The sequence below is a fragment of the Dactylosporangium darangshiense genome, from assembly GCF_039537565.1.
In the GTDB taxonomy this organism is placed as follows: Bacteria; Actinomycetota; Actinomycetes; order Mycobacteriales; family Micromonosporaceae; genus Dactylosporangium; species Dactylosporangium darangshiense.
The window spans coordinates 114,691-172,361 of the sequence record NZ_BAABAT010000014.1 but is presented as its reverse complement, the minus strand read 5'-3'; the positions used below and the strand labels follow the sequence as shown (position 1 = coordinate 172,361).

The 57,671-nt window shown below is 73.7% G+C and carries 50 protein-coding genes (2 of these 50 only partly in view); 19 read left to right on the top strand and 31 right to left on the bottom strand.

Annotated features, from left to right (window positions below):
* Positions 1-74, bottom strand: partial view of a PKD domain-containing protein gene (locus ABD901_RS25840; protein ID WP_345129930.1) — the 5' portion only. The gene continues 1,717 nt to the left of window position 1, outside the view; 74 of the gene's 1,791 nt are visible here — the first part of the coding sequence; it begins with the start codon at positions 72-74; the stop codon falls past the left edge of the window.
* A gap of 257 nt (positions 75-331) precedes the next feature.
* On the opposite strand from ABD901_RS25840, the gene ABD901_RS25835 reads away from it, so the two are divergent.
* From ABD901_RS25835 to ABD901_RS25800, 8 genes are all read left to right on the top strand, one after another.
* Positions 332-1,030, top strand: a complete 699-nt coding sequence (locus ABD901_RS25835; RefSeq protein ID WP_345129928.1) for a hypothetical protein — start codon at positions 332-334, stop codon at positions 1,028-1,030.
* A 92-nt stretch (positions 1,031-1,122) separates the two neighbouring features.
* Positions 1,123-1,938: a DUF1775 domain-containing protein gene (locus tag ABD901_RS25830; RefSeq protein WP_345129926.1), complete on the top strand. Its 816-nt coding sequence runs from the start codon at positions 1,123-1,125 to the stop codon at positions 1,936-1,938.
* Positions 1,939-2,164: 226 nt separating this feature from the next.
* Positions 2,165-3,253, top strand: a complete 1,089-nt coding sequence (locus ABD901_RS25825) for a Pecanex-like protein 1 (RefSeq protein WP_345129924.1) — start codon at positions 2,165-2,167, stop codon at positions 3,251-3,253.
* A gap of 125 nt (positions 3,254-3,378) precedes the next feature.
* Complete coding sequence (locus ABD901_RS25820) at positions 3,379-3,816, top strand: MarR family winged helix-turn-helix transcriptional regulator (protein WP_345129922.1); 438 nt, start codon at positions 3,379-3,381, stop codon at positions 3,814-3,816.
* Positions 3,817-3,939: 123 nt separating this feature from the next.
* Entirely contained in the window at positions 3,940-5,385 is a 1,446-nt protein-coding gene (locus ABD901_RS25815) for an MATE family efflux transporter (protein WP_345129920.1), read from the top strand.
* Between the two features lie 86 nt (positions 5,386-5,471).
* Positions 5,472-6,140 (top strand): hypothetical protein, encoded by a 669-nt coding sequence (locus ABD901_RS25810; RefSeq protein ID WP_345129918.1) that lies wholly within the window; start codon positions 5,472-5,474, stop codon positions 6,138-6,140.
* Between the two features lie 10 nt (positions 6,141-6,150).
* Complete coding sequence (locus ABD901_RS25805) at positions 6,151-8,094, top strand: sensor histidine kinase (protein WP_345129916.1); 1,944 nt, start codon at positions 6,151-6,153, stop codon at positions 8,092-8,094.
* On the top strand, positions 8,091-8,741 hold the full coding sequence (locus tag ABD901_RS25800) for a response regulator (protein WP_345129914.1): 651 nt from the start codon (positions 8,091-8,093) through the stop codon (positions 8,739-8,741). Before ABD901_RS25805 ends, ABD901_RS25800 begins: the two co-directional genes overlap by 4 nt.
* Here ABD901_RS25800 and ABD901_RS25795 read toward each other — a convergent pair.
* The 6 genes from ABD901_RS25795 to sigJ all read right to left on the bottom strand — a co-directional run bounded on the left by ABD901_RS25795 (position 8,707) and on the right by sigJ (position 15,437).
* Positions 8,707-9,762 carry an RNA-guided endonuclease TnpB family protein gene (locus tag ABD901_RS25795; protein ID WP_345129911.1) on the bottom strand — a complete coding sequence of 352 codons (1,056 nt, stop codon included), beginning with the start codon at positions 9,760-9,762 and terminating at the stop codon, positions 8,707-8,709. The two genes, ABD901_RS25800 and ABD901_RS25795, sit on opposite strands and share 35 nt — an antisense overlap.
* 11 nt (positions 9,763-9,773) lie before the next feature.
* Positions 9,774-10,061: a hypothetical protein gene (locus ABD901_RS25790; protein ID WP_345129909.1), complete on the bottom strand. Its 288-nt coding sequence runs from the start codon at positions 10,059-10,061 to the stop codon at positions 9,774-9,776.
* A gap of 209 nt (positions 10,062-10,270) precedes the next feature.
* Entirely contained in the window at positions 10,271-10,891 is a 621-nt protein-coding gene (locus ABD901_RS25785) for a hypothetical protein (RefSeq protein ID WP_345129907.1), read from the bottom strand.
* Between the two features lie 33 nt (positions 10,892-10,924).
* On the bottom strand, positions 10,925-12,274 hold the full coding sequence (locus tag ABD901_RS25780; protein WP_345129905.1) for a peroxidase family protein: 1,350 nt from the start codon (positions 12,272-12,274) through the stop codon (positions 10,925-10,927).
* Between the two features lie 113 nt (positions 12,275-12,387).
* Entirely contained in the window at positions 12,388-14,535 is a 2,148-nt protein-coding gene (locus tag ABD901_RS25775; RefSeq protein WP_345129903.1) for an MMPL family transporter, read from the bottom strand.
* Between the two features lie 17 nt (positions 14,536-14,552).
* Positions 14,553-15,437 (bottom strand): RNA polymerase sigma factor SigJ, encoded by an 885-nt coding sequence (sigJ, locus tag ABD901_RS25770; protein ID WP_345129901.1) that lies wholly within the window; start codon positions 15,435-15,437, stop codon positions 14,553-14,555.
* Positions 15,438-15,610: 173 nt separating this feature from the next.
* On the opposite strand from sigJ, the gene ABD901_RS25765 reads away from it, so the two are divergent.
* Genes ABD901_RS25765 through ABD901_RS25755 form a run of 3 tightly spaced genes read left to right on the top strand, consistent with a single transcriptional unit; the run spans position 15,611 to position 19,442 of the window.
* The gene (locus ABD901_RS25765; protein WP_345129900.1) at positions 15,611-16,885 is read left to right on the top strand and encodes a sensor histidine kinase; all 1,275 of its coding nucleotides are present in this window, start codon (positions 15,611-15,613) and stop codon (positions 16,883-16,885) included.
* Positions 16,870-17,532, top strand: a complete 663-nt coding sequence (locus ABD901_RS25760; protein WP_345129898.1) for a response regulator transcription factor — start codon at positions 16,870-16,872, stop codon at positions 17,530-17,532. Before ABD901_RS25765 ends, ABD901_RS25760 begins: the two co-directional genes overlap by 16 nt.
* Before the next feature lie 47 nt (positions 17,533-17,579).
* Entirely contained in the window at positions 17,580-19,442 is a 1,863-nt protein-coding gene (locus ABD901_RS25755) for a M48 family metallopeptidase (RefSeq protein ID WP_345129896.1), read from the top strand.
* A gap of 69 nt (positions 19,443-19,511) precedes the next feature.
* On the opposite strand, the gene ABD901_RS25750 is transcribed toward ABD901_RS25755, so the two are convergent.
* Genes ABD901_RS25750 through ABD901_RS25730 form a run of 5 tightly spaced genes read right to left on the bottom strand, consistent with a single transcriptional unit; the run spans position 19,512 to position 25,626 of the window.
* The gene (locus ABD901_RS25750; RefSeq protein ID WP_345129893.1) at positions 19,512-20,909 is read right to left on the bottom strand and encodes a cation:proton antiporter; all 1,398 of its coding nucleotides are present in this window, start codon (positions 20,907-20,909) and stop codon (positions 19,512-19,514) included.
* Entirely contained in the window at positions 20,902-21,717 is an 816-nt protein-coding gene (ddaH, locus tag ABD901_RS25745) for a dimethylargininase (protein WP_345129891.1), read from the bottom strand. Before ddaH ends, ABD901_RS25750 begins: the two co-directional genes overlap by 8 nt.
* Positions 21,718-21,737: 20 nt before the next feature.
* Positions 21,738-22,979 (bottom strand): ATP-grasp domain-containing protein, encoded by a 1,242-nt coding sequence (locus ABD901_RS25740; RefSeq protein WP_345129890.1) that lies wholly within the window; start codon positions 22,977-22,979, stop codon positions 21,738-21,740.
* Entirely contained in the window at positions 22,976-24,064 is a 1,089-nt protein-coding gene (locus tag ABD901_RS25735) for an NAD(P)/FAD-dependent oxidoreductase (RefSeq protein WP_345129889.1), read from the bottom strand. The genes ABD901_RS25740 and ABD901_RS25735 overlap by 4 nt, the downstream gene beginning before the upstream one ends.
* 41 nt (positions 24,065-24,105) lie before the next feature.
* Positions 24,106-25,626, bottom strand: a complete 1,521-nt coding sequence (locus tag ABD901_RS25730; protein WP_345129888.1) for an NB-ARC domain-containing protein — start codon at positions 25,624-25,626, stop codon at positions 24,106-24,108.
* Between the two features lie 213 nt (positions 25,627-25,839).
* On the opposite strand from ABD901_RS25730, the gene ABD901_RS25725 reads away from it, so the two are divergent.
* From ABD901_RS25725 to ABD901_RS25715, 3 genes are all read left to right on the top strand, one after another.
* Positions 25,840-25,992: a hypothetical protein gene (locus ABD901_RS25725; RefSeq protein ID WP_345129887.1), complete on the top strand. Its 153-nt coding sequence runs from the start codon at positions 25,840-25,842 to the stop codon at positions 25,990-25,992.
* 467 nt (positions 25,993-26,459) lie between these two features.
* Positions 26,460-27,119, top strand: coding sequence for a hypothetical protein (locus ABD901_RS25720; protein WP_345129886.1), 660 nt, complete (start codon positions 26,460-26,462; stop codon positions 27,117-27,119).
* 3 nt (positions 27,120-27,122) lie between these two features.
* On the top strand, positions 27,123-27,476 hold the full coding sequence (locus ABD901_RS25715) for an MmcQ/YjbR family DNA-binding protein (RefSeq protein ID WP_345129885.1): 354 nt from the start codon (positions 27,123-27,125) through the stop codon (positions 27,474-27,476).
* On the opposite strand, the gene ABD901_RS25710 is transcribed toward ABD901_RS25715, so the two are convergent.
* Genes ABD901_RS25710 through ABD901_RS25655 form a run of 12 tightly spaced genes read right to left on the bottom strand, consistent with a single transcriptional unit; the run spans position 27,473 to position 40,710 of the window.
* Positions 27,473-27,796, bottom strand: coding sequence for an avidin-fold protein (locus ABD901_RS25710; RefSeq protein WP_345129884.1), 324 nt, complete (start codon positions 27,794-27,796; stop codon positions 27,473-27,475). The two genes, ABD901_RS25715 and ABD901_RS25710, sit on opposite strands and share 4 nt — an antisense overlap.
* Positions 27,783-29,027, bottom strand: a complete 1,245-nt coding sequence (locus ABD901_RS25705) for a glutamate synthase-related protein (protein ID WP_345129883.1) — start codon at positions 29,025-29,027, stop codon at positions 27,783-27,785. The genes ABD901_RS25710 and ABD901_RS25705 overlap by 14 nt, the downstream gene beginning before the upstream one ends.
* On the bottom strand, positions 29,024-30,028 hold the full coding sequence (locus tag ABD901_RS25700; RefSeq protein ID WP_345129882.1) for an asparagine synthetase A: 1,005 nt from the start codon (positions 30,026-30,028) through the stop codon (positions 29,024-29,026). The genes ABD901_RS25705 and ABD901_RS25700 overlap by 4 nt, the downstream gene beginning before the upstream one ends.
* Positions 30,025-31,326, bottom strand: coding sequence for a methylaspartate mutase (locus ABD901_RS25695; protein WP_345129881.1), 1,302 nt, complete (start codon positions 31,324-31,326; stop codon positions 30,025-30,027). Before ABD901_RS25695 ends, ABD901_RS25700 begins: the two co-directional genes overlap by 4 nt.
* Complete coding sequence (locus tag ABD901_RS25690) at positions 31,323-31,787, bottom strand: cobalamin B12-binding domain-containing protein (RefSeq protein ID WP_345129880.1); 465 nt, start codon at positions 31,785-31,787, stop codon at positions 31,323-31,325. The genes ABD901_RS25695 and ABD901_RS25690 overlap by 4 nt, the downstream gene beginning before the upstream one ends.
* The gene (locus ABD901_RS25685) at positions 31,784-33,055 is read right to left on the bottom strand and encodes an ATP-grasp domain-containing protein (protein WP_345129879.1); all 1,272 of its coding nucleotides are present in this window, start codon (positions 33,053-33,055) and stop codon (positions 31,784-31,786) included. Before ABD901_RS25685 ends, ABD901_RS25690 begins: the two co-directional genes overlap by 4 nt.
* Positions 33,052-34,839 (bottom strand): ABC transporter substrate-binding protein, encoded by a 1,788-nt coding sequence (locus ABD901_RS25680; RefSeq protein WP_345129878.1) that lies wholly within the window; start codon positions 34,837-34,839, stop codon positions 33,052-33,054. Before ABD901_RS25680 ends, ABD901_RS25685 begins: the two co-directional genes overlap by 4 nt.
* Positions 34,840-34,853: 14 nt before the next feature.
* Positions 34,854-36,131, bottom strand: coding sequence for an MFS transporter (locus ABD901_RS25675; protein WP_345129877.1), 1,278 nt, complete (start codon positions 36,129-36,131; stop codon positions 34,854-34,856).
* Positions 36,128-37,735: a class I tRNA ligase family protein gene (locus ABD901_RS25670; protein WP_345129876.1), complete on the bottom strand. Its 1,608-nt coding sequence runs from the start codon at positions 37,733-37,735 to the stop codon at positions 36,128-36,130. The genes ABD901_RS25675 and ABD901_RS25670 overlap by 4 nt, the downstream gene beginning before the upstream one ends.
* The gene (locus tag ABD901_RS25665) at positions 37,732-38,097 is read right to left on the bottom strand and encodes a cupin domain-containing protein (RefSeq protein ID WP_345129875.1); all 366 of its coding nucleotides are present in this window, start codon (positions 38,095-38,097) and stop codon (positions 37,732-37,734) included. Before ABD901_RS25665 ends, ABD901_RS25670 begins: the two co-directional genes overlap by 4 nt.
* A gap of 30 nt (positions 38,098-38,127) precedes the next feature.
* Positions 38,128-39,420: a lysine N(6)-hydroxylase/L-ornithine N(5)-oxygenase family protein gene (locus ABD901_RS25660; RefSeq protein ID WP_345129874.1), complete on the bottom strand. Its 1,293-nt coding sequence runs from the start codon at positions 39,418-39,420 to the stop codon at positions 38,128-38,130.
* Positions 39,421-39,456: 36 nt separating this feature from the next.
* Positions 39,457-40,710, bottom strand: coding sequence for an ATP-grasp domain-containing protein (locus ABD901_RS25655; RefSeq protein ID WP_345129873.1), 1,254 nt, complete (start codon positions 40,708-40,710; stop codon positions 39,457-39,459).
* A 201-nt stretch (positions 40,711-40,911) separates the two neighbouring features.
* On the opposite strand from ABD901_RS25655, the gene ABD901_RS25650 reads away from it, so the two are divergent.
* Positions 40,912-41,937, top strand: coding sequence for a TauD/TfdA family dioxygenase (locus ABD901_RS25650; RefSeq protein WP_345129872.1), 1,026 nt, complete (start codon positions 40,912-40,914; stop codon positions 41,935-41,937).
* The gene (locus ABD901_RS25645; protein WP_345129871.1) at positions 41,938-42,918 is read left to right on the top strand and encodes an asparaginase; all 981 of its coding nucleotides are present in this window, start codon (positions 41,938-41,940) and stop codon (positions 42,916-42,918) included.
* Here ABD901_RS25645 and ABD901_RS25640 read toward each other — a convergent pair.
* The gene (locus tag ABD901_RS25640; protein WP_345129870.1) at positions 42,915-43,634 is read right to left on the bottom strand and encodes an N-acyl homoserine lactonase family protein; all 720 of its coding nucleotides are present in this window, start codon (positions 43,632-43,634) and stop codon (positions 42,915-42,917) included. The two genes, ABD901_RS25645 and ABD901_RS25640, sit on opposite strands and share 4 nt — an antisense overlap.
* 116 nt (positions 43,635-43,750) lie before the next feature.
* Between ABD901_RS25640 and ABD901_RS25635 the strand changes: the two genes are divergently transcribed.
* The 3 genes from ABD901_RS25635 to ABD901_RS25625 are packed head-to-tail and all read left to right on the top strand — an operon-like array spanning position 43,751 to position 50,129.
* On the top strand, positions 43,751-45,163 hold the full coding sequence (locus ABD901_RS25635; RefSeq protein WP_345129869.1) for an esterase/lipase family protein: 1,413 nt from the start codon (positions 43,751-43,753) through the stop codon (positions 45,161-45,163).
* Positions 45,160-47,070 carry a dynamin family protein gene (locus ABD901_RS25630; protein ID WP_345129868.1) on the top strand — a complete coding sequence of 637 codons (1,911 nt, stop codon included), beginning with the start codon at positions 45,160-45,162 and terminating at the stop codon, positions 47,068-47,070. Before ABD901_RS25635 ends, ABD901_RS25630 begins: the two co-directional genes overlap by 4 nt.
* Positions 47,067-50,129, top strand: a complete 3,063-nt coding sequence (locus ABD901_RS25625) for a caspase family protein (protein ID WP_345129867.1) — start codon at positions 47,067-47,069, stop codon at positions 50,127-50,129. Before ABD901_RS25630 ends, ABD901_RS25625 begins: the two co-directional genes overlap by 4 nt.
* Here ABD901_RS25625 and ABD901_RS25620 read toward each other — a convergent pair.
* The 6 genes in view from ABD901_RS25620 to ABD901_RS25595 are tightly spaced (each overlapping or abutting the next) and all read right to left on the bottom strand, a layout consistent with a single transcriptional unit that may run on beyond the window.
* Positions 50,119-51,204, bottom strand: coding sequence for a Gfo/Idh/MocA family protein (locus ABD901_RS25620; RefSeq protein ID WP_345129866.1), 1,086 nt, complete (start codon positions 51,202-51,204; stop codon positions 50,119-50,121). The two genes, ABD901_RS25625 and ABD901_RS25620, sit on opposite strands and share 11 nt — an antisense overlap.
* Positions 51,189-51,806, bottom strand: a complete 618-nt coding sequence (locus ABD901_RS25615) for a ThuA domain-containing protein (RefSeq protein WP_345129864.1) — start codon at positions 51,804-51,806, stop codon at positions 51,189-51,191. The genes ABD901_RS25620 and ABD901_RS25615 overlap by 16 nt, the downstream gene beginning before the upstream one ends.
* Positions 51,803-52,633, bottom strand: coding sequence for an NAD-dependent epimerase/dehydratase family protein (locus ABD901_RS25610; protein WP_345129862.1), 831 nt, complete (start codon positions 52,631-52,633; stop codon positions 51,803-51,805). Before ABD901_RS25610 ends, ABD901_RS25615 begins: the two co-directional genes overlap by 4 nt.
* On the bottom strand, positions 52,630-56,517 hold the full coding sequence (locus ABD901_RS25605; protein ID WP_345129860.1) for a discoidin domain-containing protein: 3,888 nt from the start codon (positions 56,515-56,517) through the stop codon (positions 52,630-52,632). The genes ABD901_RS25610 and ABD901_RS25605 overlap by 4 nt, the downstream gene beginning before the upstream one ends.
* On the bottom strand, positions 56,514-57,353 hold the full coding sequence (locus tag ABD901_RS25600) for a carbohydrate ABC transporter permease (RefSeq protein ID WP_345129857.1): 840 nt from the start codon (positions 57,351-57,353) through the stop codon (positions 56,514-56,516). The genes ABD901_RS25605 and ABD901_RS25600 overlap by 4 nt, the downstream gene beginning before the upstream one ends.
* On the bottom strand, positions 57,350-57,671 hold the end of the coding sequence (locus tag ABD901_RS25595) for a carbohydrate ABC transporter permease (RefSeq protein ID WP_345129855.1). It continues 611 nt past the right edge of the window; only the last 322 of its 933 coding nucleotides appear in the window; the start codon falls outside the window, past its right edge; the stop codon is at positions 57,350-57,352. The genes ABD901_RS25600 and ABD901_RS25595 overlap by 4 nt, the downstream gene beginning before the upstream one ends.

The following is a 57,671-nucleotide window of genomic DNA, read 5'->3' as shown; positions in this document are numbered from 1 at the left end:
CCCGGCACGAGGCCGAGCGCGGTCACGGTCGCGGCGATCGTCGCCGCGGCCAGTAGCGGTTTCCTGCGTGGCACTGGCTGTTCCTTTCGGCTGAATCAACCGAGCAGGGACTGTGACGGGATCATCGCTGACCGTCACATCGGTGATCCTATTAATCGCGCCGAGTGCAGAACAGATCACGAAAGGCGAATATCCGATTGCGGACTCAGCGACCGGCGGGGCACGTCCGGTCGTGGTACTGGGCCGAGATCCCGGCCGGATCGATCCCTCGAGCCCTTTTCCACGTAGTGGTTGCTGGCGAGTCAGTCGGCCGGTTGGGGAGGATGGGCTGGTGTCGATAGCCACGGTACTGCTGCGGATCGTGACGGCCGGAAGCGTCGCGGCGGCGCTGGCGGGGTGCTCGGGCGGCTCGGCGCCGGACGGCGGCAGGTACACGACCGCGATGCTGCAGGCCGGCGTGCTCCAGCCGGCCGATGTCGGGTCGACGTGGAAGCGGCCCGAGCAGTCGCCGCCGGCGACGAGCCTGATGCCGCTCTGCCCGGGGGTCGCGGGCCGGCCGCCGGTGCCGGGCTCCCCGACCGTGGTCGCCGCGTCGATCGCGGACGAGGGCGACAAGGGCGCTCAGGCGTTCGACCAGCTCGGGCTCGTGTACAAGGACGCGGCCGCGATGGACGCGGCGTTCACGTCGCTGGAGGACGCGATGGACGCGTGCCCGCCGAGCGCGTCCAAGAGCGCCGGGCCGCGCGACGACACGGCCGAGGCCGGGTACACCGAGACGAGCACGATCGAGCCGCTGACCTCGGGCGGGTGGACGGGCTTCGTGGCGGTGCGGCACAAGGTGTACGAGCCGGGGAACCCCGGCACCGCCGACGTCGCCGTCGCCGTGGTCGGCCAGGGCAACGCGATCGTCGTGGCCAGCTACGCGGCGTACTGGGTGGGTCAGCACAACACCGGGCCGGAGTTCACCGCGGACTGGCGCCGCCTCGTCGGCACCGTCCTGAGCCGGGTCGACGCGAAACGCGCCGGCTGACGCCTCGCGCCGGTCCGGGCACTGTAGGTCACGGCGAAAAATTCTTGGTCGAGGGCTTGAACTCTTCGACCTTCGCGCCCGAACAACCTGGCGTGGAGTCCATTCAGGCGGAGTGTCGCAATCGTCGGCGGTGGCGCGTCCGAGCGGCCATCGCCGGGGCCGGTTTCGCGGCCGTCCTCGGCCTGGCGGCGCCGGCCTCGGCCGACGTGTCCGTCACGCCGAGTGAGGCGGACCAGGGCGGCGCCGCCGACCTGACCTTCCGGATCACGAACGAGAGCCGGACCGCCTCGGTCACCGCGGTCGAGGTGCAGCTGCCGGCCGACACGCCCATCGCCGAGGTGTACCCCGTGTCGGTCGCCGACTGGGCACCGGCGATGACGAACGTGAAGATCGACAAGCCGGTCGAGTCGCTGCACGGGTACCAGATCACGGACGTCACGACGGCCGTGAAGTGGGTCGCGATGCCGGACAAGGCGCTGGCGCCGGGCGGCACGACGGAGCTGTACCTGGCGATCGGGCCGCTGCCGGCCGTGGCGCAGCTGTCCTTCGGCGTCGTGCTCACCAATTCGGACGGCACGCAGGTGCGCTGGACGGGTGCGCACGGCGAGCGCACCGCGCCGGTGCTGGTGCTGAAGGCCGCGCCGGCGGGCCAGGGCGGGCACGCGGCCGGGCACGGCGGCGCGACCCCCGAGGCGACGGCGGCTGCGGCCGCGGCGGCCGGCGACGGCGACGGCGCGGACAAGGGCGGTGGCTCATATCTCGGCTGGAGCCTGCTCGCATTGCTCCTCATCGCCGCGATTTGCATTTTCGGCCTGGTGCTCGACCGCCGCAGAGCGGCCGCTCCCGCCCCGCAATCCGCTCCGGAAACACCGGCGGAAGACAAGAGCATGGCCGAATCCGTTTCTTGACGATCGGCATCATCAATCAATTTCCAATGGGCCTTGGGCTGCCCAAATGCGTAAACTCCGGCATTCTTTCGACAGGCTTTAGAGTTCTTTAGTTTATCCTCCGGCACTTGACGATGGTCAATCAAGAATCCTACTTTGAAATCCGGAAACCAGGTCGAGCCGCTTTCCGGCCAGTGCCGGCGGCGCCGAGCATTCGGCGCCTGATAGGAATGAGAGAGGTTCCGTCATGCGAAGGTTCGCCGCACCGCGGCAGTGGGACGAAGAGCCGGACGATTCGCACGAGGACAGGCCCGGAGTCTTCCGCCGCCTGCGACTGGTATCAGTCGGCGCGGCGGTGCTCGCCTTCTTCGCCGGCCTCCTGGTGACCCAGATCTCGGATGCGGCCACCTCCCGATGGCCGCAGCGCGGTGGCGGGAGCCAGGCCTGCCCGACGATCACCGGGCGAGCGCCCGCGACCGGCGCCGCGACGGGCCGCTCCTCGTCCGCGAAGGCCTCCGCCAAGCCCTCCGCGAGCGCCTCGGCCGACAACGAGGCCGCCGACCCGGCCGCCGGCGACGTCGCCAAGCCCGGCCAGACCGCCGGCGACGTGAACGGCGGGACGCAGAACGGCCGCCAGGTCACCAACCACGTCGGCGACGGCCAGGTGGCGGGCCGGCCCAGCTGGCGGCGCGTCAACCCGCACTGCCCGACCCCGCCCGCGGTCCCGCCGACCACCGGCGGCAACGGCAGCACCGGCGCACCGAGCGCCGGCAGCAGCACCGGCGTCACGCTGGACACGCTCGGCAACGACTGCAGCCAGAGCAAGCTGCTGGCGCACGACGGCTTCCAGAACGCGCCGCGGTGCGTGAGCACGGCGTTCGGCGAGGTCAGCAGCCAGGACAAGAACCCGACGCTGCTGATCACCAGGGCGCCGCAGCGGGTCCGGGTGGGCCAGACGTTCACCATCGAGGTCAGCACCCGCAACCTGGTCCGCGACCGGTTCCTCGGCGCCGCGGCGGGCGGCTACTACCTCGAGAGCGCCTTCCTGACGGCCGAGGGCCTGACCCGTGGGCACTTCCACACCGCGTGCCGCATGCTGGCCAGCACCCGCGTCGCACCGGACCCGAGCGTGGCGCCGGCGTTCTTCGTCGCCACCGAGGACAAGGGCGGCGGCGCCCAGCCGGACGTCGTCACCATCAACATCACGGGCATGCCCACCGCCGGCACCGCCCAGTGCGCGGCCTGGGCCGGCGACGGCTCGCACCGCATCCCGATGATGCAGAAGGCCAACGAGACCCCGGCCTTCGACGCGGTCCGGATTACCGTCACCAACTGACGCACGCCGCCTTGGTCCAGACGTAGGGACGGATCCCCCCCGTTCCACGTCTGGACCAAGGCGCTTCCGCGGGCCGGATAGTTCGAGCCTTGACAGTTAGAACTCTAACGGTTAGCTTTCTAAGTATGGAAGCACCGAAGCTCACGACCACGCTCGAGCTGGTCCGCTGGATCGGATGGGCGCAGCGCAAGGCCGCCGAGGACTGGGTCCGGGCCCGCGAGCTCACCTTCGAGCAGGGCTTCGTCCTGGGGTATCTCGTGCAGAACCCCGGTGCGATCCAGCGCGACATCGCGCAGATGAGCCGCACCAGCGCGGCCAGCGTCACGAGCCTGCTGCAAGGGCTCGAGCGCCGCGGCCTCGTCGAGCGCCGCACCGAGCGCGGCGACGAGCGCAGCAAACGGGTCTACGCGACACCGGCCGGCGCCGAGCTCATCTCCGGGCTCGAGACCGCGATGGCCGACGCCGACGAGAGCATCCTCGGGCCGTTGAGCCCGGACGAGCGGGCCGCCCTGCACGCCCTGCTCGTGAAGATCGCCGCGGAGCTGCCGCAACCGACCCGGTAGTAACCGGGGAATCCCCGACGTCTTTCCCCCGCGCCGGCGTCCGCCGTCGCGCGATCCAACCTGCCCGCAAACGCGCCGGCCGACGCCGTCGCGCGCTGGAGCCTGCCCGGAAAAGGAGCCACCATGAGCACCTCGACCCTCGACGCCACCGTGAAGGCCGACGCCGTCGGCACCAACCGCTGGTACCTCTCGGCCGCACCCATCGCCCGGGCGCTGGTGCACCTGTGCGTGCCGATGGCCGCCGCGATGATCGTCGGCGCCGTCTACAACGTCATCAACGCCGGCTTCATCGGCTCGCTGCACGACACCGCGCTCCTCGCCGCGATCACGTTCGGCACGCCGCTACTCGGCCTCGTCATGGCGGTCGGCGGCGTGTTCGGCGTCGGCGGCAGCGCGCTCATCTCACGGCTGCTCGGCGCGGCGGAACGCGATCCCACCAGGGCCGGCGAGATCAGGCGCGTCTCGTCGTCCGCCCTCTGGGGCGCGGTGATCGCCGGTGCGGCGCTCGGCGGCGCCGGGCTGCTCCTGCTGCACCCGCTCGTGTCGCTGCTCGGCGCGGATGCCACCGCCGCGCCCGCGACGAGCGCCTACGTCGCCGTCATGCTCGCCTTCGTACCCGTGCTCGCCGCCGCGTTCTGCCTCGAGCAGCTCGTGCGGGCGGAGGGCGCCGCGCGCCAGGCGATGATCGGGCTCATCGCGTCCACGGTCGCCAACCTCGTGTTCGACGTCCTGTTCATCCTCGTGCTGCACTGGGGCGTCGCCGGCGCGGCGCTGTCGACCGGCCTCGGCAACCTCGTCAGCGTCGCCTACTTCGCCTTCTGGCTGCAGCGGCACAGCGAGCACGTGAGCCTCGCGCCGCGCTGGTTCACGCTCTCGCCCGCCGTGCTGAAGCCCGTCTTCGGCGTGGGCGTCGGCGAACTGCTCCAGTCCGCCCTCCTGATCGTCACCGCACTGGTGCTCAACCGCCTCGCGGTCGCCTACGGCGACGGCCCGCTCGCCGCCATGGGCGTCGCGGTGCGCATCGCGCAGGTGCCGGAGTTCCTGGTGATGGGCGTCACGATCGGCGTACTGCCGCTGCTGGCCTACTCCTACGGCAAGGGCGACCGCGGCCGGCTCATGTCGGCGCTGCGCGGATCCGCGATCACGGTGGGCGCCATCGCGCTGGTCTTCTCGACCACGGTGTTCGCCTTCCGCGAGCAGGTGCTCTCCGCGTTCTCCGCCGACCGGTCGGTCCTCGGCATCGGCGTCACGATCCTCATGGCGCAGCTCGTGGCGATGATCGTGAACGGGTTCCGGGGCCTCATCACGTCGCTGTTCCAGGCGACCGGGCGCTCGGCGCCGGCGATCGTGATGTCGATGGCGCAGGGCGTCCTGTTCATCCCGATCGTGCTCCTCGGCAACCTCTGGTTCGGGCTGCCCGGCATCATCTGGGCGCTGACCGTCACCGAGGGCATCGTGTTCCTCGTCGGCGTCGCGCTGTGGCTCGCCTCGCGCCGCGCGATCGACCGCGGCCTCGCCGAGGGCAGCCCGGAGCGCGCCGAGGACGCGCTCGAGCCGGCCGAGGCCTGATCCCCCGCCCGCCCGGGACAAAGTTCCCGGGCGGGCGGGACGCTCGGGCGGTGCCGGCCGGGTCGGGGACCCGGGACGGTACCGCCATGACTACTTCAATGATCGTGCAGCGCACCGGCCGCGGCTGGGCGCTCGCCGGTGCCGCCGGCGGGCTCGTCGGCCTCGTCGGGCTCTTTGCCGGGACCAGCCTGACGGCCGACGTCGGCGACGGAATCAAGGACAACGCGCTCGTGGTCGCGGCGGTCGCCGGGCAGCGCGGCTATGTGTGGAGCACCCAGGTGGTGTGCTTCGTCGTCGCGGCGCTGCTGCTGGTGTTCGCGGCCGGGCTGCGGCGGCACCTGGCCGCGCAGGAGCCGGCCGGGAGCCTCGTGCCCGCCGTCGCGGCCGGCGGCGTCGGGCTCGTCGCGGTGCTGCTCGTCGTCGGCGGCGGCATCTGCACCGAGCTGTACTGGGCCCTCGGCGAGCCGCAGCGGTGGGACCCGGACACGATCGCCGGGCTCGTCGAGGTGTACAACACGCTGCCGTGGCTGTGGGCCGGTGCCGGGATCGCGGCCGGCGCGGTCGCCGTCGGCGGGCTGCGGCACGGGTCGGTGGCGCGGTGGCTGGCGGTCGTCAGCGGGCTCTGCGCGGTGCTGGTGGCGGCGACGCAGGCGTTCCCGGCGCAGTACGGCGCCCTGTTCCCGGGCAGCGTGTGGGTGCTCGTCGCCGGGATCGGCTTCGCCGCCGCCGGGCCCCGAAAGACGCACGTCGACTAACGTGCGAGCGATGAGGGCGGGGGCGTTGGGTGTCGCGGGCCTGGCCCTGGTCGTCGTGGCCGGCGCGCTCGCGGCGCGCAACGGCGCGCCCGCCGCCGAGCTCGCCTACCTGCCTGCGGTCGCGGCGTGCGCGGTCGCCGGCGGGCTCGTCGCACAGCGGCGGGCCCGCAACCCGGTCGGATGGCTGCTGCTGGGCAGCGCGCTGTCGTTCGCGGTGCTCGAGACCTGCGGGCAGGCCGCCGTCGCCGGCGTCACCGCGCTGGCCTGGCCGCAGACGTGGCTGTGGGTGCCGGCGAACCTCGGGCTGGCGCTCGCACCGGCGTACTTCCCCGACGGGCGGCTCCTGCGCGGCTGGCGCTGGCCGGTGCGGGCGCTGTGCGCCCTCGCCGTCCTCGCGGCCGTCACCGGCGCCGTCCGTCCGGGCCCGAACGACCAGGTGCGGCCGCAGGCGCCGGCGAACCCGCTCGGCGTCGAGGCGATGGCCGGTGCCGCGGCGCTGGCCGAGACGGCGTTCACGATCGCGGCCGGGCTGGTGTTCGTGGCCGGCGCCGCCGTGGTGGCCCGGCGCGCGTTCGGCCCCGACAGCGTGCGGCGGCAGCAGGCGCGCTGGCTCGGGTACACCTGCGGCATCGTGGCCCTCGTGGTGCTGGCGCGGCTGGCGGCCGGCCTGCTCGACGCGCGGCCGGCAAACGTGTGGCCCTCCGCGGACGCGCCGTGGGACGTCGCCGGCGGGCTGTCGATCGCACTCATCCCGGCCGGGATCGGCGTGGCCGTCCTGCGCCACCGGCTGTTCGACATCGATCTGCTCATCAGCCGTACCGCGGCGTTCGCCACCCTGACCGCCCTCGTCACCGGCGCCTACCTGCTGGCCGTCGGGGTGCTCGGCGCGTCGTCGGTGCTGGCCGCCGTCGCCGCCGCGCTGGTGCTCGGCGGGCTGCGGCAGTGGCTGCAGCGCAGGGTCAACCTGCTGGTGTACGGCGAACGCGACGACCCGTACACCGTCCTCGCCCGGCTCGGCGAGCGCCTGGCGGCGGTCCCCGACCCCGGCGCGATCCTGGCCGCGAGCACCGCCACGGTCCGCGAGGCGCTGCGGCTGTCGTACGTCGGCATCGAGGTCGCTGCCGGCCCGCTCTACGAGCTCGGGACCCGCCCCGCCGACCCGGTCACCGTCCCGCTCGTCGCCGCCGGCGAGCCGGTCGGCGCGCTGCGGCTCGGCCCCCGCCCCGGCGAGACGGCCCTCGGCCCGCGGGACCTGCGGCTGCTGACCGACCTGGCCGGGCACATCGGGGTGGCGGTGCAGGCCGTGCGGTACTCCGCGGCGCTGCAGCGCTCCCGCGAGCAGCTGGTCATGGCGCGCGAGGAGGAGCGACGGCGGCTGCGCCGGGACCTGCACGACGGGCTCGGCCCGACCCTGGCCGGGCTGACCATGCGCGCGGAGGCGGCCCAGGAGGTCGACCCCGACGACGCCCGGCGGCTGCTGGAGGAGATCGTCGCCGACGCGCAGACCGCGGTCGCCGACGTGCGGCGGCTCGTCGAAGGGCTGCGCCCGCCCGCCCTGGACACCCTCGGGCTGGTCGGGGCGCTGCGGGCGCACCTGGCCGGGTGGCCCGCCGCGGACGGCCCGCGGGTCAGCCTCGACGCCCCGGCGGCGCTGCCCGGGCTGCCGGCGGCGACGGAGGTGGCGGCGTACCGGATCGCGGTGGAGGCCCTCGCGAACGCCCGGCGGCACGCGGGCGCGACCACGGTGCGCCTGCGGCTGGGCGTGCACGACGATTGGCTGCGGGTGAGCGTGACCGACGACGGGCGCGGCACGACAACGGGACGGGACGAGGGCGGGGTCGGCATGCACTCGATGCGGGAGCGGGCGGCGGAGCTCGGCGGCGAGCTGACCGTCGGCTCGTCCCCGGGCGGCACCAGCGTGTCGGCGCGGCTGCCGCTGGGGGCGGGGCGATGAGCGAGCCGGTGCGGGTGCTCGTCGTCGACGACCACGACCAGTTCCGGGCCGGGCTGCGGGCACTGCTGTCGACCAGCCCGGAGGTCGACGTGTGCGGTGAGGCGGCCAGCGGCGAGGAGGCCCTCGCCGCGCTGCCGCGGCTGCAGCCGGACGTGGTGCTGCTGGACCTGGTGATGCCGGGCATGGGCGGCATCGCCGCGACCGAGCGGATCGCCGCGACGATGCCGCACGTGCGCGTGCTGGTGCTGAGCATGGCCGACGACGACGATTCGGTCTTCGCCGCCGTGCGGGCCGGCGCGCGCGGCTACGTGCTCAAGGGCGCCCGCCGGGTCGAGATCATCCGGTCGATCCGGGTGGTCGCGGACGGCGAGGCCATCTTCGGCCCGGCGATCGCGACGCGGCTGATGGGGTACTTCGCCTCGCTGGACCGCACCGCACCGGACCCGTTCCCGGAGCTGACCCAGCGGGAGCGGCAGATCCTCGCGCACATCGCGCGGCACCTGACGAACCCGCAGATCGCCGAGCGGCTGGGCGTGTCGCAGAAGACGGTCCGCAACCACGTGTCGAACATCTTCACCAAGCTGCAGGTCGCGGACCGCGCCCAGGCCATCGTCATCGCCCGCGACGCGGGCCTGACCGGCGACTAGTGCTGTGACCACAAACGTTCACCGGGTTGGGTGGGTGTTTGTGGTTCCTCGCCGCGGGGTTGCGGTCGAGCGACTCCCCACCGGTGGTGGGGCGGGCCTCAGCCGGCCAACCGACCCTCCGGCCGACCACGCCCACCGCCGCTGCTGTTGCTGGTGGTGGGTGTGGTCGGCGGGGGTCACGCCGGGACGGTCCGGCACCGGGAAGGTGCCGTCCCGCTCGACGGTGCGTGAGCACACGCGGCAGGACCGCCGCGGTGGTGGTGTTCCCGCTGCCCGGGGTGCGGGTGGCGATGGTGGCCGCCGCGAACAGGTCGCGGTGGCCGGAGATGTTGCAGTGGGTGCAGGTCATGGTCCGCCCGGCCGGTTTGCGGATGCGGCGGCGGCAGGCGGGGCAGGTGGAGGAGGTGCCGCGCTCGTCGACCAGCCGCAGGCTGATCCCGGCGAGTTCGGCCTTGTCGCGCAGGATGGCCATGCTCCGGCCGATCTGCCACTGCCGCAGCCGCAGATTGTGCCGCCGTCCCGCGTCGTGTTCGAGCACGCCGCGGGGGTCGCCGACGGTCAACGTCCCGATCCGCTGCTGGACTGCCCAGGCGATCACGGTCTTGGCCGCCTCGTGCTGCGCTTGCCGCACCCGGCGGCGGTGCCGGCCCTCGACGAGCCGGGCCCGACGCCGGGCCTTGCGCCAGCGGCGTGACCCGCGCTGCCCAGGTTTCGGTGCGTGTGCGGCGGTGGCGTGGCGGCGGGCCTTGGTGTCGGCTAGGTGCATCCGGTGCTCGGCGCGGATCGCCCGCCCGGACACCAGCAGTCCCTGCCCGTCGGGGCCGGCGACGGCGTAGGGGTGGATGATGCCCAGGTCGACGCCGGCGACCCGGCCCGGGTCCGGTCCGGCACCGGCCGGGTAGGTGGCGATCGGGACTTCAGCAGTGACCTCCACCCACAACCGGCCGCCGTCATGCAGCAGGGTCACGGATCGGACCTGCTCGGTGGGGTAGGGCACCGTCCGGTCCAGCCGCAGCCGCACCGCCGGCCGGCCTACGGCAGCCGCAGTCGGCGTCCGTCGAGGGTGAAGGTGCCGTGATACCAGCGCACCGGCACCAAGCCCCGACGCCGCCGCGGAAACCGCGCCGAACTGTCACCGGCCCGGCGGCGTTTCGCCGCGGCGAACCAGGCATCGGAGTAACGGCGCAGCACCGAGCGGGCCCCAGTACTGTCCAGGTCCCCGAACGTCCCCGGCCCTGACGCGGCCAGCTCCCGGCACAGCCCCTGATACGACACCAGCGGCGCATCCCGGCGCTGGCGTCGCCACGCATTGACCTCCATTACGCACGCCCACACATCACCGGCCGACCGCAGCAGCCCGAAACACCGCCGCCGCTGCGCCGCGGTCAACCGCAACCCGACCCGAGCGGTGCGATACACCACCCGCGGCGCATCCAGGTCACGGCGGCGAGGCATGCCCACGGTTTAGCACACAGGTACGACAGAATTCGGTCGCCACGCCGACCCGGCCAACGTTTGTGGCCACCGCACTAGCGGGTCAGGGCCTGCAGCACCCGTGGGAGCAGGGCGACGTTCCAGGCGCCGTTGGGGACCTGGATGCGCGAGCGCTCCTTCTCGCCGTGGTGCGCCAGCAGGTGCAGGTAGGAGTTCTCGCGGCGGACCCCGGCGTACTCGGGCCACGCGATCGTCCTGCGCAACAGGCCGCCCTTGTGGATGCCCTGCGGATCGAGGCGCAGGCCCGACATCTCGACCGCGGCGCCGCCGCGCACGGCCAGGACGGCCTCGGTCACCACGCGCTCGCCGGCGTGCTGCACGACGAGGTCGACGGCCCGGCCCCACTGCTCCTGGTAGGCGTTGCGCGTGGCGTGGTCGACCCGCGTCTTCAGCGGGCCTGTGGTTCCCGAGAACATCATGAACGTGGCGGTACGCCGAGCGTCGCCGACGCCGATCGAGAAGCTCGTGTGCAGGTACGCACCGTTCACGTGCTGGTCGACCGCCTGATAGAGCACGCGGGTGATGTCGGGCCAGCGAAACGCGCTGCCGCTGACGGAGACGCCCTCGTCGGTGATGGTGAGGCGGGCGGTGCGGGCGCGTCCCGGCCTCGCCTCGAGCTCGAGCCACAACTGGGTCACACCACAGTGGCGTTCCATCCCGTTCCACCGTTACCCAGCGCGATGCGCGGGTCACCCCGCGAGGGTGATCAGATCGCTGATGCCGAAGGTCGCGCCGGCGGCAGGGAGGCTCGGGGACCAGCCCGGGTCGAGGGACAGGTAGCTCGCCGGGTCGGCGCGCAGCAGGCCGATCAGCACCTCGGCCACGATCCGCCCGCCGACCGGGCCGAGGCGGTCGCCGGCGCCGCGGCACTCGGCCTCCTTCAGGATGTACAACCACAGCGGAGTGCCGCCCGGCCACGCCTGGCCCAGCTCGTCGGGCGTCAGCGGTGCCACGCCGATCAGTTCGGCCACCGCCTCGCCGCTCGGCAGGCCGGTGCTGCCGCCGCGCAGCAGGTCGCGCGAGGCTAGGGAACGGTGCGCGGCGGCCGACACCGCGCCGGTCACCCGCTCGGGCAGGCCGATGAGGCTCGCGGGGAGGCGGCCGTCGAGGCGCTTGGCCCGCTGCGCCGGCGGGCGGCCGGGCACGTCGAAGATCTGGGAGAGGTCGAGGCGGCGGTCCGGCGCCGGCGGGCCGAAGCCGGCGAGGTCGGGGAAGAGCGGGAACTGCGGGCCGCCGGCGACCAGGCGGTACGCGTGGCGGATCTGGCCGTGCCCGTAGCGGTAGGCGGCGTCGGCGAACTCCAGGGGGATGTACGCCCCGGCCGGATGCGGGGTGAAGAACCGGCCGCCCTCGGCCAGCATCTCGTCGACCAGCGCCCCGCCCACCAGGCGGGGCAGGAACTCGTGCACGACGATCCACTGGTAGTGCCAGATGAGGGTGATCCGCGCGCGGTCGAAGACGTCGGGCTCGGGGACGTCGTTGGAGCGCAGGAGGTCCACGAGGCCGTTGTGCGCGTGCAGCAGGGCGACGTGCAGGGCGAGGGAGAACAGGTGCACGTCGTTGCGCGGGTCGCCGATCAGGGCCACGCCCTGGCGGTTGCGGGGCACGTCGCCGCCGTCACGCGACAGCAGGAACTTGGCCGGGTCGTCGAGGTCGAAGAGGTACGGCGCGCCGATCGGGCCGTCGGCGTAGATCATCTCCAGGTTCAGCCGCGGCGCGCGGGCGTTGCGCAGTGCCTCGGGGTCCACGCCGCCCGCTACGGGTGAGCGGTCGGCGGTGATGTCGTGCGCGACCAGCTGGCCGAAGAACGGCCACCCGGCGGCCTCGGTGGCGTCGTCGGCCGGGCACTCGCACGCCGACGGGTCGGCGGCACACACGCCGCCGTTGTCGCCGGCGCGCATCAGCAGGCCGGGGTCCGTGACCAGCGGTTCGAGGCCGGGGAACATGTGGCCGTACCGCGCGGCGCCGATGGGCCGGTCAGCTGCGCGGACCCGGCTCAGGCACTGGTCACGCGCGACGGCGGCGAGCAGCTCGGGCACGTCATCAACGCTACGCGGAGCGCCGGGGGTCGCATTCGTGTTCGCCGCTACTGGCGTCTGCGACCTGGCGATCGAGGAGCTGGCCCGCCGCCGGGGTCGCGCCGGACATTGGCTCACGCATCCTCCGCACTACCGACCACCGCGGGCAGCCGATCCGGGCGTGAGGCGAGGGCGACCGCGGGCCGGTCCTCGTCCCGGCGCCGGAAGAGCGCGGACGGCCACCACATCCAGCGCCCCACGTCGAGGGTCAGCGCGGTGACCAGCACCGAGCGCACCACGATCGTGTCCAGCAGCACGCCGAACGCCACCGCGAAGCCGAGCTCGGCGGCGAACACCAGCGGGAGCGAGCCCATCGCCGCGAACGTGCCGGCCAGCACCAGGCCCGCCGACGTGATCACGCCGCCGGTCGCGGACAGGCCGGTCAGCGCGCCGCGGCGGGTGCCGTGCCGCTGCGCCTCCTCGCGCACCCGGGTGACGAGGAAGATGTTGTAGTCGATGCCAAGGGCGACCAGGAACACGAACGCGAGCAGCGGGAACGAGGCCTCGGCGCCGGCGAAGCCGAAGACGTGCTCGAAGACCAGGGCGCTCACGCCGAGGGCCGCGCCGAAGGACAGCACCACGGTCGCCATCAGCAGCAGCGGCGCGACCAGCGCACGCAGCAGCAGGGCGAGGATGAGCAGCACCGCGACGAGCACGATCGGGATGATGACCCGGGAGTCGCGCTCGGCCGCCTGCTGCGTGTCGAGCAGCACCGCGGTGTTGCCGCCGACCTGCGCCTCGGCGCCCTCGATCCCGTGCAGCGCCGCCCTGGCCCGCTCGACGGTGCGCATCGCGGCGGTGCTGCTGGGGTCGTCGGCGAGCTCGCCGAGCAGCAGCGCCTGGCCGTCCCGCACCAGCGGGTCGGAGACGCCGGCGATGCCCGGCACGGCGGCGAGCGCGGCGCGCACCCGCTGCGCGGCGCCGGCGGAGCTCACGACGTACACGGGATCGCCCGAACCGGCCGGGAAGTGCCGCGCCTGGATCTCCTCGCCGACGACCGTCGGCGGCCGGTCGGTGAACTGCTCGCTGCTGGCCAGGCCGTCGGCGCGCAGGCCGAGCGCGCCGAGCGACAGGGCGGCCAGGGCGAGCGCGGTGCCGGCCCACACGGCCCGGGGCCGCGCGGCGACGGCGGCGCCGACCCGCGTCCACAGCCCGTCCCGCTTCGCCGTGCCCTCGTGCGCCTCCGCGGAGCCGTAGGCGGGGCGAACCGGCCAGAAGATCCAGCGGCCGCAGATGACGAGCAGGGCCGGCATGAGCGTGAGCATGGCGAGCAGGCCGACGATGATGCCGATCGCGCAGGCCGGCCCGAGGCCCTGGGTGGAGTTGAGGGAGGCCAGGCTCAGCAGCATCAGGGCCACGGCGACGGTCGCCGCGCTCGCGACGACCGCCGGACCGCAGCGGCGCAGGGCCTCGGCCATCGCCTCGTGACGGTCCTCGTGGCGGCGGAGCTCTTCGCGGTACCGCGACGTCAGCAGCAATGCATAGTCTGTCGCGGCGCCGAAGACGAGCACGGTCAGGATGAAGCTGGTCTGCTTGTTGACCACCAGGCCCGCGTGCCGCGCGAGCAGGTAGATCACCGCCTCGGCGGCCACCAGCGCCCCGCCCGCGCTCAGCAGCGGCAGCAGCGGCAGCGCCGGGCTGCGGTACGTCAGCAGCAGGATCGCGACCACCACCAGCGCGGTGATCGTGGTCAGCCCCCCGCCCGCACCGAACGCCTTGATCGAGTCGGACGCGAGCCCGGCTGGCCCGGTGACGTGGAACCCGACGCCGCCGGCGTCCGCGGTGCCGATGGCGGTGAGCGCGTCGACGGCCTTGCCGAGCCCTTCCCAGCCGTCCTGGCCCTTCCGCAGCTGTACCACGGTCTGGATCGCCTGCCCGTCCGCGGACGCCTGCGGCCCCTGCGGCTCGCCCACGACCTCCGGGATGCCCTTGAAGGCCTCGGCGTCGGCGCTGGCCTTGTCCAGGTCGGCCGGCGTGACGCCCGCGGGCCGGTCGTAGATGACGATCGCCGGCACGGTGTCGGCCGGCTGCAGGCGCTCGGCCCGCGCGACGACCTCGGTCGACTCCGCGTCGCCGGGCAGCCAGGCCGAGTTGTCGTTCTGCTCGACGCCGCCGAGCCGGCCCGCCAGCATCAGGGCCGGCACGAGCACCGCGACCCAGACGGCCACGACGATCCACTTGGTCACGCGGCCGCCGGGCAGCCTTGCGATGTTGCGCAGCATGGTCGGTTGTCCTGCCTTCAGTCGACGTTCGTGAGCTTGTCGGGGTTGGCGACGACGTAGATGCCGGTCACGTGGCGCCCGTCGGGCGCGAGGTCCAGCACCACCACGGCGTAGGCGGTGTCACCGGTGCGCAGCAGCGCCGACGGGTCGCCGTTCACGCTGCGGTACACGATGTCGAGACCCGGCCCGGGACGCGCCGCGATGCCGGCGATGAGGCGGGCGACCCGGTCGCGGCCCTGCATCGGCCGGGATCCCCCGGCGCCCTGCGAGCCGCCGTCGCCCCACAGGGTCACTTCCGGCGCCAGGAGCTCCATCAGTGCGTCGAGGTCCCCTCCGGTCGCGGCGGCCAGGAACCGCTCGGTCACCTCCTGGCGCACGCGCGGGTCGGGCTCGTACCGCGGCCGCCGCGCCTGCACGTGCTCGCGGGCGCGGTGGGCGACCTGCCGGATCGCCGGTGCGCTGCGCCCGAGGATCTCGCCGACCTCGGTGTGCGCGTAGCCGAACACCTCGTGGAGTACGAACACGGCCCGCTCCAGCGGCGTCAGCGTCTCCAGCACCACCAGCAGCGCCATCGACACCGACTCGGAGCGCTCCGCCGGGTCCTCGGCATCGCTGTGCAGGGGCCGCACGAGCGGCTCGGGCAGCCACGGCCCGACGTACGTCTCGCGGCGCCGGCTGACGGTGGCCTGCTGTGCGAGGGCCCGGTTCACCGCGATGCGCACCAGGTAGGCGCGCGGATGCTCGACCGGGCCCGCCTCCGGGTCGCGGCTGCGGTCCGCCCACGAAAGCCACGTCTCCTGCAGCACGTCCTCGGTGTCGGCGACGGTGCCGAGCATGTTGTACACGATGGAGAACAGCAGCTCGCGGTGCTCGCTGAACGCCTGCGTGGTCGGGTCGGACATCTTGGTGCCTCCTGTCGCGGTTCGCATCCTGAGAGCGATGGCATCGCCCGGAACGTGATGCGCTTGGCCGAAATGTGACTCGGGTCTCAGGGTGGGGCTGGACCCACCGCAGGCGGGGCGTAACGGGATACCTGGGCCGGTCCGGCGGGCAATAGCTTGGCAAAATGAACGCAATGAACATCCCGACGGGGCTGTACCGGTCCGCGGTGCTGGCGGCGCTCACCGCCCCACTGCCGGTCACCGGCATCGCCGTCGCGGTCTTCGGGGCCGGGTTCGTGCGCACCTGGTCGGAGCACCTGAGCGCGCCGCTGGTCGTGCGGGCGCTCGTCGGCGTCGGTGAGGCCCTCGTTGTCGTCATGTGGGTCGCCGCGGCGATGTGGATGGTGCACGTGCTCACCAGCCGGCCGCTCAGCCAGGCCGCGCGCCGGTTCGCCCGGCGGTGGCTCGGGCTGCACCTCGACGTCGAGTACGGCGCCGTGGCGCCCGTGGCGCGGATGGCGACCGGGTTCTGGTGGGACGGGCAGGAGTACCACCGCTCGGAGCGGGAGGCGCGCCGCCGGGCCAGGATGAACGCGCGCTTCCACGACCCGCAGGTGCACTGGGACGGGGTGTGGGCGCTCGCGGCCGGCTTCGGCGTGTGGCCGGTGGCGCTGCTGCCGTGGCTCGCGCTCGCCGGCGGGGCCTACCTCGCGGTGACGCCGGGCCTCGCCGCCTACGGCGCGGTCGCGATCGCGGCCGGGCTCGCCGCCGCGCCGTTCGCCTGGCGGGTGTTCGGGCCGCTCGCCCGCCGGCTGCTCGGGCCCAACCAGCGCCGGCGGGTGGCGGAGCTGGAGGCGCTGCGGGCCGACATGACCCAGACGCAGGCGGCCGAGCTGGAGCGCATCGAGCGCGGGCTGCACGACGGCGCGCAGGCGCGGCTCGTCGCGATGGGGCTGTCGATGCAGGCCGCCGAGCGGCTCCTCGAGGCCGACCCGGCCACCGCCAAGGAGATCCTCGTCGAGGCTCGGGCCTCCTCCGTGGCGGCGCTGGCTGAGCTGCGCTCGCTGGTGCGCGGGATCAACCCGCCGGTGCTCGCCGAGCGCGGCCTCGTCGACGCCGTGCGGGCCCTGGCGCTGGACGCGCCGGTCGAGGTCGACGTGCGCAGCGCCGTGGCGGGGCGGGCCGAGCGGCCGGTCGAGGCGGCGGTGTACTTCGCCGTCTCCGAGCTGCTGGCCAACGTGGCCAAGCACGCGCACGCCCGCCGGGCCACGGTCGAGCTCGAGCACACCGGCGGCACGCTCACCGCGGTCGTCGCCGACGACGGCAGCGGCGGGGCGAGCGCCGGCGGCGGCACCGGGCTGCGCGGCATCGAGCGGCGCCTGGCGGCCCTCGGCGGCCGGCTCGACATCGACAGCCCGTCCGGCGGGCCGACCCGGATCACGGTGGCGGTGCCGTGCGCGTTGTCATAGCCGAGGACCTGTTCCTGCTGCGCGACGGGCTGGTGCGCCTCGTACAGGCCTACGGGCACACCGTCGTCGCGGCGGTCGGCACCGGGCCGGAGACGCTCGAGGCGCTCCTGGGCCACGCACCCGACGTGGCGATCGTCGACGTGCGGCTGCCGCCGACCTTCTCCGACGAGGGCCTGCAGGCCGCGCTCGCCGCACGGCAGCAGCGGCCGGGACTGCCCGTGCTCATCCTGTCGCAGCACGTGGAGCAGCTGTACGCCCGAGACCTGCTCGCCGACGGCCACGGCGGCGTCGGCTACCAGCTCAAGGACCGCGTCCTGGACGCCGATCAGTTCATGGACGCCCTCGACCGCGTCGCCGGCGGCGGCACCGCCCTCGACCCGGCCGTGATCGCGAAGCTGCTCGGCCGGCCCGCGCACGCCGACCCGCTCGCCACGCTGACCGAGCGCGAGCGCTCGGTGCTCGCGCTCATGGCCGAGGGCCTGTCCAACGCCGCGATCGCCGGCCGCCTGTACCTCAGCGAGGGAGCGATCAGCAAGTACACCACGACGATCTTCGCCAAGCTCGGCCTCGCCGCCGACGACGGGGACACCAACCGCCGCGTCCGGGCCGTGCTGACCTACCTGCACGGGACAGACAGGGCGACCTGAGCTGCGCATAATGTGGTCCACTCACACTCACGAGGGACCTGACATCTATGAAGACGACGATCCGCGCGGCGATCTCCGTCGCGCTGCTCGCCGGGTTCTACCTGCTGGCGATCGTGCTGATCGCCCTCCTCGGCTGGCTGACCATCTGGCTGTGGCAGGAGTTTCCCGGCGTGGCCGCCGGCAAGTTCAGCTACGTGACCCTCGCCATCGCGGGCGGCCTGCTTGTCGCGTTCTGGAAGATCATCCGAGCCAAGCCCGGCGAGCCGGAGGGCCTGCCGCTGCCGCCGCACGAGGCGCGCGGCCTGTGGGACACCGCGCACGACCTCGCGCACCGGGTCGGCACCCGCGCCCCCGACGAGATCCGGCTCATCCCCGACGTCAACGCCGCCGTTGCCGAGCACACCTCGCTGCTGGGCCTCGCCGGCGGCCGTCGCATCATGTACGTCGGCCTGCCGCTGCTGCAGGCCTTCACCGTCGACCAGCTGCGCTCCGTCCTGGCGCACGAGCTGGGCCACTACTCCGGCAGCCACACCAAGCTCGGCGCCCTCGCCCACCGCGGCCGGATGGCGATCGTGCAGACCATCGTGCAGATCGGCCCCACCACGATCGTCGGCGGCATCTTCCAGCTCTATGCGCGCCTCTACGTCCTGGTCGAGCAGGCCGTGAGCCGCCGCATGGAGTACGAGGCCGACGAGTTCTCGGTGCGCATCGCCGGCCGCTCCGCCGCGGTGAGCGCCATGCGCGACCTCCCCGTCGTCGACGCCGCGTGGAACTTCTTCGTCGGCCGGTACGTCACGATCGGCTGGGAGGCCAAGCTCGCCCCGCGCGACGTCTTCGGCGGCTTCACGATGCTGCTGAACGGCCGCCAGGGCGAGCTCGCCGAGCTGCGCGACAGCGCACCGCCGGCCGAGAAGTCCAAGTGGGACTCCCACCCGCCGATCGCCGACCGCATCCGCGCGATGGAGGCCATGCCGGACTCCGGCGCCGCCTCCGACGACCGTCCGGCCCTGACCCTGCTGGCCGACCCGGCCGCGCTCTCGATGCGCCTGCAGCAGCACGCCCTCGCCATCGAGGGCAAGACCCTGCTGCCCTGGGAGGAGCTGACCGACGCCGGCATCGCCGTGGGCGCCCAGCGCGGCGCCGACTCCCTGTTCCGCGCGGCCGCCCGCCTGGCCGGCGCTCCCGCCGGCGACCTGGCCCTCGTCCTGCACCTGGTCGAGCAGGGCCGCGCCGACGAGCTCGCCCGCGCCGTCGAGCCGCACGGCGACCGCGAGGAGCGCCAGTCGGGCCTCACGGAGCGCATCGGCGCCGCGATCGCCCTGGCCGCCCGCGCCGGCGGCGTCGGCCGCTGGCGGCACTCCTGGAGCTCCGGCGCCCGCTTCTCCCGCCCCGACGGCACCGAGATCCCGATCCGCGAGGTCGCCCGCCTGGCGGCCGCGCCCGACTCGGTCCCCGCGGCCCGCGAGCGCCTGACCGAGCTCGGCATCAACCTGTCCGCGGTGCGCCAGCAGTCCACGCGGGCCAGCGCCGACGGCTCCGAGGTCCTGGGCGGCCTGGCCAACCTGCACGCACCGGGCAAGCTGTACTTCGACCTGTTCATCCTGAACAACGGCCTGATGCTGATGCCCGGCCCGAAGGACACCAGCGGCGGCCGCGACCGCCTGGTGCGCGTGATGCGCTCGGCCCCGGTCCACGAGCTCGCGAAGCGCTACCGCTTCGTGCCGTTCGAGGACATCCGCACGGCCGCGATCCACAAGCAGACCCCGATCAAGCTGACCATCACCCTGCACAGCGGCGAGACCCTGGACCTGTCCGAGCCCTGGAGCGGCGAGTCCATCTCGTCGAAGGACCGCGACCTGCTCCGCGACGCGTTGCGCCCGTTCATCACCGAGCACCAGCCTTCGGCCTGACCCCGACGCCGACCGGAAGAAGGCGGCGGCCACATCCACCCGGGGCGTGGCCGCCGCCTTTTGCCGCGCTCAGGCGGGTGCGCGGCGCAGGCGCGCCACGAGGGACAGGCCGGGGCCGGTGGCGATCGTCGAGACCAGCGTCATGATGACGAGCATCGAGAAGACCGTCGGGCTGATCACGCCCAGCTGCAGGCCGATGTTCAGCACGACCAGCTCGGTCAGGCCGCGGCAGTTCATCAGCGCGCCCAGCGACAGGGACTCCCGCCAGTCGGTGCCCGTCAAACGGGCCGCGACCGCGGTGCCGCCCCACTTGCTCAGCACCGCCACCGCGACGATCAGGGCGCACCACGCCCACCGGCGGGCGTCGGTGCCGATGAGGCCGAAGCGGGTGTGCAGGCCGGTGTACACGAAGAACAGCGGGAGCAGCAGCGTGACCGTCACGCTCTGCATGCGGTGCGACGCCTCGGTCACCGAAGGGAGCGCGCGCGGGGCGATCACGCCGAAGAGGAAGGCGCCGAAGATCGGGTGGATGCCGATCTCGTTCGTGGCCAGGGCGCTGAGCATGACGCCGCCCAGGAGGATCGGCAGGGTCGCCGCCGGGGTGAGGCCGCTCAGCAGGCGGGCCAGCAGCGGGCGGACGGCGAAGACCATTGCCGCCACGAAAGCCAGCGTCAGGGCGATCGTGACGATCACCGCCGACGGGTCGCCGTTGCGGGCGAGCGCCGTCACCACGGTCAGCACGCACCACGCCACCACGTCGCCGATCGCGGCGCACGTCAGGGCGAGGGCGCCCAGCGGGGTCTCGGTCAGGCCGCGGTCGGCGAGGATCCGGGCCAGCACCGGGAATGCCGTCACGCTCATGGCCACCGCCAGGAAGAGGCCGAAGGGGACGAAGCCGACGCCCTCGCCGAACGACGGGTACATGCCGAGGGCCAGGGCGATCCCGCACAGCGCCGGCAGGGCGAGGTTGACCTGGCTGACGGTCGCCGCCACGAGGCCGCGGCGGCGTACCGAGTCCAGGTTCATCTCGGTGCCGACCAGGTACATGAAGAAGATCAGGCCGAGCTGCGCGAGCGTGTTGACGGCGGTCACCACCGCGGGCGGGAACAGCCAGGCGAAGCCGGCCGGCCACAGCAGGCCCAGCAGCGACGGGCCCAGCAGCACGCCGGCCACGATCTCGCCGATGACCTCGGGCTGGCCGGCGCGCCGGGCCAGGCGGCCGGCCAGGTAACACGCGGCGAGGACGACCGGCAGGGCGACGAGCAGCCTGGCGAACGGGTCGGCGGCCGAGGCCGGGGCCGCGGACGCCGGCGAGTCGCCGCCGTCCGGGCCGAGGCCGAGCAGCGGGACGATCAGCGCCAGCGGTACGACCACGAGCACCAGGCCGACCAGGACGGCGCGCAGGGCCGGCCGAGGGCGCTGCGGCGAGTCCCGGACGGCGTCTGCGGCCACGCCGGTGTCAAGCATGGCGCAGCTCCAGGGTGCAGCACTTCACGCTGCCGCCCGCCTTCAGCAGCTCGGACACGTCGGCGCCGATCGGCTCGAAGTCCCGCTCGCGCAGCTGGGCGATGAGGCCGGTCGCGGCCTGGGGCAGGACCACGTGCCGGCCGTCGGAGACGGCGTTGAGGCCGAACGCGGCGGCGTCCTCGTCCGAGGCCGTGATCGCATCGGGGTACAGCGAGCGCAGCACCTCGAGGCTCTCGGGCGCGAAGGCCGGCGGGTAGTACATGACCTCGTCGGCGTCGAGAACCGCCAGGGCGGTGTCGAGGTGGTAGTACCGCGGGTCGACGAGCGTCAGGCCGGTGACGGGCACGCCGAAGTACGCGGCGGACTCGTCGTGGGCGCGCGGGTTGGTGCGGAAGCCGGTGCCGGCCAGCAGGCGCCCGCCGGCGACCAGGTAGTCGCCCTCGCCCTCGTTCACCCACTGCGCCTGGCGGACCTCGGCGTAGCCGCCGCGCGCGGCGAACCAGTCGAGGTACGCGGCGGCCTCGGCGGTGCGCTGGGTGTAGCGGAACCGCGCGACGAGGACGCGGCCGTCGAGCACCGTTGCGCCGTTGGCGGCGAAGACCATGTCGGGCAGGCCCGGGCGCGGATCGAGCAGCTCCACCCGGTGGCCGAGGTCGGCGTACAGGTCGTGCAGCCAGCCCCACTGGGCGATGGCGAGCTCGGTCGACGTCGGCTTGCCGGGGTCCATCCAGGGGTTGATCGAGTACTCGACGTCGAAGTAGGTGGGCCGGACCATCAGGTAGTGCCGCGGCGTTGCGGTGCGAAGCAACGGAAACCTCCAAGGAAAGATCAGGAAAGCTGGACTTCGACCTTGCCGGCCAGGTCGGTGGCGGTGTGCATGGCGTCGTCGAGCGACGTGCCGGTCGCGCCGATGCCGCCGATGATGTTGTTGCCGTGCGGCGGGCGGCGGATGACGTCGCCGGGGCGGGCCATGATCTTGAGGTAGAACAGCGACGGGGCCTCGGCGACCTCGGGCGGCACGCCGACCGACTCGACGGTGCCGGCCGCGCTGATGATGCACATCGCTGCGGTGTGCACCTCGGTCGGCGTGAAGTGCCGCACGTCAGGCTTCTCCCCGCGGGCCACGTCCATGACGGCGCGGATCGGGTCGTAGCCGGCCGATAGGCGGGCCATGTGGTCCAGGCCGCCGCCGCCGGGGCGCACCGCGATCTCGAGCAGGAACGGACGGCCCTCGTGGAAGCGCACCTCGGCGTGCAGGGCGCTGCGGCGCAGGCCCTGTGCGCGCACGCCGGCCGCGACGACCGCGTGGACGTCGGCGACCTGCTGCGGCGTCAAAGCGGTGGGCGCGTGGTGGACGTCGTCGTCGAACGTGTCGCCCTCGATGGTGACCCGGTCGACGATCGAGCCGAGGTACACCTCGTCGTCCCACACGAGCGCCTCGATGAGGTGCTCGTGACCGTCCAGGAAGGACTCCACGAGCAGGCCGTGCGGGCCGAGGTCGAGACCCTCGGCCTCCATCGTGTACCACGACATGCCCGCGATCCCCTCCTGCGCCTGGGCGTAGCGGGTGCGCAGCTGCTCGGCGTCGTCGATGCGAAAGACGAAGTTGCTCGCTGCGCCGAGGGTCGGCTTGAGGATGACCGGGTAGCCGAACTCCTCGGCGGCGCGCAGCGCCGCGTCGACGTCGGGCACGTGGCGGAAGCCGGGGTGCGCCGCGCCGCCGCGCTCGTGCGCCCGGCGCATGAGCAGCTTGTTGCGGCTGGTGACGGCGGCCTCCACGCCGATGCTGGGCAGGCCGAGCGCGGCGGCGACGGCGGCGACCGCGACGACGCCGGACTCGGAGAACGTCAGCACGCCGTCGAAGCGCTCCTGCTCGTGCCACGCGCGGGCGTGGCGGACGAGCTCGTCGATGTGCGTGCTGCCGGCGACGCGGTAGCGCCCGGCCGGCCACAGGTCGTCCGTGCCGACGCCGTTGAGGACGTAGAGGTCCCCGCCGAAGTCGGTGATCTGGCGGTACCGCGACTGGTAGTAGTAGCCGTTCTGGGTGGCCTCGATGGCGAGCAGTTTCATGACACACCTCGCAGTGTGGTCGGGCGGGCCGCGCCGGTCAGGCGTGCGGCGAGGGACTGTGCGATGAGCGGGGCGAACTTGAACGACGAGCCGCCGCAGGCGGCGTGTGCCAGCACGCGCTCGCCGATGGCCACGGTGAGCGGGCCGCCGGTCGGCGCGTGCGTGAGGTAGTAGGAGTCACGGGCCTCGAGGACCCAGTCCTCGGACAGTCCCGCGATGGCGGGTGCGTGCAGGTCGAGCAGGCGGCGACGCCACCGCGGCGACGTCTCCTGACCGTCCATGGTGGACACAACGCGGCCGGCGCTGGACGCGCTGAGCTTCAGCGGGGTGCCGGCGACCGGCACCACCAGCCACGCGCCGCCGCCGATGCCCAGCGACGGCACGGTCGGCATGGCGGACCAGGCCGCCGCGTCGGCGTCGGGCACGCGGCAGTGCAGCTGGCTCTGCCGGTGCAGCACGAGCTCGGCGGCCAGGGCGGGCGGCAGCAGCGGGCGGGACCAGGCGCCGGCGGCCACGAGCACCGCGTCCCCGTGCAGCCGGGTGTTGTCGGCGAGGTGCACGGCGGTACCGCGCACCGCGACGACCCGCCGGCGCGGCAGGAGCTCGGCGAGCGGGTGCGCGCGCAGCCAGTCCGCGCACGCGTGCAGCGCCCGGTCGGCCAGGACGATGGCGGCGCCGGGCTCGACGACGGCGCTCGCCCCGTCCGGGAACCGCAGGTGCGGGAAGCCTTCCGCGAGGGCGCGCGGCCCGAGGACCCGCGACGGGGCGCCGGCGCCGGCGAGGGTCGCCTGGGCGCGCAGCAGGTCGGCGTCGGGCAGCACGGTCAGTGCGCCGGTGCGTTCGAGGAACGCGGCGCCGAGGCGGCCCTGCAGTCCCGCCCACAGCCCGACGGCACGTGCGCCGGCCGCCGTGGCCGCGGGATCGTCGAGGTGCAGGGCCCGCACCACGCGCTGCCGGTCGTAGGACGCGGCCGCGGGGTGCGGGATGTCACCGTGGTCGACGACGGTCACCTCGTGCCCGGCCGCGACGCATTCGACGGCGCTGAGCAGGGCGATGACCCCGCCGCCGACCATGACGATCCGCACCGCACGCCTCCCGCCGTCGCTTGCGAGGAGGCCCGGGACGGTTATGCCGTCTCGCCGGTCCGTTCCATCGCGCCGAACGCCCGCTGCGTTCTCGGCTCATTCAAGGGGCGGGCCGCGTTGACCGGAAGCATTGGCGGTACCGAACAATCAACGCCCGGCGCCTCGCGCTGTGCGCGGCGGTCGCGCAGCGGCGAACCGAGCTGCGCGGCCTCGTGGCGCACGTGTTCGGCGAACACACCGACCAATGTGGACACTCGGTAGCGACCCGCGACCGAGGCGCGGGTCAGCAGGCCCGCGTCGACGAGGGACTCGAGCGCGTCGTCGGCCTCGTCGACGCGCACGCCGAGTGACGCGGCGAGCGCGACCGCGGTCGTCCAGCCGGCGCCGCCGATGCCGAGCTCGTGCACCGCCTGCCGGCCGGCCGTCGACAGCCGCTCGTAGGCGGCGCTGAAGCGGTCCCGCACGTTGACGTCGCCGACGCAGAGGCTGTCGATGAGCCGGTCGCGGTCGGCGAGCATCCCGGCGGTGTGCGCCAGCGCCCACTCCGGGCGGGCGGCGATCTTGCGGCCGACGATGTTGATCGCGAGCGGCAGGTCGCCGCAGATCTCGGCGACGGCGGACGCGGCGGCGTACTCCGACTCGACCCGCTCGGCGCCGACGATCCGGCCGACCAGCTCGAGGGACTCGTGGCGGGCGAAGGCGTCGAGGTCGACGCGGTGCGCGTCGTCGAGGCCGAGCAGGCGCGCCCGGCTGGTGAGCACGACCTGGCTGTGCGCGGCCCGGGCGAGCAGGGGCCGCACCTGGCCCTCGTCGGTGACGTTCTCCAGCAGCACGAAGAGGCGGCGCTGGGCCAGCAGCGAGCGGTACATGCCGATGCGCTGGATCGGGTCGTCGGGCACGAGCGGCGCCGGCACGCCGAGCGCTCGCAGGAAGCCCCGCATGATCTGGTACGTCGAGTGCGTCCCCGGTTCGCAGTTGCCCATGTCGGCGTACAACTGCCCGTCGGGGAACTCCGAGGACACGACGTCGGCCAGCCGCAGCGCGAACGCGGTCTTGCCGACGCCGATCGGGCCGCTGACCATCAGCGGCAGGCGCACGGGGCCCGGCCGCCCGACGAGCATCGCGGCGTTGGCGAGGGCCTGACCGCGCCCGACGAACGTGCTCGAGCCCATGGGTAACTGGGCCGGCCGCGCCAGGTTGGACATCACGCGCGACAGCGGCCACGGGTCGGCCGCGTCCACCTCGGGCGGTGGCTCCTCGCGCGGCTCGGGCACCGCGGCCGTCCCGCCGGCGGCCCCCGCCTCGCCGGCGACGCTGCGCCAGCGCCGCTCCCACGCGGCGCGGTCGCCCCCGCAGGCGGCCACGAACGCGAGGGTCACGGGTAGGGTCGGCAGCCGATGGCCGCTGGCCGCGGTCGAGAGCACGGACGGCGCGAACAGGGCCGTGCGGGCGAGCTCGCGATAGCTGGGGTTGCCGGCCCGTCGTCGTAACGCCCGCAGGTCCCGCGCGAACTCGGTGATCGGCCCGCCGGTTCCGTCCAGCGGGCGCTCCGGCCTACCCATCTCGTCGCCCTCCGGCCGGGGCGGCGGTGCTCGGGTCGAGCGCTGCGAGGTATGCGGCTTGTGGTCGCATGCTGGCCTCCTGTCGTCGACGTCGTGCTCAGTGCGGGGGTCCGCCCGCGCCGGGCACGGTGCTGTGCGCGGCGTCGCCACGGCCCGCCACAGTCATTCGGACACGAACGACTGTCCGTGGCTACGGCCCCGGGTTATCGGTTCATGAACGAACAGTTGCGCCGCGACAACCGCCGGGGCGGCGCGCAGCGCAATGCCTGGGTCATCCCCGTCGGCGAGCGCCTCCACAACGCCGCGGAAATGTCGTCCGATACGGCGGCCGGCAAGGCGCACCGGATTTCGATCAGACTCGGGTGAACATAGATGAAGATCATCGCCAGCGAAAGGGGTGAGTCGGGATGTAGCACTTCCGCACGCATCGGCAACCCCGCCGGACCATCCGATCAAACATCATTCCCGGTGTAGTTCGTCAATACGACGAACATCGATGGAATCCCGGGATCGTCGTGACGCGGACCACAGTCGGCGTTCGCACATATGTACTGCTGAGCTGCTAGAAGGCCGGTTCAGCGGGCGCGGCGGCAGGGGCGTTCGCCCGGTCCGGCGGTTACCCGGCGGCGGGGCCCGGGCGGGTCGATTGATCGGGCCACTGACCGAATTCGATCATCCACCGGCGCCGGCAAAAAAGTTGCCAGCATCCCAAAACCGGCGCCGAAAGGTGGGATCGGTCAATTATCCTCGAACGATCGCGTATCGCGTCATTATGGGTACCCAGCGTTGCCGGGTTGTTGCGGACCGGTCACATCGCGCTAGGATTCGGACCCGTGCCCATCGACGCGCCCAGCCTGGCCGACCTCCAGCGGACCGCGATGATCTTCAATGGCTTCCCCAACGTGGACCGCAGCTGGCACCGGCTGGTCGAGCAGACCGCGCCGGCGGTCGATCTGGACCGGGCCGAGCACCGCGCGCTCCTGCTGCGCTGGCTGAACTCCTGGGGCTGCCGCATCCGCTACCCGCGCGAGGGCGAGCCCGCCCCCTTCGACGACGGCGTCGCCGCCTGGTGGCGGCGATGGGGGCCCGAGCTGCCGGCGGCGGCCCTGGCCGCGCTCGCCGACGAGGAGATCACCCGGCTCGGCGACGCCTACGCGGGACTCGTCGCGGTCGAGGTGTCGGCCGGTCCGGTGCGGCGCACCCTGGGCCCGACCGCCGCCGCGAAGGCCCTTTACGCTCTGCGACCGAACGCGATCATGCCCTGGGACGCCGCGATCGCGGCCGCCCTGCACGGCGGCCGCGACGGCCCGGCATTCGCCGCGCACCAGCGGCTCGGCCGGCAGTGGGCGGCGGCGGTGCTGGCCGAGGCGGGGGTCGAGGAGCGGCGCCTGGCCGCCCTCGTCGGCCGCCCGCGGATCTCGCTGGCGAAAATCCTCGACGAATACCTCTACGTGAGCGTCACGATGTCCGCCGCCGTATCGCGGGAAGGGTAATGCATGGCCGTCACCGTCGATGATGTCCGCAGAATCGCATTGTCGCTACCCCGCGCATACGAGGCGCTGGTGCGCGACCGGGTCAAATTCCGGGTCGGGCAGCTGGTGTTCCTGTCATTGTCGCCGGACGAGACGGAGATGGGATTCGGATATCCCAAGGAGGGCCGCAACGCGCTGATCGCGAGCGAGCCCGACAAGTTCCACCTGCCGATCCCGTCCGACATGCGCTACAACTGGGTGCGCGTCTGGCTCGCGGCCCTGGAGCTCGACGAGCTCGAGGAGCTCATCGTGGAGTCGTGGCGCATGTCGGTGCCGAAACGGGTCTACGCCGAGTACGTCGGCGAACAGGTGCCTTAGCCCGCCACCTCCTCGATGCTCGAGGTGCCGCTGGCGGCGTTGGCGCCGAAGCGCTCCCACCGCTCGTTGAGCCGGATGCGCCCGTCGGGCAGGAACTCCGGGGTGTTCACGCTGTGGCCGGAGACCACCCTGCCGTCGGTGAGCACCATGCAGTAGGCGAACGAGACGGTGCCGTCCGGCGCGCACAGGCCCGCCAGGGAGCCCCGCCGCACGTCGCCGCCGCTCCACTCCGACCACACCACCTCCCCGCTCTGGCGATAGGTCGCCACGGGCGCGTCCGGCGCGTGCCCCTTGAACCGCCGTCCGTCATAGTCGATCACGGTCACTCCCCTCGCTCGGCCACCACAGGTCCTCGGCGCCCAGGTCGGGCACCGCGTACTTGCCCAACGCGCTCATGAGCAGCCGCAGCTCCAGCTCGAGGCAGCGCACCAGCCGCACCAGGCCCTCGGCGGCGTCCTCGTCCGCGGCCAGCAGCGCCGCCCGGCCGAGCCCGACGGCGGTGGCGCCCATCGCCAGGCACTTCAGCGCCCGGCCGCCTTCCCAGACCCGCCCGGACGCCAGCAGCGTCGCCTCGTGCTTGTCGATGCGGCGAAGGCAATCGGCCAGCGGCAGCCCGACCTGGCCGAGGAACACCGGCGGCGCCCACCCGGTGCCGCCCTCCGCGCCGTCGACCGTGACCGCGTCGGCGCCGGCCGCCCAGGCGATCTCCGCCGCCTGGCCGACGTCGCGGCCGGGGTGCAGCTTCACCCAGGTGCGGGCGCGCGGGTAGTTGTTGCGCATCAGGTGGACCTGCTGGCGCAGGATCTCCTCGGTGAACGTGCCCGGGCTGCTGCTGCGCAGCACGGTCGGAGCGCCCGCGCCGAACGCGTCGTCGACGAGGAACTGGCCCGCGACCGAGGCGGCGGCCGCGCGGGGCAGCACCGTCATGCCGCCGAGTCCCGGCTTGGCGCCCTGCCCCACCTTCAGCTCGAACGCGAGCCGCCCGGTGTTGAGCAGCTCGGTCGCCACCGGGTCGCTGTAGACGAGATTCCACACCTCGGCGTCGGCGTCCTCGGTGCTCTGCTGCACCACCACCCCGCCGAGGCCGTCGGGGACGGCGGCGGCGTAGGCGCGGATGCGGCTGAGGAGGCCGGCGTCGCGGTACCCGTGCATGGGCACCACGTTCTCGCCGATCACCATCGGGATGCCGAGCCGGCCGGCCTGCTCGCTCACCGCCCGCCCCAGGTCGCCGGCCCCCGCCACCTGGGTCGAGCCGAACGCGCAGACGAACAGCGGCAGCGGCGAGGCGAACCCGCCCACCGCCGCGGTCATATCGACGTCGCCGTACAGGGGCTCGCGCCCGAGCTCGTAGAGCTTCTCCAGGCGCAGCGGCACGAACACCGGCGGTACGACCCGCGCCCGGTCCAGCTCGTCGCCGCCCCCGGCCGCCGGCTCGGCACCGTAGAGGCGCCTGCCGTAGCCGTCAAGGGCCGGAAACACCGAAGCGGTACCGTCGCGGGCCCGCCGGCGGATCGAGTCCTCCGGCAGGCCGTCAGCGGACAGTGCGCTCATGGCGCCAGGACCCCGGGCAGCTTCGGGTACGCCGTGGCCTGCCACACCGTCTCCAGCCCGCCCAGGTAGCGGGTCACCCGCTCGATGCCCAGCCCGAAACCGGCGCTGGCCGGCAGCCCGCCGTCGCGGGCGAGCTCCAGGTACCACGCGTACTTCGACGGGTTCTCCCCCGACTCGCGCATCCGCTCGATGAGCCGCCGGTACTCGTGCGTGCGCTCCCCGCCGCTGGCCAGCTCCCCGAAGCCGTCGGCCGCGATGAGGTCGAAGTTGCGCAGCACGCCGGGCTCGGTGCGCGACTCGCCGTCGGTGAAGCCGCGCGAGCCCTTCGGGTAGTCGGTGATGAAGAAGGGCCGGTCGGTCTGCTCGGAGATGAGCTTCTCGCCCTGCCAGTCGATCTCGGCGTCGGCGCTCTGGCCGTGCAGCAGCCCCTGCAGCCGCCGCACCGCCTCGGTGTGGGTCATCCGCTCGAAGTCGTCGCGCAGCAGCGCCGCGAAGGCGCCGGGGTCGCGGCCGAGCGCGGCGAGCTCGCCGGTGCACTCGCGCAGCACGTGGGCGACGATGTGGCGCATCAGGCCCTGCAGCAGCGCCAGCACGTCGTCGCGGGTCGCGTCGCGCATCTCGACGTCGAGCTGGTGGAACTCGACCAGGTGCCGGCCGGTCGTCGCGGTCTCCAGCGGCTCCAGCCGCACGTTCGGCGCCAGGTAGAAGATGCGGTCGAAGGCGAGCAGCGACGCCTGCTTGTAGAGGATCACGCTGGTCATCAGCTTGTAGCGGTGGCCGTAGAAGTCGACGTCGAGCTGCTTCGCGCCGCGCACGCCGGGGTCGGTCACCGGGCCGAGCATGGGCGGCAGCAGCTCCACGAAGCCGTTGGCGGCCAGGAACTCGCGGCTGGCGATGGCGATCGCGTTCTGCAGGCGCAGCGCCGCGTGGGTCACCGGCGAGAGCAGGTGCTCCCGCGTGCCGGGCGGCAGGGGCGCTTTCATCACGGGGGCGACGGTCATGTGAGGCTCCTCGGTGAGTGTTCGAGAGTTGCTGCTCCATCGAATGCGCCGTCGAACTTGCGCTCGACGAAGCGCAGCGCGTCCAGCAGGCCGGCGGCGGTCATGCGCGCCGCGGCGGGCAGCTCGACCAGGCCGCCGAGCGGCAGCGCGCCGATGCGCTCCCACTCCAGCCGCCCGGCGGGGTCCAGGTAGCCGCGCGCCCGCCCGGCGTTGTCCGGGTGCAGGCAGAACGGCACGTCGAGGTACCCGCTGGCGAACGCGGCGACCAGCGCGCGGCCCACGTCGGCGTCCAGCGTCAGCACGTTGTCAACCAGGGCCTTGGCCTGCCGGTAGATGCCGGTGTCGGCGACCGGGGCACGCCGCGCGACGCCGCGGGCCGCGCGAGCCGCGAGCTCCAGCGCGGCGACGTTCTCCCCGACGGTCGGGATGCGGTGCGCCTCGGCCGTGGTCTTGACGATCAGGCGGGCCGCGCCGCTGCGCGCCGCGATGCGGGCCGACTCGGCCAGCAGCCGCCGGGCGCCGGCGGGGGTGCGCGGATAGACGCCCATGTAGGTGTACACCACGATGTGCGTGCGGGCGTCGGGCACGTGCCGGCGGACCAGCTCCCCCAGCGCGGTCACCGCCTCCTCGTCCTGCCCGGCGTGGGTCTGCTGCGCGTAGCTGAACGAGATGCACCGGATGCCGTGCTGGCGGAAGAACAGGCCCTCCAGCACGCTCAGCGCCACCAGCATCGCCGGCGGGCAGAGCTGGCCCATCATGCAGCCGCCGAACGTCTCCAGGTGCGGCTCGACCTCGCCGGTGCGGGCGGCGGCGAGCATCTCGCAGCAGTGCCGCCAGTGATCGACGGCGACGGCGAGGGGCATGCGGCTGTACGGCAGGCAGTACGACACCGGCCCGCCCTCCGTGGCGTGCAGCCCGCAGTCCAGCAGGGTCCGCACGATCCGGCGCGGGTCGGCGGAGCCGTGGCGCACCTGGACCGGGAAGCGCGGGCTCATGACGCCGTCGAGCATCGCCGCGGTCACCGCCGCGCCCCGGTCCACCAGCGGGTAGCCGTTGAGGTCGGCCCCGGCGGCCAGGGCCCGCCGGACCGCCTCGTGGTCGCCGAGGCGGGTGTAGCTGTCCAGCGTGATGGTGCCGACGGTGGTGGCCGCGGCGTCGCGGGTGGCGAGCAGCCCCTGACGCATGAGGGCCGGGTCGGCGAAGCCCATCCGCGGCTGCACGACGAGCTCGCCGGCGGCCCGGCGGGCGGCGACGACCTCGCCGAACGAGGCGGCCGCCCGCACGACCGCGGTCGTCACGGCGCCCCGATCGCCGCGCCCGCGCGGGCCGGCAGGGCCCGCACGAACGACCGGAACGAGGTCAGGCCGGCGCCGTCGTCGAAGACCGCGTCGAACCCGGCGGCCAGCAGGGCGGCGGCGGTGCTGCCCGCACCGCCGCCCACCACGTCGAGCTTGCCGCCGATCACCACCGGCGTGGCGACCAGCTCGGGCCGGTCGCGCAGCGCCTCGATCAGCCGCAGCCCCTCCTGCCCGCCGTGCCCGTTGACGCTGCTGACGACGAGCAGGTCGGGGCGGCGCAGCCGGCACTCGCGCAGGATCGTCTCGTCCGGCGTGCACGCGCCCAGGTTCGTCACCCGGCACCCCAGCTCCTCCAGCAGCAGCTGGAGGTACACCAGGTTCCACGTGTGCGCGTCGGACGACACGGTCGTGACGATCACCTCGAGGCGCCGCCCGGCGTCGACGACAAGCTCGGCATTCACTGGGCCGCGACCGCCATCCGGGCCGGCGAGACCGTGTCGATGCGGATGAGCGCCGCGGCCGCCTCGGCCAGGCGCAGCGCCTCGGCCGGGTCGCCCGCGGTCACCATGACGTCGCCGACGCGGTCCCAGGAGCTGCGCAGCCCCCCGAACGTGTCGCCGGCGGCGACGGACACGTCGCAGGCGAAGACGCCGGGCGCGCCGGCCGCCTCCTCGACGCCCTGGACGCGGTCCACGACGCCCGCCTCGATCGACAGGAACCACACCGCGGCGCCGCCCTCGGCCCGCGCCGGCAGCGGCACCGTCGGCGCCTCGCCCCGCATCACCGCGAAGTAGGCGCGGTTGAGCTCCACCGGGTAGGCCCGCTGGATCAGCTCGATGATGCCGTCGCCGGCGAAGCGGCCCGCGCACTCGACGAGGAACGGCACGCCGTCCTCGACGATCCACTCGCAGTGCACGATGCCGTCGCGGAACCCGGCCGCCCGGATCACCCGGCCGGTCTCCCCGACCAGCCTGGCGGCCAGCCCCGACGGGATGTCGGCCGGCACGACGTGCGCGAGCTCCACCGGCCGGGGCCCGGGGAAGAGCCGCTTGCCGGTGACGTTGGCGAACAGCGCGCCGCCGTCCTGCACCAGCATCTCCACGCTGAACTCCGGGCCCTCGACGCACCGCTCGACGAGCATCCGCAGCTCCATCGGCCGGTCCGGCACGAAGATCCCCTCGTCCTGCTCGGTGCACTCGGCCCAGGCCCGCTCGACCTCGGCCGGGTGGTGCAGCACCTGCGTGCCGACCGCGGCCTGCCGGTTGGCGGGCTTGAGCACGACCGGGCCAGGGTGGCGGGTCATGAAGGCCAGCACGTCGTCCGGGCCGTGCGCGGTGGCCGACTCCGGGTTGGCGATCCCGGCGGCCCCGGCGACCTGGCGCAGCAGCGCCTTGTCCCGCAGGATCTGCGCGGCGCCGTAGCCGGAGCCGGGCAGCCCGTAGCGCTCGGCGAGGCGGGCCGCGAACGGGGTCGCGTACTCCACCAGCGGCACGATCGCCGCCGGCTCGAGGCCGCGGTGGGCGTTGTAGAACTCGTCGGCCTTGCCGGCGAGGTGGAACTCCCACTCGATGAGCTCGCGCACCAGCGGCGAGCCGGCGATCTTGTCGCGCACCTGGCGCTTGCGCACGACGTCGGGCTCCTCGACGAAGATGACCGACCCGGGCGGCTGGAGCTGCGCCAGCGACGGCAGTGCCGCGCCGACGAAGCCGACGAGGACCAGCGGTCTCACGACGCCTCCTCCTGCACGTAGTACCAGTTCTCGGGGTTGATCAGCCCGTACGGGTTGACCGGGGTGAAGCCGCGCAGGTTCGCCGCGACCTCGAACAGCCGCCGCGGGAAGTTCGGCGTGAGCAGCACCGGGGCCTGCTCGGCGATGTACTCCTGGTAGGCGTGCAGCTCGGCCAGGTCGTCGCTGAGCACGGTGCGCTCGATGAGCTCGTCGGCCCGCGCGTCCTGATAGTTGCTGAAGTTGCAGCTCGCCCCGCTCTGGAACAGGTTCTCGCCGGTCGGGTAGTTGTAGACCCAGCCGCCGTTCCAGCACGACAGCTCCCACGTGCGCGGGTACTGCTCGGTCGGCCCGCCGGGACCGTCCTCGGCGACGAGGACGGAGGCGAAGACCTCCTGCGGGCGCAGCTCGATGCCCGCCTTCTCCGCGTCGGCGACGAACTGGCCCATGAGCCTGGTGAGCGCGGGCCGGCCCTCGATGTACCGAAGCGAAAGGCTCATCTTCGTGCCGGCCCGAATGCCCTCGCCCGCCTCGCCAAGCCCGGTGCCGGGCCGCACGCAGACCGCGGGCGAGACGCTGACGTCCCAGCCGTTGTCGGCGAGCAGCTGCCGCGCCCGTTCGGGGTCGAACGGCCAGCGGCCGGCGCCGCCGGACAGGCTCGGCGCGAGCAGCTCGCTCTTCGGCAGCACCGGCACCGGACCGGTCTGCGCCCAGCCGTAGCCCTGGTAGATCTCGCGGGAGCCGTACTCCTGGTCCATGCAGCTCTGCAGGGCCTGTCGGACGTAGGGCTGGCGGATCAGGTGCCCGCCGATGCCGGCGTTGAGGAAGTTCAGGGCCATGAAGTGGATCGTGTACAGCACCTGCGGGACCAGCTCGTAATGCGGCGCGAGCGGGTTGGGCCCGCCGACCGTCGGGTCGCCCGACGGCTGCCGGCCCAGGCCCATCGGCAGGAAGCCGACCTGGATCGCGCCCGGGCCTTCCGGGCCCTGGCGCAGCAGCTCGTACTCCTGCTCGTCCGTGATGATCGGGACCTGGCGGAACTCGTCGAGCTGCGCCGGGTTGGGGCCGCTGTAGTGCTCGTTGGGCACGAACGTGACGGCGCCCTCCGCGGTGAACTCCCGCAGCCGCCACGGGCCGTTGACGACGCTCCAGATCGGACTGTCGGGCCACGCCATGCGGTGGCGGTTGTCCTCGGCCGTCGGGTCGCCGTTCTGCTCCATCAGGTACTCGAAGACGGCCTCGGCCTGCTCCGGGTCGTGCGTGGCGTCGGCCGGCCCGTCGGCGGTGCGGTCCCACGCCTTCGGCATCGGGTTGATCATCGTGAGCTGGTTGAGCAGGACCCAGTTGCGCGAGTACGCCCGGTCGAAGGTGAAGCTGACGGCGTCCTCGGCGACCTTGGCGAAGGACACCAGGTTGTCGGGGAAGTACCCCTTGACGTAGGCGCCGAAGCGCGGGCCCTTGCGCTGCAGCATGTGCATCCAGAACATCACGTTGTCGGCGCACACCGTCTCGCCGTTGGACCACTTCCACGGCTTGATGCGCACGGTGCAGGTGCGCCCGTCGGCGTCCCAGACCGGCTCCTCGCCGAGGCTCAGGTCCCAGTCGATGCCGGTACCGCCGTCGCGGCCCAGCCAGTACAGCGGCCGGTACATGAGCATCTGGAACTCGTACAGGCTGCGCATGCCGTAGCGCTCGGGCGGGGTGAACGGGAAGATGACGGCCGGCGGGAAGCCGGGCAGGCACGCCCAGGTGGCCACGCCGCCCCGCTGCTTGACGAGCTGCTGCATGTTCTCGCCCTCCCTTACGCGGCGGTGGCTTCAAGGACCTCGGGCGCCCGCTGCAGCCGCGCCAGCGGCCGGGCGAGGCTCAGGTACGTGCCCACCGCGATGCCGACGACGAGCACGACCAGGCCCCAGAACGCCCACGGCACCCCGTAGCGGTCGGCGACCGAGGACAGCCCGACGGTCGCGGCGATGCCCAGCGCCAGCCCGAACGCCTGCGCGCCGCCGAAGACGCGGCCCACGCGGTCCTCGGGGCTCGCCCGCATGAGCAGCGTGCGCGCGGCGATGCGGCCGTTGGCGAAGCAGAACGCGGCGACCGGGATGACGGCCATCAGCACGGCGTAGTGCGTCGGCTCGAAGGCGACCATCGTCATGCAGCCGACGGTGCCGAGCACCGCCAGGCGCAGGCCGCTGATGTGCTGCGAGATCCAGCCGTAGCAGGCCGCGCCCGCGATGAACCCGGCGCCGGCCAGCGCGTCGACGACGCCGATCATCCAGGCGCCCTGGTGGAACGTCTCCAGGATCAGCGCCGTCAGGATCGTGTTGCTCACCATGAGGTTGGCGTTGCCGCTGGTGAACAGCAGCGCCAGCCGCTTGATCGGCGGCCGCTCGCCGGACTCGCGACGCGCCGGCGCGGCGGACTCGGCGGCCGTTTCGGGCTCCGGATTCGGTACCGCAGCGGGCTTCGGCCCGCACAGCCAGGTCAGCAGCCCCGAGGCGATGAAGGTGGCCGAGTTGAACACGAACAGCGGCGTCGGCCCGAACCACACCACCAGGAACCCGGCGGTCGAGGAGGCCAGCAGCATGCCGGTGTTGGTGGCGACCTCGAAGTGGCTGTTGAACCTGCCCAGCCGCGCATCCAGGACGCGCTCCTTGACGAAGGCGTTGCTCGCCGGCATGAACAGCGCGGCCGAGACGGCCAGCAGCAGGTTGGCCAGGTACGAGCCGAGGCTCGTCGGCCCGCCGAACCACAGCCAGAGCGGCAGCGCGAACGCGGTCACGGCGCTGACGAGGTCGGCGACGACCGACAGCCGGCGCCGGTCGACCCGGTCGACGAGCTTGCCGAACAGGAACGCGAGCGCGACCTGCGGGATCGACACGGCGATGAACAGCCAGCCGACGGACAGCGTGGTGTTCTCCGCGCGGAACACGAGGATGGCCGCGGCGGTGATCTGGAAGGCGTTGCCGGCGGTGGTGAGGAAGCCGGCGGGGATCAGCAGCCGCTCGGCGCGCCGGGAGCGCCGCTCGGCGCCGGGGTCCGACGCCGTGGCGGGGTCGAGGGTGGCGTGCGTGGTCACGTCGTGCTCCAGGAGTCGAGAGGCGGCACGGCGAAGGCCGTGGTCTGCTGATCGGTGAACGCGTCGGCGGTCATCCGCGGCGCGAACCCGCCGGCCGTGCCCGCCCGCGCGGCGAGGTCGACGAGGATCGGCGACATGCAGCCGACGAGCGCGCGCAGCTCGAGGAAGAGCTCGCCGAGCGGCGCGTCGAGCGCGACGTCCTCGGCCTCGGCCAGCCGCGCGGCGGTGGCCCGCAGGCGCTCGACGTGCTGGACGATCAGGTCCGCGGCCCGGGTCAGGCTGAAGCTGTCCAGCTCGAAGCACTGCCCGAAGCGCTCGCACATGATGGCCGCGCGGGCGCGGGCGTCGGCGGAGACGGGCAGCGGCCGGGTGTCGCCGCCGACCTCGGCGGTGAGCTTCGCCAACGTCGCGGCGAGCTCGTTCCACGGGTTGACGAGCCGCTCCATGGCGATCTTGTCCAGCACGGCGCGGCTGAAGTTGGTGCGGGCGTGCTCGGGCGCGGACAGGTTGAGGTAGAAGCGGGCGATATCGCGGGGCACCTCGGCGACGAGGTCGCGCGCCCACACCACGTGGCCCTTGCTGGTCGAGAACTTCTCGTTGTCCAGCTCGTAGAACTCGTTCGTGAGGATCGTGCTGGGCAGCACGTAACGGCCCTCGTGGGCCATCAGCTCGGCGACGTGCACCAGGGCCCAGATGAACAGGTTGTCGAAGCCGACGAAGAAGACCAGCTCGGCGTCGTGCTCGGCGCGCCACGGGTCGTCGCCGGTCGGCGTGTCGATGCCCATCTCGCGCTGGGCGAAGGCGCTGCAGTACATCGAGGCCGGCATGCCCTCGGTCCAGGCGTTGATGGTCTGCCCCGGCGTCTCCGGGAACGGCGCCGGCATGCCCCAGTCGACCGGGTAGGTGATCGGGTAGTCGGGCAGCGGCTTGGCCAGCAGCTCGCGCATCAGCGTGACCAGGTGCGGCCGCCACGTCGAGGCCTTCTCGGCGTGGAAGGCGGTGAGCCGCTCGCGGTACTCCTCCAACGGGAACACCAGGATCTCGGCCTCGCGGTAGGTCACCGGGTCGGACGGGTCGAGGATCGACCAGGGGTTGATCAGCCCGTCGAAGTCGATCCAGTGCCCGCAGGTCTCGCAGATGCCGCCGCGGCTGTCGGCCAGGCAGGTCGGGCAGTCGCCGCCGACGAGCCCCTCGACGAGGAACCGGCCGGTGGCCTCGCTGTAGGGCAGCCGGACCGTGCGCAGCTTGAACTTGCCGCCCGCGTGCAGGCGGTTGACGTAGTCGTAGACGGTGGCGCGGTAGCCGTCGTCGGTCGGCGCGAAGCCGTCCACGGCGACGCCCATCGCCTCGAACGTGCCCTTGATGAGGCCCCAGCAGCGGGTGGTGAGCTCCTCGGGCGTCGTGCCGAGGCGCTTGGCGGTGGTGACGCAGTACGTCTGGCTGTCATCGCCGCCGGAGGCATAGACGACGTCGCGGCCGACCGCCCGCAGGTAGCGGGCGTGCACGTCCGCGGCGACGTAGGGGCCGGCGACGTGGCCGACGTGCAGGTCGCCGTTGGTGGTCGGCGGCCCGCCGATGATGATCTCGCGGCGCACGGCGGTCACGCCTGCTGCTCGTGGCGGCCGACGAAGCGCTCGGACATCTCGGCGTCCCACCACACGCAGTACATCTCGAACTGCGCCGAGCTCTCGTTGAGCACGCGGTGCGCGGTGTGCGGCGGGAAGTGCACGATGTCGCCGGCGCGGAACTCGCGCCGCTCGCCCTGCGAGTCCAGCACGGCCTCGCCGGAGACGGCGATGAAGATCTCGTACTCGTGGTGGGCGTGCATGCCGGTGGCGCCGCCGGGCTCCACCACGCACCAGGACCCCTCGAACGGGGCGTTCAGCGCCGGCCACGGCACCAGCCGCTGGGCGTCCGCGCCGTTCTCGCGCTTCATCGTGTCGCGCTGCAACTGCCGAATCTCCATGATGGACGGTCCTCTCAGGATGGTGGGGTACTACGCGGCGGCGAGGGGCGCCTGCACCTCGGTGAGGTGGGCGGCGCGGTGGGTGAGGATGTCCTGCAGGATGTCGTTGGCCCGCGGCGCGAGGACGCTCAGCAGCGAGTCGGCGATGCCGTGTGTGGCCTCGTTGACGCCCTGCAGGTAGCAGGCGGCGGTGGCGGGCCGGTCCAGGACCAGCCGGTAGTCGCGGGTCACGGCGACCTCGTCGACGCCGACCGCGTCGGCGATGCGGCGCACCATCCGCGGCATCTGCGGCGCGAAGCCGGTGCCCAGCAGCACCAGGTCGGTGCGCAGCTCCTGCACGGTGCCGCTGCGCCAGTCGGTGAGCTCCAGGACGATCTCGTCGCCCTCGTCGCGGGCCGCGGTCAGGTCGTGCATGGTGATCATCCGCAGCCGGGAGCGGCCGGAGAGCCGGTCCAGGTACACCTGCCGATAGAGCGAGTCCATCGTGCCGGGCGCGAGGCCGGCGTAGTTGGTGTGGTGCATCTGGGCGAGGATCCGCGCGCGGGCCTCGGGCATCGCGGCGTGGAACTCGTCGACGAACGAGGGGAAGAACAGCTCGTTGGTGAACTTGCTCGTCTCGTAGGTGTTCAGGCCGATCGAGCGCATCACCAGCGTGGGCCGGCACTCGGGCAGCTCCGACTGCACCGACGTGAACAGCTCCCCCGCGCTCTGCCCGGCCCCGATCACGGTGACCCGGTAGGGCAGGTCCTTGCGCAGCTCCGCGATGCGCTGCAGGTACTGCGTGCTGTGGATGACCCGCTCCTGCGCGACGCCGAGCAGCGGCTCGGGGATGCGCGGGTCGCGGCCGGCCCCGACGACGAGGTAGCGGCTGCGGATCGTGTCGCCGTCGGCGGTGCGCGTCGCCCAGCCGGTCAGCACGCCGTCGCGCAGGACCGGATCGATCGCGACGCACTCCTTGCCCCGGGCGACGCCGACCAGCTTCAGCTGCTCCGCCGTCCACCGCAGGTAGGCGGCGAGCTCCAGGCGGTACGGCACGAAGCTGCCCATGTTGACGAAGTCGTTGAGCCGCCCGGTGGCGTGCAGGTAGTTGAGGAACGAGAAGCGGCTTCGCGGGTTGCGCAGCGTCACCAGGTCCTTGAGGAAAGAGACCTGGGACAGCGCCTCGGGCAGCAGCATGCCGCGCTGCCACGACACCTCCTCGTCGCGCTCGATGACCAGCGATTTGCGCGCCAGGCCCGGTGCCATCTCCTCGAGGGCCACCGCGAGCGCGAGGTTCGAGGGACCGGCGCCGATGGCCAGGATCTCGACGTCTTGGTCGGACATACGGTTCTCCTTTGCGGGGATTCCCCTTCGCGGGGGTCAGCCACCGCTCGCCGTCAGGGTGAGCGCGCGGGCGGTGAGCCGGGTCTGCGCCTCTGCGGCGTCGAGCACGGCCGCGCACTCCTGCGGGTCGCGGCCGGCGCCGATGACGTAGGCGTAGCGGGAGATGAACTCGGCCGGCGGCAGCAGCATCCGGTCGCCGGGGCCGACGAGGGCGGCCGCGGCCAGCACGCCGCGCTCGGCACGCACCTCGGGCAGCGTCACCGACTCGACGACGCAGTCCTCGGGCGGGTACGCGAAGCGCACGCCGACGCAGCGGCGCTCGGCCGCCGGCCGGATCCACGGCTCCACGCCGAGTGCCACGTCGACCGCGACCGCGCCCGGCTCGATGCCGGTGGCGAAGCGGCCGAGCAGCGGGATCAGGTCCCCGCCGAGCCGGCCGTTGATCTCCACGATGACCGGGCCGCGCGCGGTCAGCTTCACCTCGGTGTGCGTGATGCCGTAGCGGAAGTCGATCGCGGTGTGCGCGGCTGCGAGCGTGCCGAGCACCTCCGGGTCCGCCAGCAGCCCGTCGGCGCCGTCGACGAGGTGGCCGATCTCCTCGAAGTACGGGTACAGCCCGACGGTCTTGTGCGCGACGAACAGGGCGCGGTACCGCCCGTCGACGACGGCGCCGTCGATGCTGACCTCCGGCCCGTCGAGGTACTCCTCGACCAGCGCGCCGCCCTGGTAGGCCGCGGCGCCGATCAGGCTGGCCTCCTCGGCCGCGTGGAACGCCTCGCGCACCGCCGCCGCGTCGCCGGCCCGCACCACGCCGATGCTGGCGCCCAGCCCGCGCGGCTTGACCACGACGGGGTAGCCGATGCGCTCCGCGGCGGCAATGGCGTGCGCCTCGTCGCGGACGAACTCGAACCTCGGCTGGTCCACGCCGGCGGCCGTGAGGACCTCGCGGCTGCGGTACTTGTCGCGGCACCCCTCGATCGCGTCGATGCCCGGCCCGGGCAGGCCGAGCTCGTGCGCGACGTGCGCCGCGGTGACGATCAGCGCCTCGTCCCACGACAGCACGCCGAGCACCGGCCGGCTCGCGGCCAGCGCCCGCGCCGCCTCGAGCACCGCGGCGCGGTCGAACAGGTCCACGACGGTGCCGCCGCGCACGTGCCCGCGCTGCCAGGTCAGGTCCGCGGAGTTGAACATCCACAGTGGATGCCGGCCCGCTGCCGACGCCAGCAGGTACTCCCGGTACGGCTGCATGCCGCACCCGATCACGAGGACGACGCCCTCTGCCGAACTCATGGCATATCCATCCCTTCCCCGGCGCGCGGCGTACTTCGTCGCGGGGCAACTACAACCCGGGGATGGATTGACCGGAACCTTGGTCAGGGCAGAACAATCAACGCGCAAAGAAGCGGACAATCGCCGATTTTGCTTTCGTTGACCGCCGTCGCAGCCCCCTCGTTTACTGAGGCTCTCCTCGATGAATGGGATTGGAAACTCATGAGCGTCGACGTCAACGAGCGGGCCGCCGCGGCGCCGCCAACCTACGCCGAGATCGTGCTCGACGACGAGGTCCGCGACGCCATCGGCGCCGCGCTGCTGCAGCTGCCCGACCCGGTCGAGGACATCGACCGCTCGCTGGCGCGGCTGCGGGTCGTCTTCGCGGGCCTGCCGATCGAGCAGCTGCAGGCGGTGCTCGACTTCGGCCGCCACGTCGACACGCCGGGCGTGGCGATGGTGCGCAACCTGCCGGTCGACCCGGACCTGCCGCCCACCCCGGTCGACGGCCGCCCGAGCGCCGAGAAGAAGACCTTCGTGGCCGAGGGCGCGCTGCTGGGCCTGTCCCAGCTGCTCGGCGAGCCGGTCGGCTTCACCACCGAGAAGAGCGGCGGGCTGATCCACGACGTCGTGCCCGTCTCCGCCGGCGCGATGACGCAGACCAACCAGAGCTCAACCGTCTTCCTCAACTTCCACAACGACATCGTCCACGACGAGATCGGCCGCTACGACGTGTCGAACCCGGACTTCCTGGTGCTGCACTGCCTGCGCCAGGACACGGCGAAGGAGGCGGTCACCTACTACGCCGACGCCCGCGACATCTCCCGCGCCCTCGACCCAGCGGTGCTCGAGACGCTGCGCGCGCCGCTGTTCCGCCTCAACGCACCCGGCAGCTACGTGCGCGACGTCGCCGGCGGCGCCGAGGTGCTCGCCGAGCCGACCCCGATCATCTCCGGCCCGCACGCCTGCCCCGAGATCGCCGTGTCGGCCAACGGCGTGCACGGCCTGACCGGCGAGGCCGAGCGCGCCCTGACCGAGCTGCAGCGCGTCTGCCGCGAGGTCGCGCACCGGGCCACGCTGGAGCCCGGCACCGCGCTGCTCATCAACAACCGCAAGGGCCTGCACGCGCGCTCGCAGTTCGCCGCGCACCACGACGGCCGGGACCGCTGGCTGCAGCGCACCTACCTGCGCCGCAGCCTGTGGACGATCCGCTACCGGGCCCTGCCCGACGGCCGCCGGGTGCACTAGATGACACCCACGGTCCTGGTGGTCGGGCTCGGCGGCACGATCACGATGACGCCCGGCGCCGGCGGCGGCGTGACGCCCGCGCTGTCCCCCGCCGACCTGCTGGCCGGCGTGCCGGGCCTGGCCGACCTGCCGGTGACGCTGGAGACGACCGACTTCCGGCGCCTCGCCAGCGGCTCGCTCGGCATCGACGACATCACGGCGCTCGCCGGGCTGCTGCGCTCCCGGCTCGGCGAGCACCACGCCGGCGCCGTCGTCGTGCAGGGCACCGACACGATCGAGGAGACGGCGTACCTGCTGGACCTCTACCACGCCGGCCCGCAGCCGGTCGTCGTCACCGGCGCGATGCGCCACCCGGGCCAGGCCGGCGCCGACGGTCCCGGAAACCTCCTCGCCGCCGTGCGCACCGCGGCGAGCGAGGCGGCCCGCAACCTGGGCTGCCTGGTCGTCCTGGCCGACGAGATCCACGCCGCCCGGCGCGTGCGCAAGACGCACACGACCGCCGGCTCCACCTTCCAGTCCCCGGACGGCGGCCCGCTCGGCTACGTCGTGGAGGGCCGCCCTCGCCTGCTGAACCGCCTGCCCCGCCGCCCCGCGCTCGACCCGCCCGCCGCGACCCGCCCGCCACGGGTCCCCCTCCTGACGATGTCCCTGGGCGACGACGGCGTGCTCCTGGACGACCTGGGCGGCCGCGTCGACGGCGCCGTCATCGCCGGCTTCGGCGGCGGCCACGTGCCGCAGTCGCTGGTCGAGAAGGTCCAGAAGCTCGCCGAGCAGGTCCCGGTGGTCCTGGCCAGCCGGGCGGGCTCCGGCCCGGTCCTGACCGAGACCTACGGCTACCCCGGCTCGGAGCGCGACCTGCTCGCGCGCGGCCTGGTCCCGGCCGGCTTCCTGGACCCCTTCAAGGCCCGCCTGCTGCTGTGCGCCCTGCTGTCGTCGGGCGCAACCCCCCGCGCGATCGAGTCCGCCTTCGCCGCCAGTTAGCCGAAGGGGCCCTGGGCGATGACCTCGGGGTCGTGGCTGGGGATGACGTGGCAGTCGAGTGCCTCCATGCGGCGGAACGTGCGCTCGTACGCGGCCAGGTCGAAGTAGACCGCGTTCGGGATGCGCTCGCGCCAGTGGTGGTACGTCGGGACGGTGTCGCCCGCGATCAGCGCCGGGCCGCGCGCGGTGTCCACGACCACGCCCTGCGAGCCGGGGGTGTGGCCGGGCAGCAGCACCGCGCGCACGCCCGCGGCGATCGCGGCGTCGCCGTCCACCCGGGCGAGCCGCTCGATCTGGGCCAGCCACGGCGGTGCGCCCAGCCCGAGCAGGTCGTAGAACAGCAGGTCGTCGCCGCTCTCGGCCGGTGCCACCGCGTAGCGCAGCTCCTCGCGCTGCACGACGAACTCGGCGTTGGGGAACAGGCCGTTGTTGCCGCAGTGGTCCCAGTGCAGGTGCGTGAGCACGACCTGGCGCACGTCGGACGGGTCGACGCCCGCGGCGGCCAGCGCCGCGGCGGGCTCCTGCGAAGGCGGGCGCACCAGCACGCCGTGGCGGCGGTGCAGCACGGTCGCCGCGTCGTAGGTCGCGGTGTCCACCACGATCGGGTGCGGGCCGCCGGTGATGACGTACATGAGAAACGTCAGGTCCGTGCACGTGCCCGGGATCGGCTCGTCCGGCATCGCCCCGACCAGCAGCGGCGTGATGGTCAAACCCACGACGAGCATCCTAAACCGGAACGGGGTCGACGTTCGGCGATGGACGGGCGCCCGGAAGGCGGGTGAGGCGACGGTCGCGGACTGTCATAGTGGGGTATCCCGTCGATTGGAGAGTCATGCCGCGACCGTTCGGCGACGTGCTGGTCGTGCTGCCGGGGATCATGGGCAGCACCCTGCTGGACCGGCACGGGCACGAGGTCTGGGGTCAGGAGGCCGCGCTGCTGCACGGCGTCGCGCTGGGCGGCATCGGCAAGCTGCGGCTCGAGGACGGGATCGGCGACGAGCACCCGGGCGACGGTGTGACGCCGGGCAAGCTCATGCCGGGCGTGTTCGCGGCCCTCGGCGCCTGGTCGACCTCGCTGGGGTACGGGCGGCTGCTCGAGCACCTGCGGCGCCGCTACGAGCTGACCGAGCTCGACCCGGCCCACCCGGAGCGCCCGGCGAACTTCGTGCCGTTCGCCTACGACTGGCGGCTGTCCAACCGGTACAACGGCCGCCGGCTGTGCCGGGAGATCGAGCCGGTGCTGGCCCGCTGGCGCGAGGCGACCGGCAACCCCGCGGCCCGCCTCGTCTTCGTGTGCCACTCGATGGGCGGCCTCGTCGCCCGCTGGTACGTCGACCGCGAGGGCGGCCACGCCGACACCCGCGCGGTGATCACGATCGGCACGCCGCACCGCGGCTCGGTGATGGCCGTGGACCGGCTCGCCAACGGCGTGCGCTGGAAGGCCGGCCCGATCGGCCTCGACCTCACGGGCCTGGCCCGCAGCCTGCCGTCGCTGCACCAGCTCCTGCCCGCGTACGCCTGCGTCGACGACGGCAAGGCCATGCACACGCTGACGGAGTGGGCGGCCCTGCCGGCCGGCCTGGACGGCCCCGCGGCGCACGCGCGCGCCTTCTACGACGAGCTGGGCCCGCCGGCCGGCAGCGGCCTCGTCCGCCCGATCGTCGGCACCGACAACCCGACCATGGCGAGCGTCCGCTTCAACGGCGGCGGCGCGGAGCTGCTGCGCACGATGCGCCTGCCGGACGGCACCACGGACGAGCGGGCCGGCGACGGCACCGTGCCGCGGTTCGCCGCCTACCCGGCCGGCTTCACCGACCAGGACCCGCGCCTGCACTTCGTCCGCCAGACACACGGCGGCCTGCCCGGCCACGAGGCCACCTTGGAGCAGCTCACCGGCGTCCTGGACGGCTCGCCGATCGAGTTCCGGTCGCTGGCGGCACGCTTCGGCATCGACGTCGACGAGGTCGCCGCCGCCGGCGAGCCGCTGGTCGTGCGGGCCGAGTCCGAGGACGAGCGCGCGGTGCTGCAGGCCACGATCGCACCCGCGGACGGCGCCGGCGCGGGGCGGCAGGCAGGCCGCTCGGTGCTGACCAACCTGGGCGGCGGGCGGTACGAGACCAGCTTCACCGATCTGCCCCCGGGCGGCTACGAGGTGCGGGTCGGGCGCGCCTACGGCCCGAGCCCGCTGATCGACGCCGTGGTCGCCGCGACGGTGGTGGCCGATCCCGAGGGGGGCGCGCAGTGACGGCCGAGGCCGCCGCCGAGTCGGTGCGCCGCCTGGCCGACCTGGCCGAGCGCGCCGCGATGGACGCGACGCAGGAGCAGCTCAACGGCATCGCCGAGGAGCTGGGCGCCCGACCGGCCCGGATCATCTTCGTCGGCCGGTTCAAGAACGGGAAGTCGACGCTGCTCAACGCCCTGCTCGCGGACGCCACCCACCCGGTCGGCGCGTCCGGTCCGATGGTCGTCGACACGCTGCCGGCGACGGCGGTGATCACCGGGGTGCGCTACGCCGAGACCCCGTACGTGCGCGAGTGGAGCCTCGCCGGTGAGGTCGTCGATCGCGACTTCGAGCACTTCGCAGAGGCGGCGGCGCTCGCGATCGACGAGGCCGACAGCCGGCTCAAGTTCGGCGGGGTCCGCGAGTTCGAGGTCGGCTACCCGGCCCGCATCGCCCAGCGCGGTGCCGTGCTCTACGACTCGCCCGGCCTCGACGAGTCGACCGCCCGCACGCTCATCACGCACGAATACGCGCGGCAGTGCGACGCGGTGGTGATGGTGTACCGCAACGACGCACCCATGGGTGCCGTCGAGATGGCCGTCGCCGACGAGCTGGCCGAGGCCGGCGTGCGCGTGTTCACCGTCATCAACCTCTTCGCCGGCCACCTCGACGATCGGTTCGAGGAGTTCGCCTGGAACCGCCTCGTGCGCGATCGCGGCGGGGCGGGCGCGCAGTGGTGCGGGCAGAACCTCGCCGCGCACGGCGTGTACCTCGTCGACGCCCTCGCCGCGGAACGGGCGCAACGCGCCGGTCAGCAGGACGACGGGCTCGCCCGGCTGGCTGAGCGCCTGTACGAGTTCATCGCCGAGCACCGGGAGCGCGAGCGGGTGCGGCCGTTGATCGAGCAGGCCGACGCGCTCGCCGCCGGGATCGCCGAGCACGCCGAGCGGCGCGGCCAGGCGCTGCGCGAGGAGCGCGTCGAGCTGACCCAGCGCTACGGGGCGGTGCGCCCGCGGCTGGAGGCGCTGCGCGACCGCCCACTGCGCATCAACCGGGCCTTCGACGAGCATCGCCCGCAGGTCGAGGCGACCCTGGTCCACAGCTTCCACTCGCTGATCAACGACGTCGGCGCCGGCCTGCCGGACCACCTGGCCGGCGCCGAACTGCCCTCGGCCCGGTTGATGACCAGCTCGCTGCAGGTCAAGCGCCTGCTGCGCGAGGCGAACGAGATCGCCGACCGGTACCTCAACGAGCGCATCGGGCACTGGGGGCGCACGGACGCGCAGCGCCTGCTGCAGGAGCAGCTGATCGAGCTCGAGCGGCGCGTGGCCGCCGAGGTGGGCGACCTCGGCAACGAGATCGACGGCCTCTACCGCGAGCTGCTGGCCCTGGCGCCGGCCTCCGGCCCGGTGCGTGCGAGCCGCCTCCTCACCGCCTCCCTGGGCTCCGCGGCCCCGCCGTCCCCGATCGAGGTGGCCCGGCCGGTCCGGGGCGCGACACTGCATACGACGTCGGACTCGCTCGCGCTGCAGGCGATGTTCAGCATCATCGGCGCCGCGGCGGTCGCGATCGCGCCGGTGTCGTTCCTCGGGGCGGCCGTGATGATCGGGCCGGCCAACGCCGAGGCGCGGGCGAAGGCGCTCGCCGCGCAGGAGGCCGACGCCCGGCTGGCGAAGCTGGCGCAGGTGGCCGAGCCGGCGCTGCGCCTGCAGGTGCGCGACGCCCTCGACGCCCGCCAGAACGAGCTCGCCCGCCTGCTGGACGGCATGGTCGTCGAGGAGATCCGCGGCATCGACGGCATGGTGATGCTCGTGGCGCGCGCGGAGGACGCCCGCTGGCGCGACCTGACGGACCTGGGCGCGGTCGCCGACGACGTCGGCCGGGAGCGCGAGCGGCTGGCCGCGCTGCTCGCGGCCGGGGTCGCACCGTGAACGCACGGCGGTACGTCGGCATTGGCATCGGGCAGTACCGGGACTTCCCGACGCTGCCGAAGGCCGTCGCGGACGCCGACGAGCTGCGCACGGAGCTCGAGCGCCGGCAGCTGTCGGCCGGGCTGCTGGAGAACCCGAGCGACCGGGACGTGCGCGAGCGCCTGCGCGAGCTGATCGGCGGCCACGCCGACGTGCTGATCGTCTACTGGGCCGGCCACGCGGTGCTGGCCGGCCAGTTCGACCTGCGGCTCGTCATGGCCGACACGAGCCCGGCGGCGACGCTGAACGAGACGACGAACCCGGCCGCGCTCGTGGAGGAGGCGCTGCGCGCCGGGGTCTCGCACGTGCTGCTCATCCTCGACACCTGCTACTCGGCGGCCGCGACGGCCGACATCGCGCGGGTGGCGAGCCAGATCGACAGCATGCGGTCGCTGCCCGGTGACCGCGGCTTCTACGTCGGCGTCCTGGCCTCCGCCCGGCCGTACGAGCCCGCGGTCGACGGCGCCCTCGCCGCGACGCTGCTGCGCATCGTGCGCCACGGGCCCCAGTCGGAGCAGGGCCTGCACAACTGGAGCGACTACAACGCCGACGTCAACGCACGCGAGCTCGTCAGCGCGGTCGTGGCGGACTGGCCGGCCGGGCTGCAGCAGCCGAGGGTCATCCACAACGGCGAGCCCTACCTGCCGATGCTGCCCAACCCGAGGTACCAGCCGGGGAAGCGGGCCGAGCTGGTCACGCGGCAGCTGGAGCTCGCATACCGGGGCGTCGGCGAGCAGGAGGCCGACGACGGCGTCTACTTCACCGGGCGCGAGCGCCTGCGCGAGGACCTGCGCCGCTGGCTGATCGCCGGGCAGCCCGGCGCGTTCGTGGTGAGCGGGCCGGTCGGCAGCGGCAAGTCCGCGGTGCTCGGGTGGCTCACGGCGTGGATCGAGGGGCGGACCGGAGCGGACGGCGGGACGCCGTGGTCCGGGCAGTCCCACTGCGCCCTGGTGAACGCCCGCGACCTCGACGAGCAGAGCATGGTCGCCGCCCTGACCATCGGGCTGGGCCTGCAGAAGGCGAACACCGCCATGGGGATCGTCGACCAGCTCGCGACGCGGGTGGCGCCGCCGGTGATCGTCATCGACGGCCTGAACGAGGCCCGGCCGACCGTGCTGCCCAAGATCGTCGACGACGTGCTGGTCCTGCTGCGCGGCCACGTCCTGCTCGTGGTGGCCGCCCGCAACGACGGTGACCCCGCCCTGCGGCGGCTGGTCGCGCCGGGCCGGCGCGCGAACGTGCGCCGCCACAACCTCGGGCAGGACCGCGACACCCGCGCCGACGTGACGGCGTACGTCGAGGCGCGGCTGCGCGCCGCCTACCCGGAGGACCTCGCGGCCGTGACCGCCGCCGTCGTCCACCGCGCGCTGGCGTCCGAGGGCGCGTTCCTGTACGCCCGCATGGTCACCGGCCGGCTCCTGGCGACCGCGGGCGGCGCCGCGCCGGGCGACTGGCGCTCGCGCCTCGCCGCGGACGCCGCCGCCGTGTTCGGCGCGGAGATCGAGCGGATCGGCAAGACCATGACGGGCGGCCCGGCGCGGGCCCGCGCCCTGCTGACCGCCCTGGCCTGGTCCGCCGGCGCCGGCCTGTCCGCCCGGCGCGTCTGGCCCGCGCTCGGCCGGGCCCTGACGGCCTCCACCGACGCCGAGCGGGCCGCGGCAACCGCCGACGCCGACTCGGAGATCGCCGAAGTCCTGAGCGCCTTCGGCCAGTACATCCTGGAGTCCGGCGAGGCCGGCCGGGCCTGCTACCGGCTCTTCCATGACGATCTCGTCCGGGCCCTGACGCGCGACCCGGCGCAGGGCCGGCTGGTCGACCTCGCGGTGGTGCGGCTGCTGGCCGAGCAGAGCAACGAGGGCGCCAACCCGGAGGGCGCCGAGCCGTACCTGCGCCGCCACGCGCCCGCGCACGCCGCCCGCGCCGGCGACGAGGCGATCGGCGTCATCGAGGCGCTCGCCGCGAAGTACCCCGGCGAGTACCGGCCGATGCTCGCGGCGACCCGGCACGCCCTCGCCGCCCGGCTGCTGGAGGCGCACGACCTCGCGCCCGCCCAGGCCGCCGCCGAGGAGGCGATCGCACTGCGCGAGGCCCTCGCCGCGCAGGACCCGGCCGGCCTGGCGGTGCTGACCGCCTCGCTGGGCCTCGGCGCGCGCATCCTGCGTGAGCGCGGCGACGCGCCGGCCGTCGAGCCCCGCTTCGGCGCCATCATCAACGGTTTCACCGATCCGGCCGGCCGCGCGTACCTGCTGCTGTGGGCCTGCCAGGCCATCGCGCGGCGGACCTGGCGGCACCGCTTCGACGACGGGGTCGCCGCGCTCGGGCTGCTGCGCGACCAGGTCCCGCCCGGCCCGCCGGCCGTGGCCATCCTCGACCCCGCCAAGCTCCTCGCGACGGCCAAGACGGCGCTCAAGGGCCTCTACGCCGAGGACGAGTGCGAGTTCGAGCGGCTGTGGCCGGCCCGGCTCGGCCCGCTGCCGGGCTGGATCTACGACGACCAGCTGCGCGAGCTGCTCGTGGAGTGGATGGGCCGGCCCCTCGACGCGGCGCCGGCGTACCTCAAGGCCAACCCCGCCCTGCTGGAGCCCGCCGCCGCCGAGGCCCTCGACCGGCTGATCGCCGCCGCACCGGACGACCCCGTGCTGCGCGAGCACCGCGCCCTGCTCGACGCGGTCGCCGCCGACGGGATCGACGCCGTGTACCGCCGGCTGGAGCTGAAGAACGCGATCGAGGAGTGGCTGATCGTGGCGCCGAACTGGACCAGGTCGGCGAACCACCTCATGTGCCACCAGCACCTGCTGCTCGACCCGTGGTGCCGGGAGCACCTGGCCGCCGACCCCCTGGACGACCTGGCGATGCTGCACGCCGACCTGCTGGTGCTCGCGGTCGAAGGCCAGCCGTACGTCGGGTACATGTACCTCGAGGAGCGCGATCCCGACCGGCGCGCCGAGCTGCTGGCGAAGGCGGCGGCGACCGGGCCCGAGGTGCACCGGGCCCTCGCCGACCTCGCGATCAGGGCGTGAGCGGCACCGCGTCCGGGATGGCGCAGGTGCTCTCGACCGTGACGGTGGTGGCGGTCTCGGCGGCGCGCGACAGGCACTCCATGACGTCCAGCACGTGGTACGCCAGCTCGCCGTTCGCGCGCGGCGTCGTGCCCGTGCGCAGCGCCTCGGCCAGGTCCGCGACGCCGTAGCCGCGGGCCGCGCCGCGGTAGCCGGCCCGCTCGGGCACCTCGGCCCACTCGCCTTCGGCGCCACGGAAGAGCTGGACCTGGCCCGCGAACTGGTTGGGGTCGGGCACGCTCAGGGTGCCCTCGGCGCCGTACACCTCGATGCGCGGCAGCCGGCCCGCCCACACGTCGAAGCTCATCATCAGCGTGGTGATCGCGCCGCTCGCGTGCTCCAGGACGCCGGTCTGGTGCGTGGGCACGAGCACCGGGAAGACCTCGCCGGCCCGCGGGCCGTCGCCGATGGTGCGGGTGGACCGCGGCGTCGAGGCCATGCCGGCGACGCGGCGGACCGGGCCGAGGAGGGTCACCAGGGCGGTCAGGTAGTACGGGCCCATGTCCAGGACCGGGCCGCCGCCGGGGCGGTAGTAGAACTCCGGGTCGGGGTGCCACCGCTCGTGGCCCGGGGTGACCATGAAGGCGGTCGCGGCGACCGGTGCGCCGATGTCGCCGGCGGCCAGCGCCGCACGGGCGGTCTGCACGCCGGTGCCCAGGACGGTGTCGGGGGCGCAGCCGACGGTGCGGCCGGCGCGGGCGGCGGCGTCGAGGACCGCGCGGGCCTCGGCGGTGGTGACCGCGAGGGGCTTCTCGCCGTAGACGTGCTTGCCGGCCGCGAGCGCGGCGAGGGCCACGTCGGCGTGTGCCTGGGGCACCGTGAGGTTGAGCACGAGGTCGACGGCGGGGTCGGACAGCACGTCGGCGACCGGCACGGGGAGTACACCCGGATATTGCGCTGCCAGGGAAGCGGCGCGGGCGGGGTCGAGGTCGGCGACCCGGGTCAGGGCGACGCCGGGCAGCCGGGTCAGGGTGGTGGCGTAGGCGGCGCTGATCTTCCCGGCGCCGACGATGCCGACGCTCAGCGGCTCGCCCATGCCAGCCCCCTCATGATGATCTCGTCGTGCTCGGGCACCTCGAGGTCCTTGATCTCGTGGCCGACGGTGGTGACGAAGACGCGGCCGGCGCCGTAGCCGGTGGTCCACACGACCGGCACGGCGACGCCGTCGACGTGGGTGACGGCGTGCACCTCGATCGCCGGGTCGACGTGCACCTGGTAGCGCTCCGTGTGCACGCTGAACGGGCCGATGCCGGCCACGACGGGGTGGCCCGTGACGGGCGTGACGTCGTAGGTGACGAACTCGGCCGGGTGGTGCACGAACTGGCCGCCGGTGATGCGCTGGTAGTCCGGCGAGCCGCGGAAGGAGTCGATGAGGCCGCCGTGCCAGCCGGCCAGGCCCGTGCCGGAGCGCACCGCGGCGGCGAGGCCGGCGACCTGCTCGGCGGTGGCGGTGCCCATCGTCCAGCAGTGCACGACGAGGTCGGCGCGGGCCAGCAGGTCGGCGTCGAGGTAGGTGTCGAGGGTCTCGGAGGTGACCACCTCGTGGCCGAGGGCGCGCAGCTTCGCCACGTAGCGGTCGGTGGCCTCGACCGGGCGGTGGCCCTCCCAGCCGCCGCGCACCGCGACGACGACGCTCACGGCCGCCGCCAGGCATGCGACGGTGCGAAGCCGAGCAGTTCCCGGCACAGGCGGGTGGAGACGGGCACGGCGAATCCCTCCAGCTCCTCGTCGACCACGGACTCCGGATGGTACCGGGCGAGCAGCTGCGCCGTCGGCACCGCCGCCGTGGTGTCCGGTGCGGCGACGTTGACCACGGCGTGCCCGTGCAGCGGCCGGGTGAGCGCGGCGGCGACCGCGGCGACCGCGTCGCGGGTGTCGACCCAGCTCCACAGGTCGCCGCGGTGGCCGCCGAGGTCGGCGGCCACGTGCGCGAGGTGATGGCGCAGCCGTTCGCCGGTGCCGATGAACGGCAGCCGCAGGCTGACCGCCGGGATGCCGGAGCGGTTGCTGGCCGTCGCCGTGACGAGCTCGCCGACCCGCTTGGACAGGCCGTAGGGGTCGTCGCCGACGTACGGGTGGTCCTCGTCGAGCGGCAGGCGCAGCGGCGACGCGCCCCGCGCCGACCAGGCCAGGCCCACGGCCGAGAGGCTGGAGATGTAGACGATCCGGGAGACGCCGGTCGCCGCCGCCGCTTCGAGGAGGTGGTACGCCGAGCCGACGTTGTTGGCGAACACGTCCGGCTCGACCGGCGCCGGGACGGCGGCGGCGTGGACCACCGCGTCGACGCCGGCGAGCAGCGCGTCGAGGCCGTCGGGGTCGCGCAGGTCGCCGGTGACGATGTCGTCCGCGGCGCCGGCCGGCGGCGGGGTTCGGTCGTGCGCGCGCACCGCATGCCCGTCGGCGCGCAGCCGGTCCGCGACGGCGCCGCCGAGCATGCCGGCGGCGCCGGTCACGAGGATCTTCACGTGGCCTCCGCGACGAAGGTGGCGGTCAGCGTCAGCTCGCCGGTGACCGTGAACGGGTACGTCGGCGCGGTGGAGACCACGACTCCCCCGGCGCTCCAGCCGGCGAAGCGGAAGCCGCGGGCCGGGCGCGCCACCGCCGTGACGGGCGTGCCTGGTTCGTAGAAACCGGGCCGGGTCTGGTTGCCCGTCAGGCGCACGGTGCCGGCGCCGGGCGGCGCGGCGGCCACGGTCACGGCGTGCTCGACGATGTTGATGACCATGATGTTGTACAGCGTGACGGGCCCCAGGCTCGTCGCGCCGTTGTAGCGCATGAGGTTGACGACGCTCGCGCGCCCGCCGTCGACCCGCACGGTGTAACCGTCGCCGCCGAGGTTGTCGGTGCCGAGGTTGACCGCCCGCACGTCCCCGGAGCGCACGACGAGCCCGTTGTGCAGCCCGTAGCCGAAGGCGCCCGCGACGCTGAGCCGCCGCGCGCCCTCGACGGTGACGAGGTCCGCGTTGGTGCGGGTCCAGGCGTCGATCACCTGCGGGAAGAGGTTGGCGCCGAGCACCCAGTTCGGCACCGCGAAACCGGTGCGCACGAAGGTGTTGCCGTTGGACAGCACGCCCTCGATCCGCCCGTCGTCGCCGCGGGCGGTGACGCCGTGCCGCACGAACGTGCCCTTGATCTTGCGTACGAGGAAGCGGTCGCCGGCCATGTCGATGGCGTTCCAGGCGTTGGGCAGGCCCAGATTTACGGCGTAAGTCCCGTCGCCGAGGCCGCGGACCGCGTAGGGGTACGGCACCAGGCCGCCGGGGGCCGCCGGGTTGTTCTCCGGGTAGAACACGCGCAGCCCGGCGACACCGGCCCGGTCACCCCGTAGCGTGATCGCGGCCGGGTCGGTGTCGGCGCTCGCGCTGCCGCGCCCGGCGTACGCCATGAGCACCGTGCCGCCGCTGCGCCCGTCCTCGTCGCGGTTGGGCACCGGCGAGGCGCCGAGCAGCTGCACGCCGGCCGGCACGGACAGGCGCCCGGCGAGGCGGTACCAGCCGGCGGGCAGGTACACCACGCCGCCCCCGTCGCGCCCGGCCCGGTCCAGCGCCCGCTGCACGGCCGGGGTGGCGTCCGCGGCCGGCAGGTAGCCGTTGCCGTGCGGCGCTCCCGCCTCGTACAGCGCCCGCCGGGCAGGCTTCAACGACGTGCGCGAGCCCTCGTCCGCCGGCAGCGCGCCGTCCATCTGGTACACGGTGCCGCGCACGGCGCCGGTGACCCGCGTGCCGGTGAGCTTCACGTACCCGCCGCCGGCGTTGACGACGGCCGCATCGGCGCCCTCCAGCTCGCCCGCGGCGATCGACAGGCCCCACCGGGCGTCGAACTGGTCGACCTGCAGCGCCACGCCGGTGCGCTGGATGCGCACCCGGGCGAGCACGCCGGTGAACTCGGCCCGCAGCCCGGCCACGACGTGGATGCCGACGCGGTAGTCGGCCGCGGCCAGGTCGGCGAACTGGTCCCACTCGAGGTCGCCGAGGACGAAGCCGGTGCCGTTGGCCCGCGTCCACGCGTCCAGGGCGGCGCGCTGCGGCGGGCGGTAGGCGGCCGGCGCCTGCGCCCAGTAGGCGTTGCTGAACCGGATGTCCTCCCAGGTGCCGACGTCGGCGCCGTTGTAGGCCTCGACGCCCTCGAAGAGCGCGGTGCCGCGCACGTTGCGCACGGTTGCCGACTCGTGGGTCTGGCCGTTGCCGGGCGGGCGGCCGCGCTCGTCGCGCATGGTGCTGATGCCGATGCCGCGGTACGAGTTGAGCATCGTCACGTCGGCGACGGTGCTCATCATGTAGTTCTCGTCGCTGCTCCAGGCGCTGCCGGGAATCTCGAAGGTGAAGTTGTACGGCACCGGCGCGGTGGCGCTCTGCCGCGGGTAGTAGGTGGTGAGCCCGACGACGCCGGCGCTGCCCCCGATGCGGAAGAGCACGGGCCCGTCGTCGCCGGCGGGCAGGTCGGCGCTGACGACGGTGCCGTACGAGCCGTGGCCGCTGTCCGGGTCGCGGCGGTCGCCGCGCAGGGTGCAGAACGCGGGCACCTCGACGGTGGTGGTGACCCGGTAGGTGCCCTCGGGCAGCCACACCGTGCCGCCGCCGGCGTCGTAGCAGTCCCAGAGCGCGGCCTGCAGCGCGGCGGTGGCGTCGCGCCGCCCGGCCGGGTCGGCGCCGTACGCCGTCGCGTCGAAGTCGGCGACGACGGCGTCCTCGGTCGGGTAGCGGGTGTCGACGAGCCGCGGCGCGGGCGTGACGGTGCGCGCGTCGCGGATCTCGAGCGCGACGACGTCGACGCGGTCGAGGCCGGCGGCGTGACCGGCGACGCTGATGCGCACGTAGCGGGCCGTGGTCCGCGCGAACCGGGTGCGCACGGTGGATCCGCCGCCGGCGCCGCCGTTGCGGCCCGCCTCGGCGTAGGTGACGCCGTCGGTGGACAGCTCCACGCGGTAGTCGGGCGAGTAAGCGTTGCCCCACCGCACGAGCACCTCGTCGACCGGCCGGGCCGAGCCGAGGTCGGCCCGCAGCCACTCGCCGCTGCCGCCGTCGCTGGTCCAGGCCGTGCCGGCGTCGCCGTCGTTCGCGTTGCCGGGCGCGGATCCGGCGGTACTGCCACTCGCGCTCAGCTGCGCGCCGCGCGCCAGGTCGGTGTTGACGGCGGAGGCGCGGAACGCCCGGTCGGCGTCGAAGAGCTCGCGCAGCGCGGCCGCGATCCGCTCCTCGGTCGCCGCGGCGTCGTCGAGGACGGCCCGGGCGCGCGCGACCGCGGCGGCGAGGGTCGCCTTGGCGCCGGGCGGGTACTGCCCCTCGCGGCTGCCCTCGCGGGCGGCGTACAGCGCCCGGTCGGCGCCGGCGACGAGGTCGCGCAGCCCGGCCTTGGCGTCCAGCTGCCGCGGCACGACGGTGACCCGCACGGCGGCGATGGTGAGCTCGACCGGCGAGCCGTCGTGGGTGAGGCGGAAGTCGCCGCCGTTGGTGCGGTTGGTGAGCACGGCGTCATCGAGCACGAAGTCGTGGGTGCGCCACTGCCCGGAGTCGCCGTACGCGACCTGCGCCGACGGCTTGAACCGGTCCGGCAGGTCGGGGCCGGGCGAGTCGTAGTGCAGGAAGAGCGTGCCGTTGCCGGAGTCGAGGTAGTCGACGCTGACGAGGACGATGTCGCGGGTGTCGTAGGCGTACGAGTCGGCGACGTTGAAGTACAGGTAGTTGGTGCCCGGCGCCGGTGCGGCCGCGTTGGTACGCCAGAAGCCGCGCCCCGCCGCCGTGCCGGTGACGAGCCCGGCCTCGTTGTCGCCGGCCCGCGGCGAGAGCCCGCTGTCCGACGCGGTGGGGCCGAGCACCGCCTGCGGCCCGCTCGCGGTGATCCGCACCTGTGCCACGGTGATGTCGACGGGCGCGCCGCCGTCCTCGCCGGCCAGCCGCAGCTCGCCGGTGGCCAGGGCGGCGCCGGGCAGGCCGACGGCGGCCAGCCGCCAGGCGCCGGTGCCGGCGAGGTCGGCGACGGCGGACGTCTCCCCCGCCGCGGTGCGCAGGGTCAGCCGACCGGCTCCGTCGTCGTGGTAGGTGACCACGACGACGACCGGCGCCGAGGCGACCGAGTCGGCGTAGCCGGCGTCGGCGGTCAGCCCGAGGTAGGTGGTGCCGGCCGCGGCCTGGGTCTGCCAGTAGCCGCGGCCGTCGAGGGTGCCGGTGCGCAGGCCGGCCTCGGCGTCGCCGGCCCGCACGCGCAGGCCGAGCGTGGCCGGTGCCGGGCCGAGGTCGGCGCCGACGCCGCGCGGGTACATCACCGGTCCCGCCGCGGCGTAGGCGGCGGCGCCGGGCGCCACCAGCGCGGCGACGAGCAGGACGATGAGCAGGAGTCTGCGGGTGGTCATGCCTTCACCGCTCCCATCAGGCCGTTGACGACGTAGCGCTGCGCAGCCACGAACAGCACGATCACCGGGATGACCACGATCAGGGCTCCGGCCATCAGCACGTTGTAGTGCTGCACCGCGCCGGACTGCAGGTTCTGCAGGGCGATGGGCAGCGTGTACGTGTCCGGGTCGTTGAGCGAGACGCGGGTGAGCAGATACTCGTTCCACGTCGGGATCGCGGTGAGCACGGCGATGGTGATGAGCACGGGCCGGGCCAGCGGCAGGTAGATGGTGCCGAAGATGCGCAGCTCGCTCGCGCCGTCGACGCGGGCGGCCTCACGAAGCTCCCCCGGTATCGCCTCGAACGCGTTGGTGAGCATGAGGATCGACAACGGGGCGGAGCCGTTGACGAAGGGCAGTACCAGGCCCCAGTGGCCGCCGAGCAGGCCGAGCTTGTTCTCCAGCAGCACGATCGGCAGCAGCACGGCGACGCCGGGCACGAACAGCAGGGCCATGAACATGCGGTACAGCGCCCGGCGGCCCGGGAAGCTCAGCACCGCGAACGCGTAGCCGGCCGCGCCGTAGATGACCAGGACGAGGACCACGGTCAGCACGGTGACCTTGACGCTGTTGAGGAAGTAGTCGAAGAAGTGCAGCTCGTTCCAGGTGTTCACGACGGTCTGCAGCGTCGGGTGGCGGGGGATCAGGTGGCCGCCGTCGAGGACCTCGCGCTCGTCCTTGAACGCGGCCGAGACCATCCACAGGAACGGGTACAGGCTGATCGCGGCGTAGAGCAGCAGCAGCGCGCCGACGACGATCCGCGCCGCCCAGGCCCGCACGCGTTCGGCGGTGCTCACGTGGCCTTCCGCATGACGCGCAGGTTGACGGCGGCGAGGATGAGCGCGGCGACGAACAGCATCCAGCCCAGGGCGCTGGACAGGCCGAGGGTCGTGTCGAGCTGGGACAGGAACGCCAGGCGGTACGTCTGCAGGCCCAGCACGTTGGTGTGGTAGCCCGGCCCGCCGTTGGTCATGATGAGAAACATCTGGAAGCCCTGCAGCGAGTCGCGCAGCGAGAGCAGCACGATGATCGCCGTGATCGGGCGCACCAGCGGCCAGATGATGTGGCGCGTCACTCGCCAGGGTCCGGCGCCGTCGATCTGCGCCGCCTCGACG

Bases quoted from the DNA above. Each gene is read 5' to 3' on its own strand.
- ABD901_RS25825 (WP_345129924.1), top strand. From the start codon at position 2,165: ATGCGAAGGTTCGCCGCACCGCGGCAGTGGGACGAAGAGCCGGACGAT.
- ABD901_RS25655 (WP_345129873.1), bottom strand. From the start codon at position 40,710: ATGAGTTCGGCAGAGGGCGTCGTCCTCGTGATCGGGTGCGGCATGCAG.
- ABD901_RS25800 (WP_345129914.1), top strand. From the start codon at position 8,091: ATGAGCGAGCCGGTGCGGGTGCTCGTCGTCGACGACCACGACCAGTTC.
- ABD901_RS25815 (WP_345129920.1), top strand. From the start codon at position 3,940: ATGAGCACCTCGACCCTCGACGCCACCGTGAAGGCCGACGCCGTCGGC.
- ABD901_RS25790 (WP_345129909.1), bottom strand. From the start codon at position 10,061: ATGGAGGTCAATGCGTGGCGACGCCAGCGCCGGGATGCGCCGCTGGTG.
- ABD901_RS25740 (WP_345129890.1), bottom strand. From the start codon at position 22,979: ATGAAACTGCTCGCCATCGAGGCCACCCAGAACGGCTACTACTACCAG.
- ABD901_RS25705 (WP_345129883.1), bottom strand. From the start codon at position 29,027: ATGAGCGCACTGTCCGCTGACGGCCTGCCGGAGGACTCGATCCGCCGG.
- ABD901_RS25725 (WP_345129887.1), top strand. From the start codon at position 25,840: ATGAACGAACAGTTGCGCCGCGACAACCGCCGGGGCGGCGCGCAGCGC.
- ABD901_RS25635 (WP_345129869.1), top strand. From the start codon at position 43,751: ATGCCGCGACCGTTCGGCGACGTGCTGGTCGTGCTGCCGGGGATCATG.
- ABD901_RS25645 (WP_345129871.1), top strand. From the start codon at position 41,938: ATGACACCCACGGTCCTGGTGGTCGGGCTCGGCGGCACGATCACGATG.
- ABD901_RS25820 (WP_345129922.1), top strand. From the start codon at position 3,379: ATGGAAGCACCGAAGCTCACGACCACGCTCGAGCTGGTCCGCTGGATC.
- ABD901_RS25805 (WP_345129916.1), top strand. From the start codon at position 6,151: ATGAGGGCGGGGGCGTTGGGTGTCGCGGGCCTGGCCCTGGTCGTCGTG.
- ABD901_RS25665 (WP_345129875.1), bottom strand. From the start codon at position 38,097: ATGGAGATTCGGCAGTTGCAGCGCGACACGATGAAGCGCGAGAACGGC.
- ABD901_RS25700 (WP_345129882.1), bottom strand. From the start codon at position 30,028: ATGACCGTCGCCCCCGTGATGAAAGCGCCCCTGCCGCCCGGCACGCGG.
- ABD901_RS25650 (WP_345129872.1), top strand. From the start codon at position 40,912: ATGAGCGTCGACGTCAACGAGCGGGCCGCCGCGGCGCCGCCAACCTAC.
- ABD901_RS25785 (WP_345129907.1), bottom strand. From the start codon at position 10,891: ATGGAACGCCACTGTGGTGTGACCCAGTTGTGGCTCGAGCTCGAGGCG.
- ABD901_RS25680 (WP_345129878.1), bottom strand. From the start codon at position 34,839: ATGCAGCAGCTCGTCAAGCAGCGGGGCGGCGTGGCCACCTGGGCGTGC.
- ABD901_RS25755 (WP_345129896.1), top strand. From the start codon at position 17,580: ATGAAGACGACGATCCGCGCGGCGATCTCCGTCGCGCTGCTCGCCGGG.
- ABD901_RS25730 (WP_345129888.1), bottom strand. From the start codon at position 25,626: ATGGGTAGGCCGGAGCGCCCGCTGGACGGAACCGGCGGGCCGATCACC.
- ABD901_RS25775 (WP_345129903.1), bottom strand. From the start codon at position 14,535: ATGCTGCGCAACATCGCAAGGCTGCCCGGCGGCCGCGTGACCAAGTGG.
- ABD901_RS25660 (WP_345129874.1), bottom strand. From the start codon at position 39,420: ATGTCCGACCAAGACGTCGAGATCCTGGCCATCGGCGCCGGTCCCTCG.
- ABD901_RS25750 (WP_345129893.1), bottom strand. From the start codon at position 20,909: ATGCTTGACACCGGCGTGGCCGCAGACGCCGTCCGGGACTCGCCGCAG.
- ABD901_RS25765 (WP_345129900.1), top strand. From the start codon at position 15,611: ATGAACATCCCGACGGGGCTGTACCGGTCCGCGGTGCTGGCGGCGCTC.
- ABD901_RS25810 (WP_345129918.1), top strand. From the start codon at position 5,472: ATGACTACTTCAATGATCGTGCAGCGCACCGGCCGCGGCTGGGCGCTC.
- ABD901_RS25605 (WP_345129860.1), bottom strand. From the start codon at position 56,517: ATGACCACCCGCAGACTCCTGCTCATCGTCCTGCTCGTCGCCGCGCTG.
- ABD901_RS25620 (WP_345129866.1), bottom strand. From the start codon at position 51,204: ATGGGCGAGCCGCTGAGCGTCGGCATCGTCGGCGCCGGGAAGATCAGC.
- ABD901_RS25715 (WP_345129885.1), top strand. From the start codon at position 27,123: ATGGCCGTCACCGTCGATGATGTCCGCAGAATCGCATTGTCGCTACCC.
- sigJ (WP_345129901.1), bottom strand. From the start codon at position 15,437: ATGTCCGACCCGACCACGCAGGCGTTCAGCGAGCACCGCGAGCTGCTG.